This is a genomic window from Streptomyces sp. NPDC002490, assembly GCF_040296045.1.
Classification (GTDB): Bacteria; Actinomycetota; Actinomycetes; order Streptomycetales; family Streptomycetaceae; genus Streptomyces.
In genome coordinates this window covers 1-56,381 of the sequence record NZ_JBEOWM010000023.1, presented here as the reverse complement: position 1 = coordinate 56,381, position 56,381 = coordinate 1, and the positions used below count along the sequence as shown (strand labels likewise).

The 56,381-nt window shown below is 74.4% G+C and carries 52 protein-coding genes and 1 pseudogene (1 of these 53 running past the window's edge); 37 read left to right on the top strand and 16 right to left on the bottom strand.

Annotated features, from left to right (window positions below; all coding sequences use genetic code 11):
• Together ABT092_RS16875 and coaA are read right to left on the bottom strand one after the other, a co-directional pair.
• Positions 1-679, bottom strand: the 5' portion of a protein-coding gene (locus tag ABT092_RS16875; protein WP_351244476.1) for a DUF389 domain-containing protein. It extends 266 nt beyond the left edge of the window; the window shows 679 of its 945 coding nt (coding positions 1-679); its start codon is at positions 677-679; its stop codon lies off the left edge, out of view.
• A gap of 43 nt (positions 680-722) precedes the next feature.
• A complete protein-coding gene (gene coaA / locus ABT092_RS16870; protein ID WP_351244474.1) occupies positions 723-1,712 on the bottom strand; it encodes a type I pantothenate kinase in 990 nt (329 codons plus the stop codon).
• A 197-nt stretch (positions 1,713-1,909) separates the two neighbouring features.
• Between coaA and ABT092_RS16865 the strand changes: the two genes are divergently transcribed.
• The 6 genes from ABT092_RS16865 to ABT092_RS16840 all read left to right on the top strand — a co-directional run bounded on the left by ABT092_RS16865 (position 1,910) and on the right by ABT092_RS16840 (position 7,009).
• Positions 1,910-2,278 (top strand): holo-ACP synthase, encoded by a 369-nt coding sequence (locus tag ABT092_RS16865; protein WP_351244472.1) that lies wholly within the window; start codon positions 1,910-1,912, stop codon positions 2,276-2,278.
• 75 nt (positions 2,279-2,353) lie between these two features.
• Positions 2,354-3,802, top strand: coding sequence for an NAD(P)H-hydrate dehydratase (locus tag ABT092_RS16860; RefSeq protein WP_351244470.1), 1,449 nt, complete (start codon positions 2,354-2,356; stop codon positions 3,800-3,802).
• Between the two features lie 73 nt (positions 3,803-3,875).
• Complete coding sequence (alr, locus tag ABT092_RS16855; protein ID WP_351244468.1) at positions 3,876-5,027, top strand: alanine racemase; 1,152 nt, start codon at positions 3,876-3,878, stop codon at positions 5,025-5,027.
• On the top strand, positions 5,024-6,217 hold the full coding sequence (locus tag ABT092_RS16850; RefSeq protein ID WP_351244466.1) for an alpha/beta hydrolase: 1,194 nt from the start codon (positions 5,024-5,026) through the stop codon (positions 6,215-6,217). Before alr ends, ABT092_RS16850 begins: the two co-directional genes overlap by 4 nt.
• Positions 6,171-6,713 carry a tRNA (adenosine(37)-N6)-threonylcarbamoyltransferase complex ATPase subunit type 1 TsaE gene (tsaE, locus tag ABT092_RS16845; RefSeq protein ID WP_351244464.1) on the top strand — a complete coding sequence of 181 codons (543 nt, stop codon included), beginning with the start codon at positions 6,171-6,173 and terminating at the stop codon, positions 6,711-6,713. Before ABT092_RS16850 ends, tsaE begins: the two co-directional genes overlap by 47 nt.
• Positions 6,714-6,841: 128 nt before the next feature.
• Positions 6,842-7,009, top strand: a complete 168-nt coding sequence (locus tag ABT092_RS16840; RefSeq protein ID WP_351244462.1) for a hypothetical protein — start codon at positions 6,842-6,844, stop codon at positions 7,007-7,009.
• Positions 7,010-7,067: 58 nt separating this feature from the next.
• Here the strand turns inward: ABT092_RS16840 and ABT092_RS16835 are convergent, their stop codons facing one another.
• On the bottom strand, positions 7,068-8,060 hold the full coding sequence (locus ABT092_RS16835) for a helix-turn-helix transcriptional regulator (protein WP_351244460.1): 993 nt from the start codon (positions 8,058-8,060) through the stop codon (positions 7,068-7,070).
• An 87-nt stretch (positions 8,061-8,147) separates the two neighbouring features.
• Here ABT092_RS16835 and ABT092_RS16830 point away from each other — a divergent pair, with 87 nt between their 5' ends.
• Complete coding sequence (locus ABT092_RS16830; protein WP_351244458.1) at positions 8,148-9,545, top strand: FAD-binding oxidoreductase; 1,398 nt, start codon at positions 8,148-8,150, stop codon at positions 9,543-9,545.
• A gap of 45 nt (positions 9,546-9,590) precedes the next feature.
• Here ABT092_RS16830 and ABT092_RS16825 read toward each other — a convergent pair whose 3' ends face one another.
• Entirely contained in the window at positions 9,591-10,145 is a 555-nt protein-coding gene (locus ABT092_RS16825; RefSeq protein ID WP_351244456.1) for a hypothetical protein, read from the bottom strand.
• A gap of 134 nt (positions 10,146-10,279) precedes the next feature.
• Here ABT092_RS16825 and tsaB point away from each other — a divergent pair, with 134 nt between their 5' ends.
• The 4 genes from tsaB to ABT092_RS16805 are packed head-to-tail and all read left to right on the top strand — an operon-like array spanning position 10,280 to position 12,933.
• Positions 10,280-10,933 (top strand): tRNA (adenosine(37)-N6)-threonylcarbamoyltransferase complex dimerization subunit type 1 TsaB, encoded by a 654-nt coding sequence (gene tsaB, locus ABT092_RS16820; RefSeq protein WP_351244454.1) that lies wholly within the window; start codon positions 10,280-10,282, stop codon positions 10,931-10,933.
• Positions 10,934-10,950: 17 nt separating this feature from the next.
• Complete coding sequence (rimI, locus tag ABT092_RS16815; protein WP_351244571.1) at positions 10,951-11,517, top strand: ribosomal protein S18-alanine N-acetyltransferase; 567 nt, start codon at positions 10,951-10,953, stop codon at positions 11,515-11,517.
• Complete coding sequence (tsaD, locus tag ABT092_RS16810; protein WP_351244452.1) at positions 11,510-12,676, top strand: tRNA (adenosine(37)-N6)-threonylcarbamoyltransferase complex transferase subunit TsaD; 1,167 nt, start codon at positions 11,510-11,512, stop codon at positions 12,674-12,676. The genes rimI and tsaD overlap by 8 nt, the downstream gene beginning before the upstream one ends.
• On the top strand, positions 12,673-12,933 hold the full coding sequence (locus tag ABT092_RS16805; protein ID WP_351244450.1) for a hypothetical protein: 261 nt from the start codon (positions 12,673-12,675) through the stop codon (positions 12,931-12,933). The genes tsaD and ABT092_RS16805 overlap by 4 nt, the downstream gene beginning before the upstream one ends.
• Before the next feature lie 111 nt (positions 12,934-13,044).
• On the opposite strand, the gene ABT092_RS16800 is transcribed toward ABT092_RS16805, so the two are convergent.
• Positions 13,045-14,415 (bottom strand): collagen-like domain-containing protein, encoded by a 1,371-nt coding sequence (locus tag ABT092_RS16800; protein ID WP_351244448.1) that lies wholly within the window; start codon positions 14,413-14,415, stop codon positions 13,045-13,047.
• Between the two features lie 325 nt (positions 14,416-14,740).
• Between ABT092_RS16800 and rfbA the strand changes: the two genes are divergently transcribed.
• From rfbA to rfbD, 4 genes are read left to right on the top strand one after another with little or no spacing between them, the layout of a single operon-like run.
• Positions 14,741-15,670: a glucose-1-phosphate thymidylyltransferase RfbA gene (gene rfbA / locus ABT092_RS16795; RefSeq protein ID WP_351244446.1), complete on the top strand. Its 930-nt coding sequence runs from the start codon at positions 14,741-14,743 to the stop codon at positions 15,668-15,670.
• 43 nt (positions 15,671-15,713) lie between these two features.
• Positions 15,714-16,337: a dTDP-4-dehydrorhamnose 3,5-epimerase family protein gene (locus ABT092_RS16790; protein WP_351244444.1), complete on the top strand. Its 624-nt coding sequence runs from the start codon at positions 15,714-15,716 to the stop codon at positions 16,335-16,337.
• Positions 16,322-17,296 (top strand): dTDP-glucose 4,6-dehydratase, encoded by a 975-nt coding sequence (rfbB, locus tag ABT092_RS16785; RefSeq protein WP_351244442.1) that lies wholly within the window; start codon positions 16,322-16,324, stop codon positions 17,294-17,296. Before ABT092_RS16790 ends, rfbB begins: the two co-directional genes overlap by 16 nt.
• Complete coding sequence (gene rfbD, locus ABT092_RS16780) at positions 17,293-18,309, top strand: dTDP-4-dehydrorhamnose reductase (protein ID WP_351244440.1); 1,017 nt, start codon at positions 17,293-17,295, stop codon at positions 18,307-18,309. Before rfbB ends, rfbD begins: the two co-directional genes overlap by 4 nt.
• Here the strand turns inward: rfbD and ABT092_RS16775 are convergent.
• Together ABT092_RS16775 and ABT092_RS16770 are read right to left on the bottom strand one after the other, a co-directional pair.
• Positions 18,257-19,531, bottom strand: coding sequence for a glycosyltransferase (locus tag ABT092_RS16775; protein ID WP_351244438.1), 1,275 nt, complete (start codon positions 19,529-19,531; stop codon positions 18,257-18,259). The two genes, rfbD and ABT092_RS16775, sit on opposite strands and share 53 nt — an antisense overlap.
• Positions 19,532-20,155: a tetratricopeptide repeat protein gene (locus ABT092_RS16770; RefSeq protein WP_351244436.1), complete on the bottom strand. Its 624-nt coding sequence runs from the start codon at positions 20,153-20,155 to the stop codon at positions 19,532-19,534.
• A gap of 238 nt (positions 20,156-20,393) precedes the next feature.
• Between ABT092_RS16770 and ABT092_RS16765 the strand changes: the two genes are divergently transcribed.
• Positions 20,394-21,026: an ATP-binding protein gene (locus ABT092_RS16765; RefSeq protein ID WP_351244434.1), complete on the top strand. Its 633-nt coding sequence runs from the start codon at positions 20,394-20,396 to the stop codon at positions 21,024-21,026.
• Positions 21,027-21,051: 25 nt separating this feature from the next.
• On the opposite strand, the gene ABT092_RS16760 is transcribed toward ABT092_RS16765, so the two are convergent.
• The gene (locus tag ABT092_RS16760) at positions 21,052-22,251 is read right to left on the bottom strand and encodes an MFS transporter (protein WP_351244432.1); all 1,200 of its coding nucleotides are present in this window, start codon (positions 22,249-22,251) and stop codon (positions 21,052-21,054) included.
• A gap of 38 nt (positions 22,252-22,289) precedes the next feature.
• Between ABT092_RS16760 and ABT092_RS16755 the strand changes: the two genes are divergently transcribed.
• Both ABT092_RS16755 and cutA read left to right on the top strand, forming a co-directional pair.
• Complete coding sequence (locus ABT092_RS16755) at positions 22,290-22,925, top strand: CGNR zinc finger domain-containing protein (protein ID WP_351244430.1); 636 nt, start codon at positions 22,290-22,292, stop codon at positions 22,923-22,925.
• A gap of 30 nt (positions 22,926-22,955) precedes the next feature.
• Entirely contained in the window at positions 22,956-23,288 is a 333-nt protein-coding gene (gene cutA / locus ABT092_RS16750) for a divalent-cation tolerance protein CutA (RefSeq protein ID WP_351244428.1), read from the top strand.
• A gap of 252 nt (positions 23,289-23,540) precedes the next feature.
• Here cutA and ABT092_RS16745 read toward each other — a convergent pair whose 3' ends face one another.
• Positions 23,541-24,047 (bottom strand): DinB family protein, encoded by a 507-nt coding sequence (locus ABT092_RS16745; RefSeq protein WP_351244426.1) that lies wholly within the window; start codon positions 24,045-24,047, stop codon positions 23,541-23,543.
• The gene (locus tag ABT092_RS16740) at positions 24,031-25,032 is read right to left on the bottom strand and encodes an FAD-dependent oxidoreductase (protein ID WP_351244424.1); all 1,002 of its coding nucleotides are present in this window, start codon (positions 25,030-25,032) and stop codon (positions 24,031-24,033) included. Before ABT092_RS16740 ends, ABT092_RS16745 begins: the two co-directional genes overlap by 17 nt.
• 224 nt (positions 25,033-25,256) lie before the next feature.
• Here ABT092_RS16740 and ABT092_RS16735 point away from each other — a divergent pair, with 224 nt between their 5' ends.
• Positions 25,257-25,607 carry a hypothetical protein gene (locus ABT092_RS16735; protein ID WP_351244422.1) on the top strand — a complete coding sequence of 117 codons (351 nt, stop codon included), beginning with the start codon at positions 25,257-25,259 and terminating at the stop codon, positions 25,605-25,607.
• Positions 25,608-26,140: 533 nt separating this feature from the next.
• Positions 26,141-28,456, top strand: coding sequence for an ATP-binding protein (locus ABT092_RS16730; RefSeq protein WP_351244420.1), 2,316 nt, complete (start codon positions 26,141-26,143; stop codon positions 28,454-28,456).
• Between the two features lie 268 nt (positions 28,457-28,724).
• Here the strand turns inward: ABT092_RS16730 and ABT092_RS16725 are convergent, their stop codons facing one another.
• Positions 28,725-29,069 (bottom strand): 4a-hydroxytetrahydrobiopterin dehydratase, encoded by a 345-nt coding sequence (locus tag ABT092_RS16725; RefSeq protein ID WP_351244569.1) that lies wholly within the window; start codon positions 29,067-29,069, stop codon positions 28,725-28,727.
• Positions 29,070-29,234: 165 nt separating this feature from the next.
• Positions 29,235-29,363: pseudogene (locus ABT092_RS31025) on the bottom strand (flavoprotein); the annotation flags it as partial.
• Positions 29,364-29,770: 407 nt separating this feature from the next.
• On the opposite strand from ABT092_RS31025, the gene ABT092_RS16720 reads away from it, so the two are divergent.
• Genes ABT092_RS16720 through ABT092_RS16705 form a run of 4 tightly spaced genes read left to right on the top strand, consistent with a single transcriptional unit; the run spans position 29,771 to position 32,327 of the window.
• Positions 29,771-31,021 carry a helix-turn-helix domain-containing protein gene (locus ABT092_RS16720; RefSeq protein WP_351244418.1) on the top strand — a complete coding sequence of 417 codons (1,251 nt, stop codon included), beginning with the start codon at positions 29,771-29,773 and terminating at the stop codon, positions 31,019-31,021.
• 39 nt (positions 31,022-31,060) lie between these two features.
• Positions 31,061-31,627 (top strand): hypothetical protein, encoded by a 567-nt coding sequence (locus tag ABT092_RS16715; RefSeq protein WP_351244416.1) that lies wholly within the window; start codon positions 31,061-31,063, stop codon positions 31,625-31,627.
• Positions 31,621-31,896, top strand: coding sequence for a hypothetical protein (locus ABT092_RS16710; RefSeq protein WP_351244414.1), 276 nt, complete (start codon positions 31,621-31,623; stop codon positions 31,894-31,896). The genes ABT092_RS16715 and ABT092_RS16710 overlap by 7 nt, the downstream gene beginning before the upstream one ends.
• A complete protein-coding gene (locus tag ABT092_RS16705) occupies positions 31,893-32,327 on the top strand; it encodes a hypothetical protein (protein ID WP_351244412.1) in 435 nt (144 codons plus the stop codon). The genes ABT092_RS16710 and ABT092_RS16705 overlap by 4 nt, the downstream gene beginning before the upstream one ends.
• A 180-nt stretch (positions 32,328-32,507) precedes the next feature.
• Here the strand turns inward: ABT092_RS16705 and ABT092_RS16700 are convergent, their stop codons facing one another.
• Positions 32,508-33,716 (bottom strand): class I SAM-dependent methyltransferase, encoded by a 1,209-nt coding sequence (locus ABT092_RS16700; RefSeq protein ID WP_351244410.1) that lies wholly within the window; start codon positions 33,714-33,716, stop codon positions 32,508-32,510.
• Between the two features lie 291 nt (positions 33,717-34,007).
• Here ABT092_RS16700 and ABT092_RS16695 point away from each other — a divergent pair, with 291 nt between their 5' ends.
• From ABT092_RS16695 to groL, 3 genes are all read left to right on the top strand, one after another.
• A complete protein-coding gene (locus ABT092_RS16695) occupies positions 34,008-34,904 on the top strand; it encodes a polysaccharide deacetylase family protein (RefSeq protein ID WP_351244408.1) in 897 nt (298 codons plus the stop codon).
• A gap of 270 nt (positions 34,905-35,174) precedes the next feature.
• Positions 35,175-35,483, top strand: a complete 309-nt coding sequence (groES, locus tag ABT092_RS16690) for a co-chaperone GroES (protein WP_351244406.1) — start codon at positions 35,175-35,177, stop codon at positions 35,481-35,483.
• Positions 35,484-35,608: 125 nt separating this feature from the next.
• Entirely contained in the window at positions 35,609-37,234 is a 1,626-nt protein-coding gene (groL, locus tag ABT092_RS16685) for a chaperonin GroEL (RefSeq protein ID WP_351244404.1), read from the top strand.
• A gap of 87 nt (positions 37,235-37,321) precedes the next feature.
• On the opposite strand, the gene ABT092_RS16680 is transcribed toward groL, so the two are convergent.
• Positions 37,322-38,095, bottom strand: coding sequence for an SDR family NAD(P)-dependent oxidoreductase (locus tag ABT092_RS16680; protein ID WP_351244402.1), 774 nt, complete (start codon positions 38,093-38,095; stop codon positions 37,322-37,324).
• A gap of 115 nt (positions 38,096-38,210) precedes the next feature.
• Here ABT092_RS16680 and ABT092_RS16675 point away from each other — a divergent pair, with 115 nt between their 5' ends.
• Positions 38,211-39,125, top strand: coding sequence for a LysR family transcriptional regulator (locus ABT092_RS16675; protein ID WP_351244400.1), 915 nt, complete (start codon positions 38,211-38,213; stop codon positions 39,123-39,125).
• Positions 39,126-39,188: 63 nt separating this feature from the next.
• Here ABT092_RS16675 and ABT092_RS16670 read toward each other — a convergent pair whose 3' ends face one another.
• A complete protein-coding gene (locus tag ABT092_RS16670; protein WP_351244398.1) occupies positions 39,189-39,533 on the bottom strand; it encodes a WhiB family transcriptional regulator in 345 nt (114 codons plus the stop codon).
• A 398-nt stretch (positions 39,534-39,931) separates the two neighbouring features.
• On the opposite strand from ABT092_RS16670, the gene ABT092_RS16665 reads away from it, so the two are divergent.
• From ABT092_RS16665 to ABT092_RS16650, 4 genes are all read left to right on the top strand, one after another.
• Entirely contained in the window at positions 39,932-40,543 is a 612-nt protein-coding gene (locus tag ABT092_RS16665; RefSeq protein ID WP_003948568.1) for a response regulator transcription factor, read from the top strand.
• A gap of 404 nt (positions 40,544-40,947) precedes the next feature.
• Positions 40,948-41,523: a sigma-70 family RNA polymerase sigma factor gene (locus tag ABT092_RS16660; RefSeq protein WP_351244396.1), complete on the top strand. Its 576-nt coding sequence runs from the start codon at positions 40,948-40,950 to the stop codon at positions 41,521-41,523.
• A 128-nt stretch (positions 41,524-41,651) separates the two neighbouring features.
• A complete protein-coding gene (gene guaB, locus ABT092_RS16655; protein WP_351244394.1) occupies positions 41,652-43,157 on the top strand; it encodes an IMP dehydrogenase in 1,506 nt (501 codons plus the stop codon).
• A 116-nt stretch (positions 43,158-43,273) separates the two neighbouring features.
• A complete protein-coding gene (locus tag ABT092_RS16650) occupies positions 43,274-44,398 on the top strand; it encodes a GuaB3 family IMP dehydrogenase-related protein (RefSeq protein WP_351244392.1) in 1,125 nt (374 codons plus the stop codon).
• A 114-nt stretch (positions 44,399-44,512) separates the two neighbouring features.
• Here the strand turns inward: ABT092_RS16650 and ABT092_RS16645 are convergent, their stop codons facing one another.
• Complete coding sequence (locus tag ABT092_RS16645; RefSeq protein ID WP_351244390.1) at positions 44,513-45,739, bottom strand: nucleotide sugar dehydrogenase; 1,227 nt, start codon at positions 45,737-45,739, stop codon at positions 44,513-44,515.
• Positions 45,740-46,033: 294 nt separating this feature from the next.
• Between ABT092_RS16645 and ABT092_RS16640 the strand changes: the two genes are divergently transcribed.
• The 5 genes from ABT092_RS16640 to ABT092_RS16620 all read left to right on the top strand — a co-directional run.
• Positions 46,034-47,743, top strand: coding sequence for a glycerol-3-phosphate dehydrogenase/oxidase (locus tag ABT092_RS16640; RefSeq protein WP_351244388.1), 1,710 nt, complete (start codon positions 46,034-46,036; stop codon positions 47,741-47,743).
• 267 nt (positions 47,744-48,010) lie between these two features.
• Entirely contained in the window at positions 48,011-50,245 is a 2,235-nt protein-coding gene (locus ABT092_RS16635) for a serine/threonine protein kinase (RefSeq protein ID WP_351244386.1), read from the top strand.
• A 270-nt stretch (positions 50,246-50,515) separates the two neighbouring features.
• Positions 50,516-53,038 carry a serine/threonine kinase C-terminal domain-containing protein gene (locus tag ABT092_RS16630; protein ID WP_351244384.1) on the top strand — a complete coding sequence of 841 codons (2,523 nt, stop codon included), beginning with the start codon at positions 50,516-50,518 and terminating at the stop codon, positions 53,036-53,038.
• Positions 53,039-53,113: 75 nt separating this feature from the next.
• A complete protein-coding gene (locus tag ABT092_RS16625) occupies positions 53,114-54,943 on the top strand; it encodes a serine/threonine-protein kinase (protein ID WP_351244567.1) in 1,830 nt (609 codons plus the stop codon).
• 35 nt (positions 54,944-54,978) lie between these two features.
• On the top strand, positions 54,979-56,381 hold a 1,403-nt coding region (locus ABT092_RS16620; protein ID WP_351244382.1), incomplete at its 3' end, for a protein kinase domain-containing protein.

Here is a 56,381-nt window from a genome sequence, read left to right as displayed (position 1 = left end):
ACGCGACCACGAAGGACATCCAGTCGGGCTGCCAGATGAACGCGGTGTTGGGCCGGTCCGCCTCGATCATCTCCGTGGTGAACAGCCCCAGCGCGTCCATCAGCCAGGCGAAGCCGGCGGTGGCGGTCATCGCCAGCACGAAGCCGGCGAGCAGCGCCCACAGGGACCGCCCCACCAGCCCGGGCGCCCGGTGCACCAGGGCGGTGGAGATGCCGGCCAGCGGCCCGAACTCGGGCCCCACCGCCATGGCACCCACGATCAGGATGGCGTTGTCCAGCATCACCCCGCAGGCCGCGAGCATCGTCGCCACCGACAGGAACGCCACGTAGGTGACGGTGAGCGTGGACTCCTCGTGGGTCAGATCGGTCAGGTGCTCCCACAGCACGGCGTCGGCGCCCTCGCCGGGGGCGTCCTCCTCGGCCCGGTCGGCCCGCCGGGAGAGGGACAGGTCGATGTTCTCCACGGCGATCGACCCGCACTCGTCGATCCCGGCCTTGCGCAGCGCCGCGATCAGGTCGTCGCCGGCCTCCCGGGCGACGTCGCACATCACCACGTCGCCCTCGGGGTCGCGGGCCGCGCCGGTCAGCACGGCCAGATGGGTGGTGCCCACCGTGCCCTCGATCAGCCGGACCACCTCGTCGGTGCGGTCCGCCGGGGTGATCAGACGCAGATGCAGCATGCCTCACCCTAACCACGCGTCACACGGGCAACCAGGGCGCCGGTCAGAGCTTGCGCAGGCTCAGCCGCTGCACCTTGTGGTCCGGGCCCTTGCGCAGGATCAGGGTGGCCCGCCCCCGGGTGGGCGCCACGTTCTCCACCAGGTTGGGCTTGTTGATGGTCCGCCAGGTGGTGGCCGCGTAGGCGAGGGCCTCCTCCTCGGAGACCTGGGTGTAGCGGCGGAAGTACGAGTTCGGGTCCTGGAAGGCGGTCTCGCGCAGCTTGCGGAAGCGGCTCAGGTACCAGCGTTCGACGTCCTCCACCCGGGCGTCCACGTACACGCTGAAGTCGAAGTAGTCGGCGAGGCCCACCCGGGTGCGCCCGTCCCGGCCGGGCAGCGCCGGCTGGAGGACGTTGAGGCCCTCCACGATCAGGATGTCGGGCCGGCGGACGGTGAGCCGTTCACCGGGCACGATGTCGTAGATCAGGTGGGAGTAGACCGGCGCGCTCACCTCGTCCTTGCCGGCCTTCACGTCGGCGACGAACCGGGTCAGCGCCCGGCGGTCGTAGGACTCGGGGAAGCCCTTGCGGGAGGTCAGCCCGCGGGCCTCCAGTTCGCGCATCGGCAGCAGGAAGCCGTCCGTGGTGACCAGCTCCACCCGCGGGTGCTCGGGCCAGCGGGCCAGCAGCGCCTTCAGCAGCCGGGCGACCGTGGACTTGCCGACCGCCACCGAACCGGCGATCCCTATCACGAACGGCGTCCCCGACTGGGAGCCCTGTTCCCCGAGGAAGGTGTTGAGCGCGCTCCGCAGCCCGTCGGTGGCGCCCACGTACAGGTTCAGCAGCCGCGACAGCGGAAGGTAGATGTCCCGGACCTCGTCCAGGTCGATGACGTCCCCGAGGCCGCGCAGCTCCTCGACCTCGGCCGCGGAGAGCGGCAGCGGGGTCTTGTCACGCAGGGCGCTCCACTCGGCCCGGGTGAGGTCGAGGTACGGCGTGGCGTCCGGCCGGGAGCGGGGGGCCGGGTGGGGCGGCAGGGACACCGGGGAGATCACCTGATCATTGTCGCGGCTGTGCGACCCGGACGGGAGGTGGGGTACGTCACCCGGGGCGCGTCGCCCGGCGCGCCGGGCGCGGTGCACCCGGGCGGGCGAGCACGACCGCCGGCGGGCGGGCCGCCCCGCGGGGGCCGCGCCGCACGGACGGGACCGCGGGGCGCGCCGGGCGCACCGGACGGGGGTACGGTGACCGGGTGATCATCGGGGTGGGCATCGACGTGGCCGAGATCGAGCGGTTCGCCGCCGCGCTGGAGCGGACGCCGCACCTCGCCGAGCGGCTGTTCGTCCCGGCGGAGCTCTGCCTGCCGGACGGGGAGCGGCGCGGGGTCGCCTCGCTGGCCGCCCGGTTCGCGGCCAAGGAGGCGCTGGCCAAGGCGCTGGGGGCGCCGCCCGGACTGATCTGGACCGATGCCGAGGTGTGGGTGGAGGAGAACGGGCAGCCCCGGCTGCGGGTGCGCGGCACGGTCGCCGCCCGCGCCGAGGCCCTGGGCGTCCGCTCCTGGCACGTGTCCCTGAGCCATGACGCGGGGGTGGCCTCCGCGGTGGTCGTCGCCGAGGGCTGAGCGGCCGTCACCGGGCGGGGGCCAGCCGGCGCATTCCCCGGGGTCCGGGGCCGCCCGCTGCGGCAGACTCGTCCCATGCGCACCGCTCACCACGTGGAGACCGTCCGGAACGCCGAGGCCGCGCTGATGGCGCGGCTCCCGGAAGGGGAGTTGATGCGGCGGGCCGCCGCCGGGCTGGCCGCCGCCTGTGCCGATCTGCTGGGCCGGGTGTACGGGGCCCGGGTGGTGCTGCTCGTCGGCAGCGGTGACAACGGCGGTGACGCCCTGTACGCGGGCGCCCGCCTGGCCCGCCGGGGCGCCGGGGTCGGCGCGGTGCTCCTGGCCCCGGACCGCACCCACGCCGGGGGGCTCGCCGCGTTCACCGGGGCCGGCGGCCGGATCGCGGCGGACCCGTTCGCCGCGCTGGCCGGCGCCGATCTGGTGCTGGACGGCATCACCGGCATCGGCGGCCGGGGCGGGCTGCGCCCGGACGCGGTGCCGCTGGCCCGGGCGGCGCGCGGGGCGAACGCGGTGGTGGTGGCGGTGGACCTGCCGAGCGGCACCGAGGCCGACAGCGGCGAGGTGCGCGGGGAGGCGCTGCGCGCCGACGCGACCGTCACCTTCGGCACCCACAAGCCGGCGCTGCTGATCGACCCGGCCCGGGAGTACGCGGGCACCGTGCGGCTGGTCGACATCGGCCTGGGTCCGCACCTGCCGTCCGTCCCGGCGGTGGAGTCGCTGCACCACCGGGACGTGGCGCGGCTGCTGCCGGTGCCGACCGGGGAGAGCGACAAGTACCGGCGCGGGGTGGTCGGGGTGGTCGCCGGCTCCGCCCGCTACCCGGGGGCGGCGGTGCTCGCGGTGGCGGGCGCCCTGCGCGGCGGCGCCGGGGCCGTGCGGTACGTGGGGCGGGCCGCCGACGCGGTGATCGCCCGGTTCCCGGAGGCGCTGGTGCACGAGGGGCCGCCGACCCGGGCCGGCCGGGTGCAGGCGTGGGTGGTGGGCCCCGGCATCGGCGAGGGCGGCGACACGGTCGGCGCGGTGCAGGAGGTCCTCGACGCGGACGTGCCGGTCCTGGTGGACGCGGACGGGTTGCGCCCGCTGGACCCGGCCCGGGTCCGGGACCGGGGGGCGCCCACCCTGCTCACCCCGCACGCCGGGGAGGCGGCGGCGCTGCTCGGGGTGTCGCGGGGGCGGGTGGAGGCGGCCCGGCTCACCTCGGTGCGGGAGTTGGCGGCCCGGTTCGGGGCCACGGTCCTGTTGAAGGGCTCCACCACCCTGGTGGCGTCCCCGGACCCGGCGCAGCCGGTGCGGGCGAACCCGATGGGCACGCCGTGGCTGGCGACCGCCGGCAGCGGGGACGTGCTGTCGGGGCTCGCCGGCTCGCTGCTGGCGGCCGGGGTCGCCCCGCTGGACGCGGCCTCGGTCGCCGCGTACCTGCACGGCCTGGCGGCGCGCAGCGCGGCGGAGCGCGGGGTGCCGTTGACCGCGGACGAGGTCGCCGGGGCGCTCCCCGCCGCCTGGGCCTCGCTGCTCGGTGCGTGACGCGCCCCACACCCGGGCGGGCGGGGGAGCCGGTGCAGGGGCGGGAAGCGGGGTCTCTGAGACAATCGGCGCGATGAGCCAGACACCACCGCAGCCCAGCCGCGTCCGCGCCGAGATCGACCTGGACGCGCTGCGCGCCAACGTCCGCGCCCTGCGGGCCCGGGCGCCCCGCTCCGCCCTGATGGCCGTCGTGAAGTCCGACGGCTACGGGCACGGGGCGCTGCCCTGTGCGCGGGCCGCGATCGAGGCCGGCGCCGAGTGGTTGGGCACCGCCACTCCGCAGGAGGCGCTGGCGTTGCGGGCGGCGGGCGTCGGCGGCCGGATCATGTGCTGGTTGTGGACGCCGGGCGACCCGTGGCGGGAGGCCGTGGAGGCGGACCTGGACGTGTCGGTGAGCGGGATGTGGGCGCTGGCCGAGGTGACCGCCGCGGCCCGGGAGGCGGGCCGGCCCGCCCGGGTCCACCTGAAGGCGGACACCGGTCTGGGCCGCAACGGCTGCCTCCCCGCCGACTGGCCCGAGTTGGTGGCCGCGGCGCTCGCCGGCGAGGCCGCCGGGGACCTGCGGGTGGTCGGCCTGTGGTCGCACCTGGCCTGTGCCGACGAGCCCGGCCACGCCTCGGTCGCCGACCAGTTGGGGACGTTCCGCCGGATGGTGGCCCACGCGGAGGGCGAGGGGGTGCGCCCCGAGGTGCGGCACCTGGCCAACTCGCCGGCCGTGCTGACCCTGCCGGACACCCACTTCGACCTGGTGCGCACCGGCATCGCGATGTACGGGGTGTCGCCCGCCCCGGAGTTGGGCACCGCCGCCGAGCTGGGGCTGCGGCCGGTGATGACGCTCAGCGCCTCGCTGGCCCTGGTCAAACGGGCGCCGGCCGGACACGGCGTCAGTTACGGCCACCGGTACGTCACCGGACGGGAGACGGTCCTCGGGCTGGTCCCGGTCGGCTACGGCGACGGCGTTCCGCGGCACGCCTCGGGGCGGGGCCCGGTGCTGGTCGGCGGGGAGTGGCGGCGGGTCGCGGGCCGGATCGCGATGGACCAGTTCGTGGTGGACCTCGACGGGCAGAAGCTCCAGGAGGGCGCGGAGGCGGTGCTGTTCGGCCCGGGCGACCGGGGCGAGCCCACCGTCCAGGACTGGGCCGAGGCCGCGGACACCATCGCCTACGAGATCGTCACCCGGATCGGCTCCCGGGTGCCCCGGGTGTACCGGGGGGCGTCCGAGTGAGCGGGGACGCCGCGGCCCGGGCGGTGGCGAGCGTCGCCGCGCGGGCGGGCGGCGGCTGGCGCCGGGGCGCGGGCATCGCCCTCGGGGTGGTCGCGGCGGCCGGCGTGGCGGGCGTGGCGATCGAACGGCTGACCGTCAGCCGCGGGGTGCGCCGGGAGGCGCGGCTCGCGCTCGACGCGGCCGGCCCGTACGGCACCCTGCGCGGCACCCCGGGCACGGCCCTCGCCGAGGACGGCACCGCCCTGTACTACGAGGTCGACGAGCCGGAGCCGGCCGCCGCGGCGGCCGGGGTCACGGTGGTGTTCAGCCACGGCTTCTGCCTGAACCAGGACTCCTGGCACTTCCAGCGGGCCGCGCTGCGCGGCGCGGTCCGCACCGTCCACTGGGACCTGCGCGGGCACGGTCGTTCGGGGCGCGGAGCGCCCGGCGAGCCGGTCACCATCGACCGGCTCGGCCGGGACCTGAGGGCGGTCATCGACGCGGCGGCCCCCGAGGGGCCGCTGGTCCTGGTGGGGCACTCGACGGGCGGCATGACGGTGATGGCCCTCGCCGAGCAGTACCCGGAGCTGGTCCGGGACCGGGTCGTCGGGGTCGCCCTGGTGGGGACCTCCGCCGGGCGGCTGGCCGAGGTCGACTACGGCCTGCCGGCGGCCGGCGCGTACGCGGTGCACCGGGTGCTGCCCGGGGCGCTGCGGGTGCTGGGCGGCCGGGCCGAGCTGACGGAGCTGGTGGAGCGGGGCCGCCGGGCCACCGCCGACCTGTTCACCGGGGTCGTCAAGCGGTACTCCTTCGCCGGCCGCGAGGTGGACCCGGCGGTGGCCCGGTTCGCCGAGCGGATGATCGAGGCCACCCCCTTCGAGGTGGTCGCCGAGTTCCACCCGGCGTTCGCCGCGCACGACAAGACGGCGGCGCTGGCCCGGTTCGCCGGGCTGCCGGTGCTGGTGCTCGCCGGCGAGCAGGACCTCATCACGCCCCCGGAGCACAGCGAGGCCGTCGCCGAGGCGCTCCCGGACGCCGCACTGGTCCTGCTGCCCGAGGCCGGCCACCTGGTGATGCTGGAGCACCCGGACGCGGTCACCGACCGGCTCCTGGAGCTGCTCGCCCGGGCCGGGGCGGTCCCCGCAGCGACTACCGTGGACGGCTATGGAACCAAGCGCGCAGCGAGCGGAACCGCGGGCGACGACGGCTGAGCCGGTCACCGCGTCGATCACCGTCACGTCCCCCGAGCGGATGCGGGAGCTGGGCCTGCGCCTCGCCGGGCTGCTCGCCCCGGGCGACCTGGTGATGCTCACCGGCGAGCTGGGCGCCGGCAAGACCACCCTGACCCGGGGCGTCGGCGAGGGCCTCGGGGTGCGGGGTGCGGTGACCTCGCCGACCTTCGTGATCGCCCGGGTGCATCCGAGCCTGGTCGGGGGGCCGGCGCTGGTCCACGTGGACGCCTACCGGCTGGGCGGCGGGCTGGACGAGATGGAGGACCTGGACCTCGATGTGTCGCTGCCCGAGTCGGTGGTCGTCGTGGAGTGGGGCGACGGCAAGGTGGAGGAGCTGTCGGAGGACCGGCTGCACGTGCTGATCGACCGGGCGGTGGGCGACACCACGGACGAGGTCCGCACGGTGACCCTGCGCGGCCACGGGAAGCGGTGGGCCGCGGTGGAGCTGGCCGCGCTCGCCACCGACGGTTCCTGACCCTCCCGGAACACGTTCCGACAAGGTGTCGGGAAGTTGTTGCGCGACGGTGCTCCTCCGTGGTCACATGGGACGGAGAGGTTAGGTGTGCCTAACCGACCTGCCCCCGGAGCACCCAGGAGGCGCCCATGTCGGCGACACGGCGGCCCACCACGTCCGCTACGACGGTGCCGATGAGCGTGCTGCTCGCCGCGGGCGCGGCGGCCCGGGCGGTCTCCACGCCCCCGGTCGAACCCGCCCCCCGCGGCACCCGCACGCCTCCCGCACCCCGGGACGAGCGGCCCCGGGCGGCCTAGCCCGCGCCCGGAGGACCCGCCGGTCGGACTCGAACGACCCGGCCCCGTGCCGGCCCGACTACCACCGGCCCGGCCCCGCCCCGGCCCGCCCGGCGTAGAGCGCGGCCAGGTCGGCGGAGGCGCGGGCGACCGCCCGGACCGCCTCCGGCGGGTCGACCACCTCGACGTCCGTGCCGAACTGGAGCAACTGGCAGGCCGCGGCCGGCGCCGGGTACTCCACCACGACCGTCCGCCAGGACCCGGCCCCCGCGCCGTCCGGCTCGGCCGCCTCGCGCACCCGCGGGCCGACGATCCTGCGCAGCGCGTCCAGCCGGTGCGGGCGCACCCGGGCCCGCACCAGGACCCCCGCGGCGCGCGACTCCACCCCGCGGCGCAACTCCTTCCAGACCTCGGTGAGCTCCACCCCCGCGCGCCGGCGCGCCGGTTCCGGCGTGACGGCGACCTCGTGCAGGCGGTCGGCGCGGAAGAGCCCCGGGCGCCCCGCCCGGTCGGCGACCAGGTACCAGACCCCGGCCTCGGCCACGAGCCCGTAGGCGTCCACCGCGTGCACGGCGACGGTGGCGGAACCGCCGTGCCGGTAGGCGATGCGCAGCCGGCGGTCGCTCAGCACCGCGTCGTACAGCTGGTCCAGCCCGCGCCACTCGCCCCGCCCCCGGAACCAGCCGCCGGGGTCGATCAGCAGTCGCCGGCTCGTCAGCTCGGCGGCCGGCCGGTGCGGTGCCGGCAGGGCGGCCATGATCTTGCGCAGCGCCGAACGCAGCGCCCGGTCGAGCCCGAGCGCCGAGTGCGCGCTCCGCTCCACCAGCACGAACAGCGCCCGGGCCTCGTCCCGGGTCAACCCCGTCACATCGGTGCGGAACCCGGACAGCAGCCGGACCCCGCCGTACCGTCCGCGCTCGGCGTAGACGGGCACCCCGGCCGCCGACAGGCTCTCCACGTCCCGGTAGACCGTGCGCACCGAGACCTCCAGCCGCCGGGCCAACTCCGTCGCGGGGACCCGTTCCCGCTGTTGCAGCAGGAGGAGGATGGCCAGGAGTCGGTCGAACTTCACCCGACGAGTCTTTCCCATACCTGTCGGCCGCTGTCAGGTTTCGGACGGACGATGGCGTCACGCCGTACGCAATCGTTGGGAGAGACCGTGAACCACGCCGACCTCCAGTCGCTCGCCTCCCGAGTGGCCGGACCCGTCCTCGTCCCCGGGGACGAGGGTTACGACGAGGAGCGCAGCGGGGCCAATCTCGCCGTCCGGCACGAACCCGACGCGATCGTCGGCGCCGCACGGGCGGAGGACGTCCGGGAAGCGGTCGCCTTCGCCGCCCGGCACGGGTTGCCCGTCGCCGTGCAGTGCACCGGACACGGCTTCGCCGCCGCGTCCCGCGGCGGGCTCCTGGTCACCACCGGCCGGATGCGGGAGGTCGAGGTGGACCCGGAGCGGCGCACGGCCTGGGTGGCGGCGGGCGCCCGCTTCGAGGACGTGATCCCCGTGGCGGCGGCCCACGGACTGGCGCCCCTGAACGGGTCGGCGCCGCACGTGGGCGTCGTCTCCTACGTCCTCGGCGGCGGCGTGGGCCTGCTGGTGCGCACCCACGGGTACGCGGCCGACCGGGTGCGCACCCTGGAGCTGGTGACCGCGGACGGTCGAGCGCGCACTGTCACCCCCGAGAGCGACCCCGACCTGTTCTGGGCGGTTGTGGGCGGTCGTGACAACTTCGGGATCGTGACACGACTGGAAATGGACCTGATTCCGCTGTCACGGGTGTACGGCGGCGGGTTCTTCTACGACGTCGAGGCCGCCCCCGACCTGCTGGGGACCTACGTGCGGTGGGCCGACGCCATGCCCCGGGAGATGAACTCCACGATCGCCTCCCTCCCCATGCCCGACGACCCGAAGGTGCCCGCGCCGATCCGGGGACGGCACGTCCACCACGTGTGCGTCGCCTACACCGGCGACCCCGCCGAGGGCGAGCGCCTGGTGGCACCGCTGCGGGAGGCCGCGCCGGTCCTGAGCGAGTCGCTGCGGGACATGCCCTACACCGAGTGCGGCACCATCCACGACGAACCGCGGTTCCCGGTGCCCTTCCAGCGCGAGACCGCCCTGCTGCGGGAGGTGGACCAGGAGGTGCTGCGGCTGCTCGCGGAGCACACCGGCCCCGGCGCGCCACTGCCGTGCGTGGTGGAGCTGCGGCACCTGGCCGGCGCCGGGGAAGCGGCCGGGGAGCGCCGGAACTCGGTGGGGCTGCGGGACGCGCCCTACCTGCTGGCCGTGGTCGCCCCGCTGTACGGCATCACCGCCGAGGACACCCGCCCGATGTACGAGAAGCTCTTCGCCGACCTGGCGCCGTACTCGTCCGGCGCCGCCCTCAACTTCCTGGGCTTCGGCACCCAGGCCGGGCCGGAGCGGGTCCGCGCGGCCTACGAGCCGGCCGACCTGGAGCGCCTGACGCGACTGAAGGCGGTGTACGACCCGCAGAACGTCTTCCGCCTCAACTACAACATCCCGCCGGCCGTCCCCGGAGGGGCCGGAACGGCACGCTGACCGGTGCTCCGCGGGGGCGCGGCGCCGGCCGCGCCCCCGGTGCCGTCATTCGATGACCACCACCGGGGTGTTGATCACCGCGAACTCCCAGAGCGCGTCCCCGTCCGCCCGGCCGGACCGGATGCCACCGGTCCGCTTCCTCGGGTCGGGCGGGGCGGTGGAGCCGTCGACGGCGGCGCTGAACCCGATGCTCACGCCCTCCTCCGAGGCGAACCGCACCACGTGCTCCACGCCCACCCCGTCCGAGCCGGCGGTGTGCCCGGTGCGGGAGGTGACCAGGTACGCGCCCGGCACCGGGTCCACCGTGCTGGGCGTCACCCGGTACGTGCGGCGCACCCGGTCCCGTTCGCCCACCAGCCACACCCGGTGGTCCGACAGGGCGTAGACCACCCGCGGCCCGGTGCCCGCGCCCCGCGGCAGCTCCGTCGGCCGGTCCGGGTCGCGCGGCGCGGCCGACACGACCGTGGTGGCCGCCCGGCCCGCCGCCCGGTCGGCGGCGCCGTCCGCCACCCCCGCGTACGCCTGGTAGGCGAGGAACCCGACGGCGGTGAGCGCCGCCCCGGTGAGCCCCGCCACCATCCCCGCGCTGCTGCTCGCCACCACGCCCGCCTCTCGTCGCCGTCGACCCGGCCGCCCGATCACCCAGGGTGACGGGTCCTCGGCCGACCGTAGCAGCAAGCGCCCGGCCAGCCGGGGCGACCGTGCGCCGGTCGCCGGAGCCGTAGGCTGTTTGTGTGCTGCTGCTCGCTCTCGATACCGCCACCCCCGCCGTCACGGTCGCCCTGCACGACGGCGACCGCGTGCTCGCCTCCGCCGGCCGGGTCGACGCCCGCCGCCACGGCGAACTGCTGCTTCCCGCGGTCGACCGGGTGCTCGCCGACGCCGGAACGGACCTCGCGTCCGTGACCGCGATCGTCGTCGGCACCGGCCCCGGCCCGTACACCGGGCTCCGCGTCGGACTGATGACCGCCGACACCCTGGGCCTGGCCCTCGGGGTCCCCGTGCACGGGGTGTGCACCCTCGACGGGCTCGCCCGCGCCTCCGGCCTCGACGGCCCCTTCGCGGTGGCCACCGACGCCCGCCGCAAGGAGGTCTACTGGGCCCGGTACGCCGACCCCCGCACCCGCACCTCCGGGCCCGCCGTCGACCGGCCCGCCGACATCGCCGGGGAACTCGCCGGACTGCCCGTCGTCGGCGCCGGCGCCCTGCTGTACCCGGACGCCTTCCCGGACGCCCGCGACCCCGAACACGTGGCCGCCGCGGCGCTCGCCGAGGTGGCCGCCGAACGGCTCGCCGCGGGCCTGCCCCTCGACGAGCCCCGCCCCCGCTACCTGCGCCGCCCCGACGCGCAGGTGCCCAAGAACTACAAGGTGGTCACCCCCCGGTGACGGCCGAACTGCGCGAGATGCGCTGGTGGGACATCGACCCGGTGCTCCTGCTCGAACGGGAGCTGTTCCCCGACGACGCCTGGTCCCGGGGGATGTTCTGGTCGGAGCTGGCCCACGCCCGGGGCCCCGGCGCCACCCGCCGCTACGTGGTCGCCGAGGACGGGGGCCGCCTCGTCGGCTACGCGGGCCTGGCCGCCGCCGGCGGCGGCGAACCGGGCGCCGAGGAGCCCGAGGGACCCGCCGGGGCCACCGGGGACGTGCAGACCATCGCCGTGGCCCGCGACCAGTGGGGCACCGGACTCGGCGCCCGCCTCCTCACCGACCTGCTGAAGCACGCCACCGCCTTCGAGTGCCGGGAGGTGATGCTGGAGGTCCGGGTCGACAACGAACGGGCCCAGAAGCTGTACGAGCGCTTCGGCTTCGTCCCGATCGGCTTCCGCCGCGGCTACTACCAGCCGGGCAACGTCGACGCCCTGGTCATGCGACTCGCCGTGAACGGCACCGACACCACCGACACCACCGCCGCACCGGGCGCACCGGACACGACGGCAGAACCCAAGGGAACCGGAACCACCCATGGCTGACGAACCCCTCGTCCTCGGCATCGAGACGTCCTGCGACGAGACCGGGGTGGGCGTGGTGCGGGGCACCACCCTGCTCGCGGACGCCGTCGCCTCCAGCGTCGACGAGCACGCCCGGTTCGGCGGGGTCGTCCCGGAGGTCGCCTCCCGCGCCCACCTGGAGGCCATGGTCCCCACCATCGAACGGGCCCTGAAGGAAGCCGGCGTCGCCGCCTCCGACCTGGACGGCATCGCGGTCACCGCCGGCCCGGGCCTCGCCGGCGCGCTGCTCGTCGGCGTCTCGGCCGCCAAGGCCTACGCCTACGCCCTCGGCAAGCCGCTGTACGGGGTCAACCACCTCGCCTCGCACATCTGCGTCGACCAGCTCGAACACGGTCCGCTGCCGGAGCCCACGATGGCGCTGCTGGTCAGCGGCGGCCACTCCTCGCTGCTGCTCTCCGCGGACATCACCTCCGACGTCCGGCCGATGGGTGCCACCATCGACGACGCCGCCGGCGAGGCCTTCGACAAGATCGCCCGGGTGCTGAACCTCGGCTTCCCCGGCGGCCCCGTCATCGACCGCTACGCCCGCGAGGGCGACCCGAACGCCATCGCCTTCCCCCGCGGGCTCACCGGCCCCCGCGACCCCGCCTACGACTTCTCGTTCTCCGGACTGAAGACCGCGGTCGCCCGCTGGATCGAGGCCAAGCGGGCCGCCGGCGAGGAGGTGCCGGTCCGGGACGTGGCCGCCTCCTTCCAGGAAGCGGTGGTCGACGTGCTGACCCGCAAGGCGGTGCGCGCCTGCAAGGAACAGGGCGTGGACCACCTCATGATCGGCGGGGGAGTGGCCGCCAACTCGCGGCTGCGGGCGCTCGCCGCCGAGCGCTGCGAGGCCGCCGGCATCCGCCTGCGGGTGCCCCGCCCGGGACTGTGCACCGACAACGGGGCGATGGTCGCGGCGCTCGGCGCCGAGATGGTCGCCCGCGGCCGGGCCACCTCCGACTGGGACCTCTCCGCCGACTCCTCGCTGCCCGTCACCGACCCGCACGTGCCCGGCCGGGACCACGACCCCGCCGCACCGGAGCCGCACCAGCACGGTCCTGCACACGGTCACGGCCACGCGCACGGGGCTCACGACCACGACCACGTGCACGAACTGGCGAAGGACAACCTGTACTCATGAGCCTCGCCCTGATGTGGGAGGCGGCGGCCGTCGCCGGCCGGGGCGAGGACCTCCTCGCCTGGGCCCGGCGGCAGTCTCCCACCGGGCGGCCGCTGCGCCGCGAGACCTTCACCGCGCCCGGTGACCGGGTCCTGGTCATCACCTGGTGGCCCGCCGACTCCGGTGCCCCACCGCCCCCGGAACTCCCCGACCCGCCGGCCGACCTGGTCCGCCGGCCCGTCCACCGCTGGCGGTTCACCTCGGTCGGAGTCGACTGACCCGCCGGTGAACCGCGGTGCGGTGGAACCGCTGGAGGCGGTTCCACCGCACCGCTTCGTCCGGACCGTCTCACCGTCGCCCGCAGGGGCGGAGTCGGTGCGACGGACGGGTCAGGCCGTGGGCTGCTTCACGCAGACCACGTAGGACTGGAAGCCGCCGCCGAGCAGGGTGACGGACGCCTGGGTCTGCCATCCGGTTGCTGGCCCGGCCTGGGTTCCGGCGGCCTTGGGGATCGGCGCGTTCTCGATGACGTTGATCGCGCTGAGCAGCCCGAAGGTGTCGTAGCCGCCGCCGGTGGCCACGTCCCCGGGCAGGCAGTTGGCCGTGGACGTCACCCCGACCCCGATGATCGCCGGGATGGCCTGCGGGCCTCTGATGACGTAGGTGGTCAACGCCGCCGGACCCTGCGGGCCCTGGGGCCCGGTGGCGCCCTGCGGGCCCTGGGTGCCGTTGATGCCCTGCGGCCCCTGGACGCCCTGGATGCCTTGGGGCCCCTGGATTCCCTGAGGCCCTTGGACGCCCGACGGCCCCTGGACGCCCTGGATGCCCTGCGGGCCCTGCACGCCGTCCACACCGTCTTCGCCCTGGAAGCCTTGCGGCCCCTGAGCTCCTGCGGTGCCCTGGGTGCCCTGGGGTCCGGTCGTGCCCTGGACTCCGGGGGTGCCCTGAGGCCCGGTGGCCCCGTCATTGCCCTGGAATCCCTGGAATCCCTGGGGGCCTTGGGTGCCGGGGGTGCCTTGCGTTCCGTTGGCGCCTTGCGTGCCCTGGGGTCCCTGTGCTCCGGTGGCGCCCTGGGCGCCGTCCGCGCCGGGGGTGCCTTGGGGTCCGTTGGCGCCTTGCGTGCCCTGGGGGCCTTGGACGCCGGGGGTGCCCTGGGGCCCTGCGGTGCCGTTGTTGCCTTGGAATCCCTGGGGGCCCTGTGCGCCGGGGGTGCCTTGCGTTCCGTTGGCTCCCTGTGTGCCTTGGGTGCCCTGTGTGCCCTGAGGGCCTTGGGTGCCGGGGGTGCCTTGGGTGCCAGGTGTTCCTTGCGTTCCGTTGGTGCCTTGCGGCCCCTGGGGGCCGACGGCGCCGGTCGCGCCCTGGCTGCCCTTGGCCCCCTGGGTGCCTTGCGCGCCGGTGGCCCCCTGTGTGCCGTTGGCCCCCTGGGGCCCGATCGGCCCGGTGGCTCCCTGCACCCCCTGGGGGCCCTGCGGTCCCCTGGAGCCCTGGGGTCCCTGCGGGCCCTGGGTGCCGTGGCCCCCGCCGCCTCCGCCCTGGGTGCTGCGCTCGCCCTGCTGGGGGTCGACGGCGTGGCCGGGACCGCTCGCCGACACGGCGCCGTTCGGTCCCGGCAGGCCCAGACCGTGCCCGGTGCCCGAGCGCTCGACGGCGTCGGCGATGGCCACCGCGCTGGGCGCGATGTTGAGCACGGCGGCCAGGGTGCCGGCCGAAACCATGGTGATGGCTCTCACCCGGTTCCAGCCGATGGTTCTACGGTTCACCAGAATTCCTTTCACGAAGAACGGCGAAGGCGGGCCCCGCGGTCGCCAGGTGAGAGGCGCCCGGAAGGCCCTTGGGGTCGCCGCGGAGGGCGGCGACCGGCTGTTCGGCGACGCATTTGTGCGACGTTCGTAGGGAATGAAGAACCGGGTCATTTTCAGCGGGTGTCAAGAGTGGGCGCGCACACGGCTCGCACGGGGCGGGAAAACATCACCCAAGTGGCCATGCGAATAGCTGGAGCGGCGGTGTTCACCGGGCGCGGAGTGGCCGCGGGACCGGTTGCGTGTCGGGCGGGAGCACCCGTGACGCGTCCTCTACGGTGACGCCATGCGCGGAATCCTCCTGGCCGGCGGTACCGGATCGCGGCTCTGGCCGCTCACCCTTTCCGTTTCCAAACAGCTCCTGCCGGTGTTCGACAAGCCGATGGTGTATTACCCGCTCTCCACCCTGGTGCTGGCCGGGGTGAGCGAAATCCTCGTCATCACCGCTCCGGAACACCAGGAGCAATTCCGTGCGCTGCTCGGCGACGGAAGCCAACTCGGTCTGCGCATCGAATACGCCACGCAGGAAAGACCGGAGGGAATCGCCCAGGCATTCCTCCTGGGCGCCGATTTCATCGGGGACGAATCGGTGGTGCTCGTCCTCGGCGACAACATCTTCCACGGCTCCGGACTGAGCGTCAGACTGGCGCAGCAGGGCCGGACTCGCGGCGGTCACGTCTTCGCCTACCAGGTGGCCAACCCCTCCGCGTACGGGGTGGTCGAGTTCGACGACCACGGCCGGGTGCTGTCCATCGAGGAGAAGCCCGCCCGCCCCCGGTCCCGCTACGTCGTCCCCGGGCTGTACTTCTACGACCACCGCGTCGTGGACATCGCCCGCGGACTGCGTCCCAGCGCCCGCGGCGAGTTGGAGATCACCGACCTCAACCGCGCCTACCTGGCGGCCGGCGAACTCCGCGTGACCCCGCTCGACCGGGGCACCGCCTGGCTGGACACCGGCACCTTCGCGTCCATGGTCCAGGCGTCCGAGTTCGTCCGGGTCGTCGAGGAACGACAGGGGCTCAAGATCGGTTGCGTGGAGGAGGCGGCCTGGCGGGTCGGCCGGATCGACGACGACCAACTCCGCGCCCTCGCCCGCCCGCTGCTCACCAGCGGATACGGACGCTACCTGCTGGAACTGGTGGACCACGACGACCCGGGAGCCGTGGTGCCCCCCCGGGACGGCGGTCCGCGGACGCGGCCCGTGGCGAGCCCCTGACGGCGGGCCGCGGCCACCTCCGCGACGGAAGGGAAGACGACAGATGAGACCGCTGACCATCGAAGGCGCCTGGGTGGACCGGCCCCGGGTGTTCGCGGACCGCCGCGGCAGCTTCCACGAGTGGTTCAAGGCCGACCGGTTCCGCGAACTGACCGGCCACCCGCTGCGCCTGGAACAGGCCAACTGCTCCCGGTCCGGCCGCGGCACCCTGCGCGGCATCCACTACGCCGCGGTCCCCCCGGGGCAGGCCAAGTACGTGACCTGCGTCGGCGGGGCCGTGCTCGACGTGGTGGTGGACCTGCGCACCGGCTCCCCGACCTTCGGCCGCTGGGAAGCGGTGCGCCTCGACGACCGGGAGCACCGGGCCGTGTACCTCTCGGAGGGCCTCGGCCACGCGTTCATGGCCCTGGAACGGGACTCCACCGTGGTCTACCTCTGCTCCGAAGGGTACGCACCGCGAAGGGAGTTCGGCATCCACCCGCTCGACCCGCAGTTGGCGATCCCCTGGCCCGAGGACCTCGTCCCGGAACTCTCCGACAAGGACGCCGCCGCGCCCACCCTGGCCGAAGCCCGGGCGCGGGGACTGCTGCCCTCCCACGCGGAGTGCCTCGCCCACCGGCGGGCCCTGCGGGCCGGCACGGAGGGGGCGGCGTGCGTCTCCTCGTGACCGGCGGGGCCGGGTTCATCGGCTCGGAGTTCGTGCGCGGCCTGCTGCGCTCCGAGCCCGGGACCCGGGTCACCGTCCTCGACGCCCTCACCTACTCCGGGGTGGCGGAGAACCTCGCACCCGTCGCCGACCACCCCGGCTACCGGTTCGTCCTCGGCGACGTCTGCGACCCCGACGCCGTCGACCGGGCGATGGCCGGTCAGGACGCCGTCGTCCACTTCGCGGCCGAGTCGCACGTGGACCGGTCGATCGCCGGCGCCGGCCCCTTCGTCCGCACCAACGTCCTCGGCACCCAGGTCCTGCTGGACGCGGCGCTGCGCCACGGGGTGGGCCGGTTCGTCCAGGTGTCGACGGACGAGGTGTACGGCTCGATCGCCGAGGGCTCCTGGACGGAGGAGCAGCCGCTGGCGCCCAACTCCCCCTACGCGGCCAGCAAGGCGGCGGCCGACCTGCTCGCCCTCGCCCACCACCGCACCCACGGCCTCGACGTGGTGGTCACCCGCTGCACCAACAACTACGGGCCGCACCAGTTCCCCGAGAAGCTGATCCCGCTGTTCGTCACCCGGCTGATGGACGGCGGGACCGTCCCCCTCTACGGCGACGGGCGCCAGGTCCGCGACTGGCTGCACGTCTCCGACCACTGCCGCGGCATCCGACTCGCCCTGCACGGCGGCGAACCCGGGGAGGTGTACCACATCGGCGGCGGCACCGAGCTCAGCAACCGCGAACTGACCGGGCTCCTCCTCGACGCGGTGGGCGCCGACCCGGACCGGGTCGTCCCGGTCCCCGACCGCAAGGGCCACGACCTGCGCTACTCGCTCGACGACGGCAAGATCCGCGAACGGCTCGGCTACGCGCCCCGGGTCCCGTTCGCCGAGGGCCTCGCCGCCACCGTCGACTGGTACCGCGCCAACCGCCGCTGGTGGGAGCCGCTCGCGGCCGCGGCGGCACCGGCATGACCGACGGGCCCACCGGGCCGACGCCGTGGCTGGTGACCGGGGCCGGCGGCATGCTCGGCCGGGACGTGCTGGCCGTACTCGCTGCGACCCCGGACACCGAGGTGACCGCGGCGACCCGCAGGGACCTCGACGTCACCGACCCGCGGGCGGTGCGCGCCGCCGTCACCGGGCACCGGGTCGTCGTCAACTGCGCCGCCCGCACCGACGTGGACGCCATCGAGACCGACGAGGCCGGGGCGAGCGCCGTCAACGGCACCGGCGTGCGCCACCTGGCCCGCGCCTGCGCCGCCACCGGGGCGGTGCTGCTGCACGTCTCCACCGACTACGTCCTGCCCGGCGACGTCGACCGGCCGTGCCCCGAGGACGCCCCGACCGGGCCGCTCAACGCGTACGGGCGGAGCAAGCTGCTGGGGGAGCGGGCCGTGGCCGAACTGCTCCCGCACACCGGCTACACCGTGCGCACCGCCTGGCTCTACGGCGCGCACGGACCCAACTTCGTGGCCACCATGCTCGAACTCGCCCGCCACCGGCCCACCGTGGACGTGGTCGCCGACCAACACGGCCAACCCACCTGGACGGTGGCGCTCGCCCGGCAACTCGCCGCCCTCGGCCGGGCCGCGCTCGCCGGCCGGGCCCCCGCCGGCGTCTACCACGGCACGGCCGCCGGCCGCACCACCTGGCACGGGATGGCCCGGGAGGCGTACCGGCTGGGCGGGCTCGACCCGGCGCGCGTCCGCCCGGTCGCCTCGACCGCGTTCCCGCGGCCCGCCGCCCGCCCCGCGTACGGGGTGCTGGGGCACGCCGGGTGGGCGCGCGCCGCACTGGCGCCCCCGCCGCACTGGCGGGACCAACTGGCGGCCGCCCTGGAGACCCCCGCGTTCGCGGCGCCGGCCGCCGCCGCGCGCGCCGCGGCCCCCGCCACCGCCGCGGCGGACGGAGAACGGGGGCCGCGGCCCGGCGTCAGACCAGCAGCGGCCCGCCGCAGCGCTGCGCGCCCTCCTTCATGGCGATGAGGTTCGCCACCACGTAGGAGATGTCGTTGGAGGAGTGCCAGTCCGTCGGGAAGTACGTCACCAGGCGGGAGCTCTGGAACCGGGCCTCGATCTCCGGGACGAACGTCCGGTACTGGTCGTCCGTGTAGTACCAGAAGGAGTTCTCGTTGTAGAACGCGACGTGCGTGGGGTCCTGGTAGGCGCCGCGCCCGTCCGAGCTGGGCGTCATGGTCAACAGCATCCCGCCGGGGGCCAGCAGCCGGTACAGCTCGTTGATCAGCGGCACCTTCGCGGGCACGTGCTCCAGGAAGTCCACCGCGCGGATCAGGCCCACCGAACCGTCCGGCAGGTCCAGGGGGTCGGGCAGGGTCGCCACGATGTCCACGCCCTCGCCCGGGTGCTGGTCGACGCCGAGGTAGCCGGGGGGCTTGCGGTGCGCCGCGCCCAGGTCCAGGGCGAGCAGCCCGCGGCGCCGGCTCCAGGCCAGCGCGTTGGCCTCCACGTACTTGTCGTAGAGGGCGACCGTCTCCCGCTGGATGTGCGCGTTGACCGCCGCGTCCCGCTGGGTGTTCGCCGGATGCATCCGCTGGAGGTAGAGGCAGCGCTCGACGTGGTGGAAGTCGCCCTCCTGGAACAGCCGGCACATCAGGTCCTGGTCGTCCAGGACCGTGCGGGTGGCGTCGTAGCCGCCGACCTTCAGGTAGGCGTCCCGGCGGAAGGCGCGCACGTGGTTGGGCGCGTACCAGATGTACGAGACGTTGTGCGGGGTCGGCGCCATCGTCCGGGCGGCCAGCAACTGCCGGCCGTCGACCGGCACGTCCTCGTAGGTCCAGCCGTGCGCCTCGTTGAACCGGGTGTCGTCGCGCCCGCCGTCCTCGGTGATCTGGGCGGTGTTGCTGTAGACGAACACGACGTCGGGGTGCGCGTCGAACGCCTTCCCCAGCTCGGCCAGGCAGTCCCGGGCCAACAGGTCGTCGTGGTCGAGCTCCACCAGGAGCTCGCCGCGGGCCAGTTCGCAGGCCCGGCGCTTGGTCGCGCCCACGCCCCGGATGTCGTCGGCGATCTCCACCCGGACCCGCTCGTCGGGGTGCTCGGGCCGCCACCGGGCGCCGTTGTTGAGGAGGACGATCCACTCCCAGTCCCCGCGGGACTGCGCCTGGAGCGTCGCCAGGCACTCGTCCAGGAAGCGCGGCCGGTGGCTGGGGGTGAAGACGGAGAACGTGGGTGTCGAGGTCGACGTCATCTACGGCTGCCCATCTGGGGTTTCGGAGTTCTCGGCGGCATCGGCGCCCTCCTCGGGGGAGGGGGCGGGGGCGAGCGCGTCCCGGAAGGACTCCGGCACGTGGGAACGGAGCGCCGGGTCCAGCTCGACGGCCCGCCGGTAGGCGTCCCCGGCGCCCTCCTCGTCGCCCTCGCGGGCCAGCGCCCCGCCGATGTGGAAGTGGGCGGTGGACGCCCGCGGATCGGCGGCGACCGCCCGCCGCAGCAGCTTCAGGGCCTCCTCCGGCCGGTCGTCCTCCAGCAGCAGCGCCTTGTTGAAGAGGGCCGGCGGGTACGCGGCATCGGTCTTCAGGGCCGCGTCGTACGCCTTCAGGGCGTCCGCCCGGTGGCCCCCGCCCTGGGCGAGCACCCCGAGGTTGTACCAGGCCAACGTGTTCGCGGGGTCCAGCTCCAGGACGTGCTCGAAGGTGGCCTTCGCCCGAGGGACGTCCTGGTAGCGGGCCTGCACCAGCCCGGACTCCAACAGGGCGTTCACCTTGACCCGGTCGTCGTTGACGTTGTCGAACGCGGCTGCCTCCGGCGCCGCCGGTTCCGTCTGCGTCGCGACGGCCCACGCACCCGCTCCACCGGCGAGCGCGACGGCCACCCCGACCCCTGTCCAGATTCTTCGCACGTGTCACCGTTCGGGTCGATTCCGGATACGGCGCACAAGGTAACGACGCCCCGCCGCCCCCGCCCCCTCCCGCCGGCCCGGCTCCCCGCAGTCCACCCGAACGTACGCAGGAGGCCGGCCCGTTCGGCACCCGAGCACCGCCGGCACGGGTTCCCGGGGGGCCGGCAGCGGGTGCTCCGGGGCGGTTCGGCCCGGCCCGCATACTGCGTGGATGGAGAAGCGCGCGAGCGGCACCCGGCGGAACACCACGCACGACTGGGCGAGCACGGTCGACCACGGCCACTTGGAACGCATCCGTCGGAACCCGGACCTGTTCGCCCCCGGCGGCCTCCCCCACCTGGTCCTCGAAGTCCTCGCCTACGCGGCGGACGAAGCCGAGTGCGCGGAGGGCGGTGGACGCTGCCGCGTCACCCTGCACCCGGACGGCTCGCTCACGGTCGCCGACGACGGGCGAGGCACCGACACCCGCCTCGACGATCGGGGCGAACCGGTGAGGAAGCCGGTCATGGCGACCAAGGACCTGCGCTTCTTCGACCGTCCCGAAGCGCAGCGACTGCCGGACGGACACCCCCGCCGCGGCATGTCCACCGTGGCCGCGCTCAGCAGCCGACTGACCCACACCAACCGTCGCCTCGACGGAGCATGGACCCAGCGGTACGCACACGGCGTCCCGGTGACGGGCCTGGTCCCGATCCCCCACGACGGAACCACCGGAACCACCGTCGACTTCCGCCCCGTCGCCCCGCTGCCCGCCGCAGTCGCCCCGCTCACCGACACCCTGGCCCGGTGCGGGACGGTCTGGCCCCACCTCGTTCTCGACGTCCACGACCGGCGCACCCGTTGACGCCCCGCCGCCCGCCTCCCGTCGTTCAGGTCGGCACCGGGCGGTCGGAGGGGGCGGCACCCGTCGACGGGACCGCGAAGAAGAGCACGGCCGCGAGGAACGCCGTGGTCGCGGCGAGGGCCAGGGCGCCCGGCAGTGACCAGGCCGCGACCGGCCCGGCCGCCGCGGCCCCCAGGGCGAATCCCGTGACCTTCAGACTGGCGCCGGTGGTGAAGACCTGAGCCCGCAGGTGCTCCGGGGCCTCCCGGTGGCGGACCGCGAACAGAGCGGCCAACTGCGGACCTTCGCCCAAGCCCGCCATCAGCATGGCCGCGACGAGCACGACGGGTTGACCCCACGCGGCCAGGGCCAAGGCGGCGGCCTGCACGAGGGCGCCGGCCCAGACGAGCGTGTCGGGAGCGGGCGAACGCGGTGCACGTGCCAGGACGGCCGTGGCCACCAGGGCGGAGGCCGCCGCGCAGGAGAGCAGTAACGCGCCACGGCCGGACCCGCCCAGGTCCCGCTCGCCCAGGAGCGGGACGCACGCCGTCAGCATCCCCTGCGCGGCGCAGCAGATGACCGAGGCGAGGGTCGCCCGGGCCAGCGCCGGCCTGCCGATGAGGACCCGCGTTCCGGCGACCAGATCGCCGAGCACCGAACCCGGGCGCGGACCCCGGGCCCGTCCGGGAGGGGCGGGCACCAGCCACGCCGCCGGGAGCGCCAGCAGGACGAGCGCCACGGAGACGACCACGGCGGTCGGGGCTCCCGCTGCCTCCGCCGTGACACCGGCGAGGGTCGGCCCGGCCAGGCCCGCCGCGCCGAACGTCATGGCGTCGAGCGCGTTCGCCCGGGGCAGACGTTCGCCCGGCACCACGTCCGGGAGGCGGGCGGTCCACCCGCCGGAAAGGGCGGGCCCGAACAGTCCCGTCACCACGGCGATCAGGAGGACGACGGCGAACGGCAACCGACCCAGTCCCGCGAGGACCGCAGCCAGTCCCGTCGCGTACAGGGCGAGGGCACCGGCGAGCAGGCGCCCCGGTCGTGCCGCCCGGTCGAGGAGCGCTCCGAGCACCGGTCCCCCCACCGCGGCGGACACCGTGATGCCCGCGAGCAGCGTCGACGCCTCGACGGACGAGCCGGCCAGGGCCAACCCCACCAGGACCAGCGCCGGCCCCGACATCTCGTCCCCGACCCGAGCCGTCACCGTCCCGGCGACGTAACAGCGGAGTGGGTAACGCCTTCTCATCGACGGCACGTTACGGAGGTAACTCAAAACTCTGCAAGATGCGTTACATTCGCCGGGTGTCCTCCAACAGCGCCGACTGGTCCACCCGGCACTCCGTCCTCACCACCGCTCGGCGCACCGCCGCCCTGATCAACGCACTCGCCGACGAACGTCCCGCACCGGCCGAGGTGGCCGGAGTCCTCCGCGCCTACGGCGAGACGGACCCCGTCGACCTCTCCCGCCACGACATCGCCGCGATGCGCTCCGCCGCCGCCCTGTTGCGGCACGTCTTCGCCGCCGAGCACACCGGCGACGCCGCGGCGGCCCTCAACGGTCTGCTGAGGGAGCACACCGGCCCCCTCCGACTGACCGCGCACGGTGACAGCACCCCCTGGCACCCCCACCTCGACCGGGACGACGACGCCCCCTGGGCCGAGTGGTTCCTCGCCTCGTCCTGCATGGCGTTGACCGTCCTGGTCTGGGACCGCCAACGCCCGCCCGGCGGCATCTGCGCCTCGGCCTCCTGCTGGAACGTCTTCATCACCCAGGGCAGCGGCCCCGAACGCCGCTACTGCTCCCGTCGGTGCGCCACCCGCGAACGGGTCGCCGCCCACCGACGCACCCGTGCCGCGGAGGCCGCACCGGACCCCATGCCCGGCTCGGGGCGGAGCGGGCGCGGGGCGTCGCCCGGGTAGGGTCACGGTCCCGACCGAGGAGGAGACGGCGTGTCGACCGATGTGGTGATCGCGCAGACGACCATCGACGACGAGGCGAAGGCGGAGGAGTTGGCCCGGGGCGCCGTGGACGCGCGGTTGGCGGCGTGTGCCCACGTCGACGCGCCGTTCACCGCGGTGTACCGGTGGAAGGGCGAGGTGGTCCGCGAACGGGAGTGGCGGATCTCGTACAAGACGACCCGCGCCCGCCTCCCCGAACTCGCTGCCTGGGTGGCGACCGCCCACGCCTACGAGGTGCCGGAGTGGATCGTGCTGCCGGTGGAGGGCGGCTCGGACGCGTACCTCGCGTGGGTGGCCGAGGAGACCGCGCCGACATCCGCGTAGGGCGGAGCCGGGCCTCGCCCCCGCCCGCCGAGCGGAGCGGACGGTAGGGCGGCGGCTACGGGGCGGGCCCCGCGGACGGCGGCCCAGGTCGCGGCGGGAGCCGCCAGGGCCCACGGCCCGACTCGTCACCGCCGCAACCCGCGTGCGTCAACCGCCGGGTGCATCCCCTCGTCACTCCGGCGGAGTGGGCGTCAGCCGATGGGGGCAGGCGGAACCCGGCCAGGAGGTCGATCGGGCGATCACGCCCCCCGGTCAGTCCCCGGTCGTGCCGTCGAGCATCTCGCGCAGGATGTCCAGGTGGCCGTTGTGACGGGCCGTCTCCTCGACGAGGTGCAGGAGGATCCAGCGCAGGTCGACGTGGAGGCCGCCGCGGACCGCGCGCCGAGCGCGTTCGTCCAGGCCGTGCCCGGCGACCAGTTCGCGGTAGCGGGCGCTCTGTTCGGCGTACTCGTCGAGCAACCGGGGCAGCGGGAAGTCGACGGCGATGCGCATCTCCCGGTCCGGGTCCTCCTCCGTCCAGGGACCGCGGTCCTCCTCGCCGAGGAAGACCACCTGGAACCAGTGGTACTCGACCCAGCGGAGGTGGTTGACCAGTCCGCTCATCGTCATCAGCGGCGAGCCGGGCAGGAGCGCCCTGCGCGCGTCCTCCGCGGAGACGCCGTCGCACTTGGCGCGGGTGGTGTCCCGTGCGTAGTCGAGGAAGGTGGTGAGCTGGGTGCGCTCGTCCCACGCGGGCGGGGTGTCATCGGTTCTGGTCATCGCGCGAAGCCTCCCCGACGACCACGACCGACGTCGAGTCATTTGTCGAGCGCCCCGGCCGGTCTCGGCCCCCGGGCGGCAGTTCCCTGGACGCGTAGTACGCCCGGAGTGCGGCCTCGCTGCCCGAACCGAGCGCGGTCATGATCCGTTGGAAGCGGGCGGAACGCAGATCGCCGGCCACCATGACCCGGGGGTGCTGGTCGGTCGGCGGGCAGTAGCCGTCGGAGGACCGGACGAGGTCGCCGGGCGGGGCGGTGGGCGCGTTGCCGAGGCTGAGGTAGGCGGCGTCCGCCGTGACCGGGTGCCGGGTGCCGTCCGGCCCCACGGCCTCCCCGGCCGGCGCGGCTCCCCGGTGCGCGGTCAGGGTGAGGTGCCGGACGGGGAGGAGCGCGACCCGGGGGTCTTCGCGGATCTCCTCGACCTTGTAGGCGTCGGCCTTCGGGTACGCCACGAGGAGGCGGGTGTCGAGGGTGGGGTGGGCGCGCAGGAAGGTGCCGATGGGGCGGTCGCCGCCGAGGACGAGCAGGGTGCGGCCCGCCGCGTCCTCCGCGCCGGCCCGCCACAGCGGGGGCAGGACGGGGGAGTCGGGGACGGTGACCCAGGCGACGGCGGCCGGCTGGAGGGGCCCGACCCCGGTGGCCACGACCGCGAAGGGGGCGGTGAGGCGGGCGCCGGTGTCCAGGGTGACCGTGACGTGGTCGTCGGCTGCGCGGAGGACGGTGACGCGCCGGCCGAGTTCGATGCGGCAGAGGGCGGTGCCCCTCAGCTCCGTGGTGATGGCGTCGGCGAGTTCGGGGCCGCCGGTGTGGCCGCCGAGGACGTTGTTCAGGGCCGGCACGCGGTACAGGTTGCGGCACAGCGCCTCGGGCTCGACCAGGACGGAGCGCATGCCGACGCTCGCGGCCATCCGCGCGGCGGCGCAGCCGGCGGGCCCGCCCCCGATGACGATCAGGTCGGTGTCGTGGGGTGTGGTCGTGTCGGCCATGGGGCCATTCCAGCACCGGAGCCGTGGTGCGGGCGGCGATTCCTCCCGCCGCGCGGTCGACGGGTGACGGGTCGGCCGGTTCCGACGTAACGTGATCCCGGCCGTGGCCGAGTTCAAGGGTCCGTCCCCGCCGTCTTCCTCCGGAAGTGTTCATGCCCCGCCGGTCACCGGGTGAGGTCAGAGCGCAGTTGCCGTTGCGCCGCACGCCTCGTCGGCGGCCCCCCGTGATCCGCGGACTGTCCGCCTCCGCGAGCGGGCAGATCGCCGTCTTCGAGCGCCGCCGTGGTCTTCCGCCCGGCGAGGTCGCGCACGCGTTCCGGCGCTGGAGTGACACCGCCCGACGGGGTGGTGGGAACGTCGAACTCTTCTACGTGTGCGAGGACGCGGACTTCCACCACGACTCGTATCACGTCCGCACCCTGCTGGAAGCCGCGCTCCACGCCCTGCGCACCAGGGCGCGCCGCGAACTGCGCACCGCGATCGACCCCGTGGACGAACGGGTCCTCCGGCGCACCCTCAACAACCCCTCGGCCCACCCGGACCTCCCCTGGTGGATGCGTCGCATCGGTCTCTGAGCACCCCGGGGCCCCCGTGCTCGCCCCCGCCCAACCGTTCCGGCCGGGTGGGTGGGCGGGGTACCGCTCCAGGGCTTCCGGGCGCGACGGGGGGAACGTCCCTCGCTCCGGACGGCTCCGGGACGAGCGCCGACCGTCGCCGCCGGCCGGGCCGGCCCCACTTCAGCTGCCGGTCGGAGAACCGGCACCCGTCCTCCACTTCGCACCACGGGGTGCCGGTCTGGCCGCCGAGGTTGGCGTGCAGGGTCTCCTGCCGGGTGCCGAGGGCGTCGAATCGACACCGCGAGGCGGATGCCGAGGGCTGACCGTCCCGAGTGTCCGCCCGGGCCCGCCGGTCCCGGGCGGCGTCAGGAACGCGTCCGAGGCCCGTCAGCCCGGAGGAGCCGTGCCCGTGACCGCGTTCCCCTCGGACCACTCGGCTGGTTACCGCCCCCGGCAGAGGACCGGGAGAACCCCGGCGGAAGCACAGCCCTCTCTACTGCTGCCGGATGACCACGGCCCCTCGCCCGGGGCACACACGAGGAGGCGGAGCCGTGACGACGACCACGGAGGACCGGTTCGGGGAGCGTCTGCGTGCCCTGCGCACCGCGGCCGGGTTGAGCCAGGAACAGCTCGCCCACACGGCGGGGGTGAGCGTGCGGGCGCTGGCGTACATGGAGCGCGGCCGGACCCGGGGCCCGCAGTACAAGACCGTGAAGGCGCTGGCCCACGCCCTGGGCCTGGACACGGAGGGGACCCGGGACCTGGAGGCGGCGGCGGCCTTCGGCCGGCGGCGCTCCAGCCCGGCCCCCGCTCCGGCCCCGGCCGGGGCCCTGGACCTGCCCAGGGACATCCGGGACTTCACCGCCCGCGGTACCGCCCTCGCCGCCCTCGACGCCCTGACCGACACCCCGCCGCCGTCCGTCCGCCCGCCCGTGGCCGTCGTGGCGGGCACGCCCGGCCTCGGGAAGACGGCGTTGGCCGTCCACGCCGCCCACCGTCTGACCCCCCGCTTCCCCGACGGACAGCTCTACCTCGACCTGCGCGCGACGGACCCCGAACCCCTCCACCCGGACGATGCACTGGCCCTCCTCCTGTCCGCCCTCGGCGTCGCCGACCGGGCCCTGCCCCAGAGCCTGGATGACCGGGTCCGGCTGTTCCGCTGCCTCACCGCCACCCGCCGCCTCCTGCTGGTCCTCGACAACGCCTCCGACGAAGCCCAGTTACGCCCCCTCCTCCCGACCAACGGCACCACGCTCACCATCGTCACCAGCCGCAACGCTCTCGCCGGACTCCAAGCCGTCCACCGCATCGAAATGCCCCTCCTGCACCGTGAGGAGGCCGTCGAACTCCTCACCCGCATCCTCGGCTCCGACCGTGTCACCCGCGAGCTCCGGTCCGCCCACGAGCTCGCGGACCGCTGCGGAAACCTACCCCTCGCCCTGCGCATCGCCGGCCAGCGGCTCGCCGCCCGCCCCCGGGAAACCCTGGCCAAACTCGTCGTCGTCCTCGACCACGAGGAACGCCGACTCGACCTGCTCCAGGCCGGCGACCTCAAGGTCAACGCCGCCTTCACCCTCTCCTACCGCCAACTCGACACCGTCTCCCGGAAGCTGTTGCGGCGCTGCGCGCTCGCCGCGGGCCCCGACGTGAGCCCCGAAACCGCCGCCCTCCTCGCCGGCATTCCCCTCCGTGACGCACAGCTCCGCCTGGAGCAGCTCTGCGACCGCGGGCTGCTCCAGACCGATCCGGTGGCCGAGCGCTACCGCTTCCACGACCTGCTGCGTCTCTTCGCGACCGAGCGGACGACGGCGGAGGACGACGGGGCGACCCGGGCCGCGGCCCTGGACCGCACCGCCCGCTGGATGCTGGCCCGCGCCACCGCCGCCGCCCGCCACTTCGACGCCGAGCAGCACGGCGCACCCGAGGGTGACCCCGACCCCGCCACCGCCCCCACCGGCCGTGAGCGGGCCCGCGCCTGGCTGGAGGCCGAACGGAACCAGTGGCTCGCCGCCCTCCACCACGCCCGCACCGCCGGATGGCACCGGCAGGTCCTCGACACCGCCGAAGCGCTGCACTGGTTCTCCGACGTCGCCCAGCACTGGCCCCAGTGGATCGACGTCTTCCGGCGGTCCGCCGACGCCGCCCGTGCCCTCGGCAGCCGGCACGACGAGGCCACCCACCTCAACTACCTCTCCTGGGCCCACGAGAGCTGTGTCCACCAACCCCACGACGCCCTCGACGCCGCCGACACCGCACTGTCCGTCGCCCGCGCGTGCGGGGACCCCCTCCAGACCGGCTGGGCCCTGCTCCACGGCGCCGCAGCGCTGTGCGGCCTGGGCCGTCCGGCCGAGGCCATCGCCCGCCTCCGCCAAGCGGTTGCCTGCCACCGCGGCAACTCCACCACCCGGGGCCGACTCGCCGAGTTGTCCGCCCTCAACGAACTCGGCAAGGCCCTGCGCGAGAACGGCCGCGCCGACGACGCCCTGGGGCACCACCTGGACAGCCTGGAACTCTGCCGACGGCGAATCCCCGGCCAGTCGCCGTACAACCTCGACCTCCACCTGGCAAGCGTCCTGCGCCACCTCGGCAACGACTACGCGACCCTCGGAAGACGGCAGGAGGCGGAGATCCCGCTGCGCCGAGCGATAGGCATCTTCACGAAGATCGACATGCCGACCCGGACCGGGGCCGTCCAGCTCGAACTCGGACGGGTCCTGCGCCACCTCGACCGCTCCGCAGAGGCCCGCACCGTGCTGGCTTCCGCCCTCGACACGCTCACCGCCCACCACCACCCCCTCCAGGTCGTGGCCGCCACCGAGCTGAGCGACCTCGACCACCACGCCCGCCCCGTGCGGGCACCCGGGTGAACGGTCACCGGTCAACACCCCTACGAGCCCGGTCGACTCGACACCGAGTCCGGTTTCCTCCCGGCACTCCCGCACCCCTGCCTGGCCGACCGTCTCGCCCTACCTCCACCCCTCCGGTCGGGATGGTCCACAGCCCGTTGTCCACCCGCTTCAGCAGGAGCGGACGGCCCGCGTCATCCCTCACGAAACACCGAGGCGGACGTCGTGCGGCTCGTCGGCTTCGGCGCACCCGGGTCCTGCCGGTAGTCGACCCGACGCGTGGCCCGACTCATGGCCGCGCCGGGGGACGGGGGCCGGTGCCGACGGGTTGGGCGTCGTGGGCGGCGGCGAGGGCGTCGATGCGGTGGGCGAGGTCGAAGTCCGCTGCGGTGAGCTTGTGTCCGGCATCGTGGGTGGTGACGGCGAAGCGGACGGTGTCCCAGCGCAGGTCGATGTCGGCGTGGTGGCCGATGAGGCGTTCGACGTCGGCGACGTGGACGATGAGGGCGACCCCGCCGTGGTAGCGGATACGGAAGGTGCGACTGATCTCGTCACCGTCCCTGCGCCACCCCGGAGCCGCCCGCAGAGCGGCTTCGATCTCGTCCTCGGTCAGACGTACCGGGGGCTGCGCCATCATCGTTCCTCTCCTCGTCCTGCACGGCCGCCATCGCCCGGGCCAACGGGAACGCGCGGGGGTCACCCTGCTTCGGCGGGTGGGGAACGTACCCCCCTCGCCCAGGAGTACCCGCACCCCCTGGGCCCGCAACCGTTCCACCGAACGGGCCACCGCGGACTGCGCGCCCTGCGCACGGTTGAAGTACGGCATGGCCACCACCGGAACCCCCAGATGCACGCCCTCGGACGGCAACCCGATCGCCAGGGTGTCCACGATCCCCGCACCCCACTTGTTCAACGTCGTGCACGACATCGGTGCCACCACCATGGCCGCCGTCCGCGGCAACCGGTCTTCCTCACCCGGCAGTTTGTATCCCGACCGCACCGGATGCCCCGTCATCGCCTCCAGCTCCCCCCACCCGCGGCCCCCACCAACGCGCCGCGGACGGCGTCAACACCACACACACCTCCCACTCCGCACCCTGAGCGACCCGACCCCCCCGTCCACGAACTGCGCAGGACCCGCAGCACACGCGATCAGGTACAACGCCCCATGACTCGTCATGCCGGCAGTCCACACCGCCGGGCCAGACCGCGCAACGCCGCCCCGGTCTGGAGGGGCGGGTCAAACGGTGATGCGGAGTCGGGGTGAATCGGCCGCCGGGTGACGGGGCGCGGGCGCGGGTACCGTTCGGTCGAAGCATGGGGAGCGGAGGACGCATGCCGTACCGGGTTGACGGGCGCGAACTCATCGGGCGTCGGATCAGGCGTCAGCGGCTCCGGCTGGGGATGACCCAGGTGGATCTGGCGATCGCGGTACGACGGACACAGAGCTGGGTGTCCAAAGTCGAGCGCGGGTCGATCGAGTTGGACCGGACCGGGCTCATCAACGTGATCGCCGCGGCCCTGCACTGCCATCCGAACATACTGCTGGAGCGTCCGTACATGGGTGACGTGCGGGAGAACCAGTGGCAGGTGGCCGCCGCCTCGATCCTGCGAGAGTTGCGCCGGTACGACCTGACGCCTGCGTTCGAGGGCGTTCCCCGGTCTTCGGGGGATCAGTGGCGCGACATGACGCGGCTGCACCGGCTGCGTGACGCGGCGGCGAACGTGGCGATCCTCCAGACGCTGCCGGACTTCCTCCGTGAGTCCCTCGCCCTGGCGGACCGGTCGTCGGGGAGGGAGCGGGAGGAAGCGTTCGCGATCTATGCCGTGGCCTGCAAGTTCGCCCACACCGCCGCCCATGCCTTGGGACACTCCGAGTTGATCGCGATGACCTGCGAACGGGCGGCCTGGGCAGCGCAGTCGTCCGGAGACCCGTCGCTGCCCGCGGTGGCCGACTGGATGCGGGTGTGGGACATGTGGGCGACGGCGGACTGGGAGTCGTCCGTGCGTTTGTCCGACAAGGCGTTGGCCTCGGTGCAGTCCGGTTACGACGCGGGTGATCCGTCGGCGTTGCGGGTGTGGGGCTCCCTGCAGTTGCGTGCGGCCGTGTCGTGCGCACGGAACGGAGAGGTTGACGAGGCCGAAACCAGGCTGGGGTACGCGCAGGAGGCGAGTCGACGGGCCGGGGCGGGAGGAGGACCGGTGTTCGACCGGCACTCGTTGACGTTCAGCGCCGGGAACGTGCAGATCCATCGGGTCAGCGTGGCGCTGGAGGCCGGGGACCAGGCTCGCGCGTTGCAGCTGAACGACCGGGCCGACCCGGAACTCGTGGCCGCCCTGCCCAAGTCCCGTCAGGGTCACCACGCGATGGACCTGTCACGTGCCTGGCTGTGGGCCGGCGACAGGGCGAAGGCACTGGAGGAGTTGGAGCGGGCCGAACGGCTCGCCCCACAGCTGGTGCGGAACCACCCCATCGCACGGGCCACGCTCCGGAGGATCGTCTACGGGGAACGGAACGCGTTGCGGCAGCGCCTACGGACGATGTCCGATCGGTTTCACCTCGATGATCAGGGAGTATTCCGCTGATTCATATTGCCCCGTAGTCGGTTGCCTACGTTCGGCTACATGACGGGACGACTTGCTGCGTGGCCACCCGAACGCGGGGACCTCGCATATGACGAACGCTCAGGCCGTACGGGTGTGGTGGTGGCCCTCCCCGAGGACACCGGCGCGGGCGTGTACCACCTGTGCCCGGAGGGCGGTGGGAACGAATGGCCCGCGCTCCTCACGCACCTCCACCCGGGCGACCGACAGGAGCCCACCCTCCTGACCGACCGTCTCGCCGTCTGGGCCGCTACCCGGGGCGCCACGGAGCGGGTGGCGGTCGCCGCGTTGATCGAGGAGGGTGACGTCCTCGCGCGAGGGGACGTACGGGACCTCCTCGTGGCCGACACCGGGACGGCGGCATCCTGTGATTGGCCGCGGTTCGAGGCCCGTTACCGCAACTCGTTGGTGTTGGACGCGAGTGAGCGGGCGTTCCTGGACTTCGTGGTGGCGGTGAGTTTCCCGAGGTTGGTGCCGTTGTGGCAGGTGGAGCATCTGGGTGAGCGGCGGTTGGTGGTGGTGTTGCGGGCCTTGGTCGCGTTGGCCGGTGCGAGCAGCACGGTGACGGTGGGGGGCGGCTCGTGCTGAACCCCTGTGTGCAGTGTGGTGAGCCGATCGGCGGGCGTGAGTCGTACGCCCCCGCACCCGGCGGGGTGATCCATCGGCGGTGCACCGAGCCCGCGCGGGCCGCCGAAGCCGTGGAACGGGCCGCCTGGCGCGCCTACCTCAGCCACGTCGGGACCTGTGACGACTGCCTCCCCGAGCCGATCGGCTGCCCCGAGGGCAAGCGACTGCGGCGGGAGTGGAAGACGGCGGACCGGGCCCACTTCACCACCCTGGAGCACCCCACCCCATGAACGCCCACCCCCTCGCGGCCGTCCTGTCCGCGTACGAAGTGCAGGAGCAGTGGGTGCGACGGAGCATCGCCCTCGTCCCCTGCGGGCACGCCTTCGCCGCCGTCCGGATGCCCACCCAACTCGTCCACACCGCCGCCCGCACCCGCGAACCCGAACAGGTCCGCATCTACCTCACCCACACCCTCCACGGCCCCGTCCTCACCGACCGCACCACCCACCACCACTACGCCCTCGTACCCCCCAACACCCCACCCATCGAGAGCCACCCGAACACCCGCTACCTCGGCACCAACGCCTACCTCGGCCTCCCCCGTCCCGACCTCACCCACCCCACCACCCACCACCGCTGCCACTGGATCATCCCCCCGAACGGCCAACGACTCTGCCCACCCGAAGCGGTCTCGGCGCTGCTTCTCAAGGCTGCGGGATGAACCCCCGCACCGACCAACTCCTCTGCATCCTCAGCATCGCCGCACTCTTCACCGCACTCGCCCTCGGAACCACACGCCCCTGAGCCGCCGGGGCCAAGCCCTCAACTGCCTTTTGGCCGTTGGGCAGCAGGGCAGCAGGGCAGCAGGGCAGCAGGGCAGCAGGGCAGCAGGGCGGCGGGGTCAGGCGACCGGGTGCCCGATCAACATGGTGGGGGCGCCGGCCACCCGGGTCAGGAACACCGTCGCCGCGTGCGGACCCTTGAGCGGCTGGACCTTGCGCCGCAACTCCTCGGGCTCCACGGCGGAGCCCCGCTTCTTGACGGTGAGCGTGCCCACCCCCCGTTCCCGCAGCAGCGCCTTCAACCGCTTGACGTGGAAGGGGAGGTGGTCGGTCACCTCGTAGGCGGTGGCGAACGGGGTGGGGCGCAGTTCGTCGGAGGTGACGTAGGCGATGGTCGCGTCGAGCAGCCCGCCCGAGACCCGTTCGGCCACCGAGGCCACCAAACGGGCCCGGATCACCGCCGGATCGGGCTCGTACAGGTACCGGCCGACCGGGCGCACCGGGGGGTCCGGGGGGAGCCGGTCCAGGGCGGCGGTGAGGGTGGCGCCGCCGGGCAGCAGGGTGGAGCGGCGGGAGTCGGGGGCGTCGGTGCCGAACCACAGCACCGCCTCCTTGAGGTCGCCCCGGTCGGAGATCCACTCCGTCTCGACGCCTTCGGGCACCGCCTCGTGCGGCACGCCCGGGGCGATCTTCAGCGCTCCGCGGCCCGCCTTGCGCACCGCGTCGACCGCCAGGCTCAGCGGCGGGGAGTACGCCTCGGGGTCGAAGATCCGGCCACGGCCGCCGCGGCGGGCCGGGTCCACGAACACCGCGTCGTAGCCGTCCACGGCCACCTCGGTCACATCGGCCTCGCGGACCTCGATGAGGTCCGCGAGGCCCAGGGCGTGGGCGTTGGCGCGGGCGACCGCGCAGGTCAGCGGGGAGCGGTCGACGGCCAGTACCCGGATGCCGGCCCGAGCCAGGGCGAGGGCGTCGCCGCCGATGCCGCAGCACAGGTCGGCCACCGAGGTGACGCCCAGGTCCCGCATCCGCCCGGCGCGGTAGGCGGCCACGCTGGTGCGGGTGGCCTGTTCCACCCCGTCCGGGGTGAAGAACATCCGGGCCGCGTCCTCGGCCCCGAACTTGGCCACCGCGCGCTGACGCAGCCGGGCCTGCGCGAGTGCGGCGTTCACCAGTTCGGCGGGGTGGTCGCGGCGCAGCCGGGTGGCGACGGCGAGTTCCCGGGCGGGGTCGGTGTCGCGGACCTCGTCCAGCAGGGCGCGGCCCTCGTCGGTGAGGAGCGCGGCGAACTGCGCCTCGGGCGCGGGGCGGGGGTCGGTGGTGCTCACCGGGCCATTGTGGGCCAGTCGGTGGATGGTCCGGGGGCGGCGGCGGTGTCGCCCCCGGGCGCGCCGGGGCCGCTGACAGGATGCGGCCCCATGCGACTAGTAAGACAAAACGAACAAATCACCCGTGAGGTGCGCGGGTGCGTCGGTCGCGCGGAGCGCCGGTCCCTGCGCCCCGAAGCGCCCGCGCAGCCCGAAGGGCCCGTACGTCCTGAAGTGCCCGCACGCCCCGGAGCACCCGCCAGCGCGGGCCCGAGCGCACGCCGGCGGATCCGCCCCGGAGCGCTCGCCCGGGTGCTCGTCGCCGTCCTCGCCCTCGGTGTCACCGCCACCACCGTCGCGGGTTGCGGCACGGAACCGGCCGAGCCGGCGAAGCCCGCCGCCTCCGCCTCCGGGCAGCCGGGCGGCGCCCCCGGCGCGAAGGGCGCGAAGGAGGCCGTCGAGGACGCCGCCGCCGTCCGCAAGCGCACCGTCGAGGCGGCCCGGCTCGCCACCGCCAAGCGCTGGGGGCTCGCCAAGCCCCCGCTCCTCGCCCCGCCGCCGCCCGCCGTGAAGCCGAGGATCACCACCCGGGACGGGTTCGAGGTCGAGGGGCAGGAGGGCCTGCCGCCGGTCTTCACCACCGTCCCCACCAGGGACAAGGTCGTCTTCCTCACCATCGACGACGGTGCCGACAAGGACCCGGCGCTGATCAGGATGATGGAGGAGCTCCAGGTCCCGTACACCGCGTTCCTCAGCGACTACCTGGTCAAGGAGGACTACGGCTACTTCCGCGCCATGCGCGACGCCGGGGTCACCCTCAACAACCACACCCTGACCCACCCCTACCTGCCGGGCCTGTCCTACGCCCAGCAGAAGCAGCAGATCTGCGGCATGCAGGACGTGATCCAGAAGCAGTACGGGACCCGGCCCACCGTCTTCCGGCCGCCGTACGGGAACTACAACGCCGACACCCTACGCGCCGCCGGGTCCTGCGGCATCCGTCACGTGCCGCTCTGGAACGAGGAGGTCTTCGCCGACCGCTGGGAGTACCGCGAGTGGGACCGCAGCCTGCACCCCGGGGACATCGTGCTCACCCACTTCCGGGGCCGCGGGGACTGGGGCGGCAGCATGCCCGACGCCATGCGCCGCTTCCTGAAGCACGTCACCGACCAGGGCTACGCCGTGGCCAAGCTGGAGGACTACCTCTGACGGGGCGGGACCGCCGGCCGCAGGAGGGTCCCGCTCGCGGCCGAGCGGGCCGCCCGACCGTGCGCGGGGAGCGTGCGGCGGAGCCCGAACGGACGGCGCGTTGGCACTCCGCTTGACCGAGTGCTAATCGCGGTCATAGTCTCGGCCCTGGCACTCTCCACCGGCGAGTGCCAATGCGACAGGCAGGTCCGGCACCCGCGACGACGGATCGACCTGGTCGCCACCCCAGACAATTGACCCCGTGAGATCTCCGAAGGGGGAGGTCGGATCGTGACGACCACCAGCTCCAAGGTTGCCATCAAGCCGCTTGAGGACCGCATCGTGGTCCAGCCGCTCGACGCCGAGCAGACCACGGCCTCCGGCCTGGTCATTCCGGACACTGCCAAGGAGAAGCCCCAGGAGGGCGTCGTCCTGGCCGTGGGCCCGGGCCGGGTCGAGGACGGCAAGCGCGTCGAGCTCGACGTCGCCGTCGGCGACGTCGTCCTCTACAGCAAGTACGGCGGCACCGAGGTGAAGTACAACAACGAGGAGTACCTCGTCCTCTCGGCCCGCGACGTGCTCGCGATCATCGAGAAGTAGTCACCGGGCGTCCCGAGGCGCCCCGTGCTCGTGGAACGTGCCCCTGGCCCCGCGCGAAGCCGGGTGCCGGGGGCGCGTTCCGTTTCACCGCTTCCAGCAGTTTCTGAGAGGGCTGAACCGCTCCCATGGCGAAGATCCTGAAGTTCGACGAAGACGCCCGTCGCGCCCTTGAGCGCGGCGTCAACAAGCTGGCCGACACCGTCAAGGTGACGATCGGCCCCCGTGGTCGCAACGTCGTCATCGACAAGAAGTTCGGCGCGCCGACCATCACCAACGACGGCGTCACCATCGCCCGTGAGGTCGAGGTCGAGGACCCGTACGAGAACCTCGGCGCCCAGCTCGTCAAGGAGGTGGCGACCAAGACCAACGACATCGCGGGCGACGGCACCACCACCGCCACCGTGCTGGCCCAGGCCCTGGTCAAGGAGGGTCTGCGCAACGTCGCCGCCGGTGCTTCCCCGGCCGCCCTGAAGAAGGGCATCGACGCCGCCGTCAAGGCCGTCTCGGACGAGCTCCTCGCCACCGCGCGCCCGATCGACGAGAAGTCGGACATCGCCGCCGTCGCCGGTCTCTCCGCCCAGGACCCGCAGGTCGGCGAGCTGATCGCCGAGGCCATGGACAAGGTCGGCAAGGACGGTGTCATCACCGTCGAGGAGTCGAACACCTTCGGCCTCGAACTGGACTTCACCGAGGGCATGGCCTTCGACAAGGGCTACCTGTCCCCGTACTTCGTGACGGACCAGGAGCGCATGGAAGCCGTCCTGGAAGACCCGTACATCCTCATCCACCAGGGCAAGATCTCCTCCATCCAGGACCTGCTGCCGCTGCTGGAGAAGGTCATCCAGGCGGGTGGCTCCAAGCCGCTGCTGATCATCGCCGAGGACGTCGAGGGCGAGGCCCTGTCGACCCTGGTCGTCAACAAGATCCGCGGCACCTTCAACGCCGTCGCGGTGAAGGCCCCCGGCTTCGGCGACCGCCGCAAGGCGATGCTCGGCGACATGGCCACCCTCACCGGTGCCCAGGTCATCGCCGAGGAGGTCGGCCTCAAGCTCGACCAGGTCGGCCTGGAGGTGCTGGGTTCCGCCCGCCGGGTGACCGTCTCCAAGGACGACACCACCATCGTCGACGGCGCCGGCAACTCCGAGGACGTCGTCGGCCGCGTGGCGCAGATCAAGGCCGAGATCGAGAACACCGACTCCGACTGGGACCGCGAGAAGCTCCAGGAGCGCCTCGCCAAGCTCGCCGGCGGCGTCTGCGTGATCAAGGTCGGTGCCGCGACCGAGGTCGAGCTCAAGGAGAAGAAGCACCGTCTGGAGGACGCCATCTCCGCGACCCGCGCCGCGGTCGAGGAGGGCATCGTCTCCGGTGGCGGTTCCGCCCTGGTGCACGCCGCCAAGGTGCTGGAGGGCAACCTCGGCAAGGAGGGCGACGAGGCCACCGGCGTCTCCGTGGTCCGCCGCGCCGCGGTCGAGCCGCTGCGCTGGATCGCCGAGAACGCCGGCCTGGAGGGCTACGTCATCGTCTCCAAGGTCGCCGACCTGGAGGCCGGCCACGGCTACAACGCCGCCACCGAGGAGTACGGCGACCTGGTCAAGGCCGGCGTCATCGACCCGGTCAAGGTGACCCGCTCCGCGCTGGAGAACGCCGCCTCCATCGCCTCCCTGCTGCTCACGACGGAGACCCTCGTCGTCGAGAAGCCGGCCGAGGAGGAGGCCGCCGACGCCGGTCACGGTCACGGCCACTCGCACTAGTCGACCACCGGCGCGCAGGCGCTGAACGACGGGCCCCGGCCCGGCCCCCGTCGCGGGGGCCGGGCCGGGGCCCGCGTCGTCGGGGCGCTACTGCGGCCCGTACTTGCGGCCGGTGGTGGACGTCACCCCGCCCAGCAACTGCCGCGGGGCCAGCTTGGCGAGCCCCATCAGCGCCTTGTACCGGGGATCGGGGACCGAGACCGTGCGCCCCCGGCTCAGGTCGGTCAGCCCGGTGGCGACCACCTTGTCCGCGTCCAGCCACATCCACCCGGGGATGTTGTCGGTGCCCATCCCGGCCCGCTCGTGGAACTCGGTGCGCACGAACCCGGGGCACAGCGCCATCAGCCGCACCCCCGAGCCGGCCAGGTCCCGGGCCACGCCCTGGGTGAACTGCACCACCCACGCCTTGGACGCCCCGTAGGTCCCGCGCGGCAGGAACGCGGCGACGGAGGCCACGTTCACCACGCCCCCGCGGCCCCGTTCCCGCATCGCCTCCGTGCCGGCCGAGGTGAGCCGCAGCACCGCCTCGCAGTGCACCTTCAGCATCGTCAACTCGTCGGCGAGGGGCACCTCCAGGTACCGGCCCTTGTTCCCGAACCCGGCGTTGTTGACCAGCAGGTCGACCGGACGGCGCCGGTTGCCCAACCGGGCGGCCACCGCCTCGATACCCCCGTCGGTGGCCAGGTCCGCGCGGAGCACCTCGGCCTCCACCCCGTGCCGGTCGTGCAGTTCGGTGGCCTGGTCCCGCAGCCGCTCGGCGTCGCGCGCCACCAACACCAGGTCGTGGCCGTCCGCGGCGAGGCGCCGGGCGAAGGCCGCCCCGATGCCGGCGGTCGCACCCGTGATCAGAGCCGTAGTCATGGGGTCAGGTTACGGCGCGGTCGGTGTCCGGACGCCCCGCTGCCCGGGGCCAAAGCCATGAGTGGTCATTTCGCTGGACATCCAAGGAAATCTTATGTTCCCGTACGATGGTGGGATGATCGAAGCCCGCCATCTCCGTGTCCTGCGCGCGGTCGCCGCCACCGGCTCCTTCTCCGCCGCGGCCCGCGAACTGGGCTGCACCCAGCCCGCGGTCAGTCAGCAGATGAAGGCGCTGGAGAGCTCCGCGGGCACCCCGCTGATCGTGCGCGCCGGGCGGGAGATGCGGCTGACCCAGGCCGGCGAGGCCCTGGTCCGGCACGCCGCCGGCATCCTCGCCGGGCTCACCGCCGCGGAGGAGGAGGTCGCCGCGATCGCGGGGCTGCGCGCCGGCCGGGTCCGGCTGGTGTCCTTCCCGAGCGGCAGCTCCACCCTGGTGCCCGCGGCCCTGGCCGCGCTGCGCTCCGCGCACCCCGGCACCCGGGTCTCGCTGGTGGAGGCCGAACCGCCGCGCTCGGTCGAGATGCTCCGCGAGGGCGACTGCGACGTGGCGCTGGCCTTCTCCTACGCCGACCCCGCCGGGCCGGAGGAGGAGCGGGTGCCCGAGGAGTGGTCCGACCTGACCGTGCGGTCGCTCTGCGCGGACCGGCTGGTCGGTCTGGTTCCCGAGGACCACCCGCTGGCCGACGCGGGGACGGTGCGGATCGACGACCTCGCCGACGACCCCTGGATCGCGGGCTGCCCGCGCTGCCGGCGCCAACTGGTGGACGTCTGCGCATCCGCCGGGTTCACCCCCCGGATCGACTTCGCCACCGACGACTACCCGGCGGTGACGGGCCTGGTCGGGGCGGGGCTCGGGGTGGCGGTGCTGCCGGAGCTGGCGCTGGAGTCGGTCCGCCCCAAGGGGGTGCGGACCGTGGTGGTGGAACCCGCGGTGCGGCGCCGGATCGTCGCCCTCACCCTGCCGGACCTGGCCCGGGTCCCGGCGGTCGCGGCCACCCTGGAGCACCTGGCGCGGGTCGCCGCCCGCTGAGGCCCCGGCCCGCGGCGGGCGGGCATACGGGGGTGAAACGTTCCTCCTGGCCGCGGTCGGGGCTCAGTGCGGTGTGTCGGGGCGCTCCGGCGGGGTCGGAGCCGCCGCGGCGTTCGCGGGGACCAGCCGGTTGCGGGCCCGTCCCATGAGTTCCTCGCGTTCGTCCTCGGTGAGTCCGCCCCACACCCCGTAGGGCTCGCGCACCTGGAGGGCGTGGGCGGCGCACTCGGCCCGCACCGGGCACCGCATGCAGACCTCCTTGGCGGAGTGCTCGCGTGCGCTGCGCGCCGCGCCGCGCTCGCCCTCCGGGTGGAAGAAGAGCGAACTGTCCACCCCGCGGCAGGCCGCGAGGAGCTGCCAGTCCCACAGGTCGGCGTTGGGTCCGGGAAGGCGGGAGAAGTCTGCCATTGCGTGTCCCCTTACGGCGTGCGTACGGCTGGTGGACGTGCCGGCGCGGACGGTGCCCACGACGCTCGGAAATGCTGTCGAAGAAGATGAAAATATGACTCTTTGCGAATCTAGCTCCAGACACCGGCGAAAGTGAAGAAAAGCCGCTAAATGGGGCACGGATCTTGGCGAAAGCTTTCTGATGACCCGGAGTGGCGGTCGGGTGTCGGGCCCCTCACATAGAGTGCCGAAGGTGCCTGAGCGACCCGTAACTCTTTCGGGTGACCGTCGTTGAGAGGTCCGGAAGCGGTTGAGGAAACGCGCACTCGGGCACACGTCCGGGAGCGTCAACCGCACAGGTGACGATTCGTACCAGCCTGGAGGCTCAAGGTGACGCGCATCAGTTGCGGAGGACGGTCATGACGTCCGTCCTCGTCTGTGACGACTCCCCGCTTGCCCGAGAAGCGCTCCGCCGCGCGGTCGCGACCGTGCCCGGCGTCGAGCGGGTCACGACGGCGGCCAACGGCGAGGAGGTCCTGCGCCGCTGGGGCGCCGACCGCTCCGATTTGATTTTGATGGACGTGCGCATGCCCGGCTTGGGCGGCGTGGAAACCGTCCGCCGACTGCTTTCCGCGGACCCGGGCGCCCGGATCATCATGCTCACGGTGGCGGAGGACCTCGACGGGGTCGCCCTCGCGGTCGCCGCCGGGGCCCGCGGATACCTGCACAAGGACGCCTCGCGCGCCGAACTGCGGGCCACGGTGACCCAGGCGCTCGCCGACCCCACCTGGCGACTGGCCCCCCGGCGCCTGCGGTCGGCCGAGATGGGCGCCGCGCCCACCCTCACCGCCCGCGAGATCCAGGTGCTCGAAGGCATGAGCCACGGCCGCTCCAACGCCGAGATCGGCCGTGAACTCTTCCTCTCCGAGGACACCGTGAAGACCCACGCCCGGCGGCTGTTCAAGAAGCTCGGCGCCTCGGACCGCGCGCACGCCGTGGCGCTCGGCTTCCGGTGGGGCCTGGTCCGCTAGGAACGCCGGGTGCCGCCCCAGGGGTACGGCGACCCCCGCCCGCCGGCGGCGGGCGGGGCGGGCGCCGTGCGCACGGGCGGCGACCCCCGGTGCCCGGGGGCGTGCCGCACGCCCCCCCGGTGCATCCCCGGCCCGCCCCCGACGGCCGTCCCCGCGTCGCTTCCGAGCGGTTCCCCGCGGGTCCGGTGCCGTCCGGCGGCCCCTCGCACACCGCGGGTTCCCGCGTTTCCCGGCCGATGCCGCATCCTTGGGGGTGTGGAGTTCCTCGGGGACGGGTCCGAGCGGAATCCCAGCGGAAGGGGAGGGACCGGGGTATGAGTGCCGGCGCACCTACTCATAACGCTTCGACGCACAACGACGGACGTGGTGCCACGGACGAACGGGCGGCAAGGCACCATGGACCGATGCGCGAAGACGAGACCACGGTGATCGGTGCGCTCGTCCACCGTGCCGTCGACGGAGACGCGCAGGCCACGCACGACCTGCTCGCCCGGGTGCATCCGCTCGCCCTGCGCTACTGCCGCACCCGGCTGTCCCGACTGCCCGGCGACGCCCGGCACTTCGTGGAGGACCTCGCCCAGGAGGTCTGCGTCGCGGTGCTGCTGGCCCTGCCCCGTTACAAGGACACCGGACGGCCCTTCGAGGCGTTCGTCTTCGCGATCGCCGCGCACAAGGTCGCCGACCTCCAACGCGCCGCGATGCGCCACCCCGGCTCCACCGCCGTCCCCTCCGACGAGATGCCCGAGCGGCCCGACGACTCCCTCGGCCCCGAGGAGCGCGCCCTGCTCAGCAGCGACGCCGCCTGGGCCAAGCAGTTGCTGGCCAACCTCCCGGAGAACCAGCGCGAGCTGCTGCTGCTGCGGATCGCCGTGGGGCTCACCGCGGAGGAGACCGGGCAGATGCTGGGCATGTCCCCGGGCGCGGTCCGGGTCGCCCAGCACCGGGCGCTCAGCCGGCTGCGGGCCCTCGCCGAGCAGTAGCGGCCGCGCCCCCGCCCACCGTCACCCTCCGTCGGCGGTGCGTCGCCCGGGAACGAACGGGGAATGGGAGCCGTCCGCTTCCCGTTAGCATGGACACCCCGCACGGACAAGGCCATCTGGAAGGTGTCATGACTGCCAACGTCGACGGAGTACCCGAGAAGTTCGCGACGCTCGGGCTGACCTACGACGATGTGCTGCTGCTCCCAGGCGCCTCGGACATGGCCCCCGACCAGATCGACACCGCGTCGTACGTCTCCAAGAACGTACGGGTGAACATCCCGCTGCTCTCCGCGGCGATGGACAAGGTCACCGAGTCCCGGATGGCCATCGCCATGGCCCGCCAGGGCGGCGTCGGCGTGCTGCACCGCAACCTGTCGATCGCCGACCAGGCCAACCAGGTGGACCTGGTGAAGCGCTCCGAGTCGGGCATGGTCACCGACCCGATCACCGTCCACCCGGACGCCACCCTGGCCGAGGCCGACGCGATCTGCGCCAAGTTCCGGATCAGCGGCGTCCCGGTCACCGACGGCGGCGGCAAGCTGCTCGGCATCGTCACCAACCGTGACATGGCCTTCGAGTCGGACCGCGCGCGTCAGGTGCGCGAGGTCATGACCCCGATGCCGCTGGTCACCGGCAAGGTCGGCATCTCCGGCTCCGACGCGATGGAGCTGCTCCGCCGCCACAAGATCGAGAAGCTGCCGCTCGTCGACGACGCCGGGGTCCTCAAGGGCCTCATCACCGTCAAGGACTTCGTCAAGGCCGAGAAGTACCCGAACGCCGCCAAGGACGCCGAGGGCCGGCTCCTCGTCGGTGCCGCGGTGGGCGTCGCCGGCGACGCCTTCGAACGCGCCCAGGCCCTCATCGAGGTCGGCGTGGACTTCATCGTGGTGGACACCGCGCACGGCCACTCCCGACTGGTCGGCGACATGATCGCCAAGATCAAGTCCAACTCCTCCGGGGTGGACGTGATCGGCGGCAACGTGGCCACCCGCGACGGGGCGCAGGCCCTGGTCGACGCCGGCGCGGACGGCATCAAGGTCGGCGTGGGCCCCGGCTCCATCTGCACCACCCGCGTGGTCGCCGGCATCGGCGTCCCGCAGGTCACCGCCATCTACGAGGCGTCGCTCGCCGCCAAGGCGGCCGGCATCCCGGTCATCGGCGACGGCGGCCTCCAGTACTCCGGCGACATCGCCAAGGCCCTGGTCGCCGGTGCCGACACGGTGATGCTGGGCTCGCTGCTCGCCGGCTGCGAGGAGTCCCCGGGCGAGCTGCTCTTCATCAACGGCAAGCAGTTCAAGTCGTACCGGGGCATGGGTTCGCTGGGCGCCATGCAGTCCCGCGGCGACCGCAAGTCCTTCTCCAAGGACCGCTACTTCCAGGAGGGCGTGGCCTCCGACGAGAAGCTGGTGCCCGAGGGCATCGAGGGCCAGGTGCCCTACCGCGGCCCGCTCGCCGCGGTCGTCCACCAGCTGGTCGGCGGGCTCCGCCAGTCCATGTTCTACGTGGGCGGGCAGACCGTGCCCGCGCTCCAGGACCGGGGCCGGTTCGTGCGGATCACCTCCGCCGGCCTCAAGGAGAGCCACCCGCACGACATCCAGATGACCGTCGAGGCGCCGAACTACAGCCGCGCGTAGTCCCCCCGAACGGACAGGCCACCGCCGAGGGCGGCTCCGGAGCACTCCGGAGCCGCCCTCGGCCGTTGCGTCGGGGATACTGGAAGGCGCTGCAACGAGAGGGAAGGGCCACACACGTGACTGAGATCGAGATCGGGCGCGGAAAGCGCGGGCGCCGGGCGTACGCCTTCGACGACATCGCCGTCGTGCCGAGCCGCCGCACGCGCGACCCGAAGGAGGTCTCGATCGCCTGGCAGATCGACGCCTACCGCTTCGAGCTGCCGTTCCTGGCCGCTCCCATGGACTCGGTGGTCTCCCCGCAGACCGCGATCCGCATCGGTGAGCTCGGCGGGCTGGGCGTGCTGAACCTCGAAGGGCTGTGGACCCGCTACGAGGACCCGCAGCCGCTGCTGGACGAGATCGCGGAGCTGGACACGGCCACCGCGACCCGGCGGCTCCAGGAGGTGTACGCGGAGCCGATCAAGGAGGAGCTGATCGGCCGCCGCATCAAGGAGGTGCGCGACGCGGGCGTGGTGACCGCCGCGGCGCTGTCCCCGCAGCGGACCGCCCAGTTCTCCAAGGCCGTGGTGGACGCCGGGGTCGACATCTTCGTCATCCGCGGCACCACCGTCTCCGCGGAGCACGTCTCCGGCGCCGCCGAGCCGCTGAACCTGAAGCAGTTCATCTACGAGCTGGACGTGCCGGTGATCGTCGGCGGCTGCGCCACGTACACGGCCGCCCTGCACCTGATGCGGACCGGGGCGGCGGGCGTGCTCGTCGGCTTCGGCGGCGGCGCCGCGCACACCACCCGCAACGTGCTGGGCATCCAGGTGCCGATGGCGACCGCCGTCGCGGACGTGGCCGCGGCCCGCCGGGACTACCTCGACGAGTCCGGCGGCCGGTACGTGCACGTGATCGCCGACGGCGGCGTGGGCTGGTCCGGCGACCTGCCCAAGGCCATCGCCTGCGGCGCCGACTCGGTGATGGTCGGCTCGCCGCTGGCCCGCGCCACCGACGCGCCCGGCCAGGGCCGGCACTGGGGCATGGAGGCGGTGCACGAGGACGTGCCGCGCGGCAAGCTGGTGGACCTCGGTGCGGTCGGCACCACGGAGGAGATCCTCACCGGCCCGTCCCACATCCCCGACGGGTCCATGAACTTCTTCGGGGCGCTGCGCCGGGCCATGGCCACCACCGGCTACACCGAGCTGAAGGAGTTCCAGCGGGTCGAGGTCACGGTGGCCGACGCCCAGCACAAGCGGTGATCCGTACCCGCTGACCGGAGCGGTGTGGGGGTACTTCGGCCCGATGAACGGGGTCTGGAGTACCCCCATTTCCATGGCTCCGCCCGGTGTGCCGCCCGGGCCGGCGGGCCGCCGTCAGAGGCGGTGGGCCGTGCCGGTGGGGGTGGCGCCGGTGGTGTCCAGCAGGAGTTGGGCCTTGACCGCGAGGCCCTGGAGGTCGTAGGTGCGGTGGTGCTGGAGGAGCAGGGTGAGGTCGGCGTCGGCGGCGGACTCGTAGAGGGAATCCGCGCGGGGCACCGGACGGTCCAGGACGCTCCACGCGGGGACGTACGGGTCGTGGTAGCTCACCGAGGCGCCCAGGTCCATCAGGCGGACGGCGATCTCCCGGGCGGGTGAGCCCTGCCGGTCGGGCACGTCGGGCTTGTAGGTGACCCCGAGCAGCAGCACCCGGGCGCCCCGCGCCGACTTGCCGTGTTCGTTGAGCAGGGTGGCCGCGCGCTGGATCACGTACCGGGGCATCTGCCCGTTGACCTGCTGGGCGAGTTCGACCATGCGCAGCGGCCGGACGGCGTGCTGGGGACCGGAGAGGTCCTGCGGCACCCCGTGGCCGCCCACCCCGGGCCCGGGGCGGAACGCGTGGAAGCCGAACGGTTTGGTCTCCGCGCAGCGGATGACGTCCCACAGGTCGACGCCCAGGTCGTGGCAGAGCACGGCCATCTCGTTGACGAGGGCGATGTTGACGTGCCGGAAGTTGGTCTCCAGCAGTTGGACGGTCTCGGCCTCCCGGGTGCCGCGGGCGCGGACGACCTTGTCGGTGAGGCGGCCGTAGAAGGCGGCGGCGGATTCGGTGCAGGCCGGCGTCAGCCCGCCGATGACCTTGGGGACGCCGGTCCACGGGTGGGTTCGGTTGCCGGGGTCCACCCGGCTGGGGGAGTACGCGAGGTGGAAGTCGCGGCCCGCGCGCAGGCCGGACCCCTCCTCCAGCAGGGGGCGGAGGAAGTCCTCGGTGGTGCCCGGGGGGACGGGGGACTCCAGGACGACCGTGGTGTGCGGGCGCAGCCGGGCGGCGAGGACGCGCGCCGCGTCACCCACCTGGGTGAGGTCGGGGGAGCCGTCCGCCCCGCGCGGTGCGGGGACGCAGATGACGGCGGTGCGGACCCGGCCGAGGCCCTTGGGGTCGGTGGTGGGGGTGAACCCGCCGGCGAGCATCCGGCGGACCTCGGCGGTGGTGAGGGCGCCGCCGTCGAGGACGGGGGCGGGGCCCGGGACGTGGCCGAGGGTGGGGATGCCGGCGGCCACGGCGGCCTGCGCCAGGGGCAGCCCCAGCGGGCCGAGGCCGATGACGGCGAGGTCTGCGGGCATGGCGGGGCGTCCTTCCCAATAGCAGGAGCGGGAGGGGCGCGCAAGCCCGGTGGACAAGATGGACCAGCGCACTGTCAGACTAGGGGTAAATATGACCGTTATGTGGTATTTCCTGCGGTGACGCGCTGGGTGTCGCCGCCCGGCGGGCACGGGCGGGAGTGTGGGCGTGCGCCCGCGCGGCGAGAATCGAAGCGCGGGGTGACCATGGCACCAGGGGCGGGTGCCGGTGTGCGGGGCGCACGGACGGGCACCCGCACGGGGCGGGGAACGACCCCGGACCGACGGGAGGCAGCGGTGAGGACAGCGACACTGGGCCCGGCGCAGCGCGCCGAATCGCTCGCGGCGATGGCCGAACGCGAACTGGACATCCTGGTCGTGGGCGCCGGCGTGGTCGGCGCCGGCACCGCACTGGACGCGGTGACCCGGGGCCTGTCCACCGGGCTGGTGGAGGCCCGGGACTGGGCCTCCGGCACCTCCAGCAGGTCCAGCAAACTGATCCACGGCGGACTGCGCTACCTGGAGATGCTGGACTTCGCCCTGGTCCGGGAGGCGCTGAAGGAACGCGGACTCCTCCTGGAGCGCCTCGCCCCGCACCTGGTGAAGCCGGTGCCCTTCCTCTACCCCCTCCAGCACCAGGGGTGGGAACGCCTCTACGCGGGCTCCGGAGTCGCCCTCTACGACGCCATGTCCATGGCCAAGGGGCACGGCCGGGGCCTGCCCGTGCACCGCCACCTGAGCCGGCGTCACGCCCTGCGGGTGGCCCCCTGCCTGCGCAAGGACGCGCTCACCGGCGCCCTCCAGTACTACGACGCCCAGATGGACGACGCCCGTTACGTCGCCACCCTGGTCCGCACCGCCGCCGCCTACGGGGCGCAGGTCGCCAACCGGGCCCGGGTCGTCGGCTTCCTCCGCGAGGGCGAACGCGTCGTCGGCGCCAAGGTCCAGGACCTCGAAGGCGGCGGCGAGTACGAGGTCCGCGCCCAGCAGGTGGTCAACGCCACCGGCGTGTGGACCGACGACACCCAGGCCCTGGTCGGCGAGCGCGGCCAGTTCCACGTCCGCGCCTCCAAGGGCATCCACCTGGTCGTCCCCAAGGACCGCATCAACGCCGCCACCGGGCTCATCCTGCGCACCGAGAAGAGCGTGCTGTTCGTCATCCCCTGGGGCCGGCACTGGATCATCGGCACCACCGACACCGACTGGGACCTCGACAAGGCCCACCCGGCGGCCTCCAGCGCCGACATCGACTACCTGCTGGAGCACGTCAACTCGGTCCTCGCGGTCCCCCTCACCCGGGACGACGTCCAGGGCGTCTACGCCGGGCTGCGGCCCCTGCTCGCCGGGGAGTCCGACGCCACCAGCAAGCTCTCCCGCGAACACACCGTCGCCCACCCGGTGCCCGGCCTGGTGGTCGTCGCGGGCGGCAAGTACACCACCTACCGGGTGATGGCCAAGGACGCCGTCGACGAGGCGGTGCACGGCCTGGACCGCCGGGTCGCGGAGTGCGTCACCGAGGACGTGCCGCTGGTCGGCGCCGAGGGCTACCGCGCGCTGTGGAACGCCCGCGCCCGCACCGCCGCCCGCACCGGACTCCACGTGGTGCGCGTCGAACACCTGCTGAACCGGTACGGATCGCTGAGCGAGGAACTCCTCGACCTGGTCGTCGAGGATCCGGGCCTCGGGCAACCCCTCACCGGCGCCGACGACTACCTGCGCGCCGAAGTCGTCTACGCCGCCTCCCACGAGGGCGCCCGCCACCTCGACGACGTCCTCACCCGACGCACCCGCATCTCCATCGAGACCTTCGACCGGGGCACCCGCTGCGCCCGCGAGGCGGCGGAGTTGATGGCCCCCGTGCTCGGCTGGGACGCGGACCGGACCGACCGCGAGGTGCAGCACTACGAGAAGCGGGTGGAGGCCGAGCGGGAGTCCCAGCGGCAGCCGGACGACCTCACCGCGGACGCGGCGCGACTCGGCGCCCCCGACATCGTGCCGCTCGGCTGACCCACCCCCCTAACTCCCGCCCGCCGGACGGCCGCTGACCGGGAGTGGCGCACGCCACGCCGCGCACCGGCTTGCCCTGCGGCGGCCGGCGGGGGACAGTGCCCGCACGGGGCGGCGCGCGCCGGCGCGGCCCGCGCCGCGGGCCCGGACCCGACGCCGGTCTTGCCCCGATCCGGTCCCCGGCGGTGCCGGACGACCCGGGGCGCCGGGCGGTCACCCGGTGGGGGACAATGAAGGCTCTGTCAGGGCGGGTTGCAGAGGGGACTCATGTCGGACGCGGAGCAGAGGGGCGGGGCCCGTCGGGAGGACGTGGCCGCTCCGACCGGGGAGCGCAGCGACGAGAGGCCCGGCGCACGGTCGGACACGCCCTCGACCACCCCAGCCCGTGCGGGGGCTGACGAACGATCGACGGACCGGGCGGCGGACGGGCGCGGACGGGGTGCGGCCCGTTCCGCCGGGGACGACCGACCGGCCACCGCCGGTGCCGGCTACGCGGCCCGGGGCGGCCGGCCCGCGCCCCCGACCGGCGGCCGGCTGCTCGCCGGCCGCTACCGCCTCGGCGACGTCCTCGGGCGGGGCGGCATGGGCACCGTCTGGCGTGCCGAGGACGAGACCCTCGGCCGGACCGTCGCGGTCAAGGAACTCCGCTTCCCCAACAGCATCGACGAGGAGGAGAAGCGCCGTCTGATCACCCGTACCCTGCGGGAGGCCAAGGCGATCGCGCGCATCCGCAACAACAGCGCCGTCACCGTCTTCGACGTGGTCGACGAGGACGACCGGCCGTGGATCGTGATGGAACTCGTCGAGGGCAAGTCCCTGGCCGAGGCCATCCGCGAGGACGGCCTGCTCGAACCCCGGCGGGCCGCCGAAGTCGGCCTCGCCGTCCTCGACGTGCTGCGCGCCGCGCACCGCGAGGGCATCCTGCACCGCGACGTGAAGCCGTCCAACGTGCTCATCGCCGACGACGGCCGGGTGGTCCTCACCGACTTCGGCATCGCCCAGGTCGAGGGCGACCCGTCCATCACCTCCACCGGCATGCTGGTCGGTGCCCCCTCGTACATCTCGCCGGAGCGCGCCCGCGGCCACCGCCCCGGACCGGCCGCCGACCTCTGGTCGCTGGGCGGGCTCATCTACGCCTCGGTGGAGGGCGTGCCGCCCTACGACAAGGGCTCCGCCATCGCGACCCTGACCGCGGTGATGACCGAACCCGTCGATCCGCCGCAGAACGCGGGTCCGCTGGAGGAGGTCATCCACGGGCTGTTGGAGAAGGACCCCGCACAGCGACTCGACGACGCCGGCGCGCGCGCCCTGCTCACCGCGGTGCTGAGCGCCCCGGATGCCCCCGTGGAGCCCCCCGCCGACCCCACGGTGCTCATCGCCATGCCGGTGGTGACCCCGGAGGCGCTGGCGCAGCGCACACCGGAGCGCAAGAAGCGGTCCCTGCGCAAGGCCCAGGGAGCCGGTGCGGCGGCCGTCGCCGGTGGCGCGGTGGCGGCCCGGCCCGCCGGCCCGCCCCCCGTGCCGTCCGCGCCCCCGTCCCCGCCGGCGGCCCCGCCGCGCGGCCCGGCCTACGGGCCGCTGCCGGGCGCCACCGGCACCGCATCGGCCGGCGCCGGGTTCGCCCCCGCCCGGCCGGGCGGCGGGAGCGGGCCGAGCGCCCCGGGCGAGGCGGTGGCGAGCCGGTCCGCGCCGGGCGCCTCGCTCACCGACGTGGTGCCCCGGCGCACCCTGCTGGTGATCGCCGCCGTGGTGGCGCTCGCGGTGATAGCCGGCGTGGTGGCCCTCAGCCTGCGCGACGACGACCCGGGCACGGAGAGCAAGGGCAGTGACAAGGTCGCCTCCAGCAGCGCCGCGGAGGGCGCCGACACCGGGGCGAAGACCCCGGCGGAGGGGACCGACGGGAAGCAGCCGGATGCCGGCGACCGGGGCGCCGACCCCGGCGAGGGCACCGCTCCGGGCGGCGACCCGGACGCGGCGGCCACCGGCGAGAAGGGCGACGGGAAGGCCGACGGGGACGCCGCGGACGGCAAGGAGGACGGGAAGGCCGATCCGGGGCGGGGCACCGGCACCGGGGCGGCCGCCACCCACCGGCACGACCAGGGGTTCTCGGTGGGGCTGCCCGAGGGGTGGAAGTTCGCCTCGAACGGGCTCGGCGGCGCCCGGTACACCGGCCCGAACGGGCAGCGGCTGCTGGTCGGCTGGACCGCCACGCCCAAGGACGACGCCGTCGCCGACTGGCGCAACCAGGAGCGGGCCATGCGGCGCGCCCAGTACGAGCGGATCCGCATCGCGGCGGTCGACTACCGGGGGTGGGAGGCCGCCGACTGGGAGTTCACCTACGTCGAGGGCGGTACCACGTACCGGGTGACCAACCGGGGCTTCGTCGTCAACTCCCGTCAGGGGTACGCCCTGATGTACACCGCGAAGGCCGCCGACTGGAGCGGCGAGGACCGCAAGCGGACCTGGCGGACCTTCACCGAGACCTTCCGGCCCAAGCCGTGACCCCCCGCCGCCCCCGCTCCTGACCCGGCGTCCGCCGCAGCCGCTGTCCGTACCGACCGGGTCCGTCCGGTTGTTCGGGAATGCGGAGCGCCGGAACCTCGGGTTCCGCCCGCTGTCCCGGGTGAAGGTGCGATGAGATCCGTCATCCGTGCTCGACGTCCGGCCCGGGGCACGTATCGTGAAGGGTCGCGGACCGTACGCTACGGGCCGCGGACGCGCGACATACCGAACCGATCGACGGAAACCCGGACCACCGGACAGGGGGACGCCGTGGACGACTACGCGGGGCGCGTGCTCGCCAACCGCTACCGCCTGCCCCTCGCGCCGTCCGACGAGGAAGCGGCGTACCTGCGGGCGTTCGACACCCACAGCGGACAGGAAGTCCTGGTCCGCCAGGTCCCGTTGCCGGAGATCGTCGAGGCCGAGGTGCTCGACGCGGACGGACTGCCCGAGGGCTTCGCCCTCAACGAGTCGGGCCGCGCGGCCGTCGCCCGCGCCAGCGACCCCGCGGTGCGCCGGGCGATCGAGGCGGCCCAGGCCGCCGCCCACCTGCCCGACCACCCCCGGCTCGACCAGGTCTTCGACGTCTTCGCCGACGGCGGCTCGCTCTGGATCGTCAGCGAACTCGTCGCCGGCCGCCCCCTGTCGACGTACCTCGACGAGGAACTCCTGTCCCCCTACCGGGCCGCCGAGGTCGCCGCGGACATCCTCACCGGACTGCGCGCCCTGCACGCCCACGGCTGGGTCCACCGCAACATCACCGCCCGCACGGTGCTGGTCCTCGACGACGGCCGGGTCATGCTCACCGGGCTCGCCGCCGGCGCCGCCGAAGAGGCCCTGTGCGGATACGACCCGCGCCCCGACGCCGAGCCCGGCGGCGATCCGGCGGCCACCCCCCGCGGGCACGTCGACGACGGCTTCGGCCGGTCGCCGGGCACCGGTCGGGCCACCGTCGCCGGCCCCTGGGCCGGGACCGGACCGCTCCCCGGCCCGGACGCCCCGGGCGGCCCCGGCCGCACCTGGGCCGAGGCCACCGGCGCCGCCCCGAGCCCCGCCGGGACCCCGGGCGAGCCGGGCCCCCGACTGCCCGCGGCCGGCACCGACGTCCGGGCCGCCCGCGCCGGGGCCATCGCCGCCTACCGGGCCGGCGCCCGGGCCGCCGCCCGGCTCAGCGAGGAACAGCGGAACGCGGGACTGGCCCCCGCCCCCGCCGAGGCCCCCGCCCCGCAGGCCCCGCACGGCCGGATCACCGACCCCTACGGCGTCCGCTCCGCCCCGGCGCCCGCGCCCGAGACGCCCTGGCACGGCGCCCTGCCCAGGGCCGCCGCCGAGACCGCGCCGCTGCCCGTCGTCCCCGACCCGCTGCGGGTCCCGGCCCAGCCCGGGTCCCCGGCCGAGCCGACGACCCCGCCCGCCGGTGCCGAGGCCCCGGCCGGGGAGTGGGGCGAGCGGACCGGAGCCCCGCGCCGGGGTCCCGCGAGCGCGCTCGCCGCCGAACGGGCCCGGCAGGCCCGGACGGCGCTCGTCGGACCGGTCACCGAACGCTGGGCCCCCGAACAGGCCGGCCCCGTCCACGAGAACTGGCAGCTCGCCGCGCCCATCGGCCCCTCGACCGACCTGTGGGCGCTCGGCGCGCTGCTCTTCCGGGCCGTGCAGGGCCACGCCCCGTACCCCGAGGACAGCACCGCCGAACTCGTCCAGCTGGTCTGTGCGGAACCGCCGGCGTTCGCCGAGGAGTGCGGACCGCTGCGGCCGGTCGTGGAGTCGCTGCTCCGTCAGGACCCGACCGAACGACCCGACTTCGAGGAACTGCGCGGCTGGCTGCGCTCCCTGGTCCGCTCGGCGCCCGAGCCGGACTCCGGGACCCTGGTGGTCGACCTCCCGCCGCCCGACCCGCGGCGGCTGCCGATCGTGCGCCGGCGCGGCGAACTCCTGCGCCGGCGCAAGAAGCGCGCCCGCGCCGCCGAGGCCCCGCCCCGGCACCGCAAGCGGGGCCAGGAGCGCCCGGAGCGGCCCGAGGCCGCCCCCGAGCGCCCGCGTCGGCAGAAGCGCGCCGGCCGCCCGGCGCCCGCCCGGCTCGGGCGGACCCTCCTGGTGCTGGTGATGGCCGGGCTCGCCGGGGTGGTCGCCTACGCCCTGGTGTTCATGCCCGAGGCCGACCCCGAGGCCGGCGGCCAGCGGACCAGTTCCCTCGGCGCCGGCCCGACCCCCGCCGCGGGGGAGCCGAAGGGTCCCGACCCCGCCGCCGACCGGGACGCCGGGGCGGACCGCGAGCCCGAGGAGTCCCGGCGGCCCGACCGGGCCGGCACCCCGGTGCCCGACGCCGCGCAGCCCGCCGTCCCGGACGGCTTCGCCCTCCGCAAGGACGCCGAGGGCTTCCGGGTCGCCGTCCCCAACGGTTGGGAACGCCAGGCCAAGAACGCCAGCGGACAGATCGTCTACACCGACGGAACCTTCCAACTCCTCCTGGTCCCGGGTCGGGACGCGGTCTCCGAGTACGGTTCCGAGCCCCTGGCCTACATGCGGGAGAGCCAGCGCGAACTCGGGCCCTTCCGGGACTCGACCTGGTCCACCTCCAGCGGCATGCGCACCATTGAGGTCGGCGGACAGATCAGCGGCGAGGGCCAGTTCACCTGGACCGACTCCGGCGGCGGCGAACTCTTCGTGCGCAACCGGGCGATCATCGTCGACGGCCGCTACCACATCGTCCAGATGCGCGGGCCGGAGGCCGAGCGCGACCAGGTGACCCGGCTCTACGAGCAGGCCGCCGCCACCTACCAGTCCAAGCGCTGACCCGCGTGTTCCCCCACCGCGCCGGGCTCCTTACCCTGGGTGTCTGTCACCACACCACGGGGGAACGTGAAGCTGATGAACGGCGTGCTGCTCGCAGGGCGTTACCGGATCCAGGAGTGCATAGGCCGCGGCGGGATGGGGCGGGTGTGGCGCGCTCGTGACGAGGTGCTGCACCGCACCGTGGCCGTCAAGGAGTTGACGGCGGCCCTGTACGCCGCCGAACGCGACCGACCGGTCCTGCTCGACCGCACCCGGGCCGAGGCCCGGGCCGCCGCCCGGATCACCCATCCCGCGGTCGTCACCGTGCACGACGTCCTCGAACACGACGAACGCCCCTGGATCGTCATGGAGCTGGTCGAAGGCGGCTCGCTCGCCGACGCCATCCAGGAACGGGGGCGGGTGGACGCCGAACGGTCCGCCCGCACCGGGCTGTGGGTCGCCCGGGCACTGCGGGCCGCCCACGAGGCCGGGGTGCTGCACCGGGACGTCAAGCCCGCCAACGTGCTGCTGGCCGAGGACGGGCGGGTGCTGCTCACCGACTTCGGCATCGCCCAGGTCGACGGCGACAGCGGCATGACCAAGACCGGGGAGATCGTCGGCTCCGTCGACTACCTCGCCCCCGAGCGGGTGCGCGGCGGCGAACCGGGAGCCGCCGCCGACCTCTGGGCGCTCGGCGCCACCCTCTACACCGCCGTCGAAGGCGTCTCCCCGTTCCGCCGGCCCAGCGCGCTCGGCACCTTCCAGGCCGTCGTCGACGAGGAGCCCGCGCCGCCCGCGCACGCCGGACCGCTCGCCCCGGTGATCGCCGCCCTGCTGCGCAAGGACCCGGAGGCCCGGCCCGACGCCGAGGAGGTGGAGCGGATGCTCGCCGAGGCGGCCGAGGGCCGCTGGCCGGTGGAGACCGGCCCCGCCGCCGGCTACACCCCGACCCGCCCGGTGGACCCGGCGGCCCTCGCCGCACTGGCCGCGGCCCCGGCGCCCGTCGAACCCGCCGCCCCGCCGGCCCCCGGCCGGCCCGGGGGCTCCGGGGCCGCCGCCGCGCTGTCCGCCGCGCCCACCACCTCCACCCCGATGACCTCCACCCCGCTGCCGCCGCCCCCGCCCGCGGCGCCCGCGCACACCCCGCCCGCCCCGACCCCGCTCCCGGCGCCGTCCGCCCCGGCCCGCCGGCCCGGCTGGTACGGGGTCCTCGCCGGGGCCGCCGCCGTGGTGGTCCTCAGCGTGGGCGGGGCACTGGTGCTGCGGTACGTGGACCAGGAGCGGAAGGACACCGCCGCGCCGACCGTCAGTGCGAGCCCCTCCCACGAGGCCGGTGCGCCGCCCGCCGACCCCCGCACCCCTGCGACGAACACCCCCGCCAAGGTCCCCGAGGGCGGGGCGGGCACCCCGAGCGCGGTCGGTTCCCCGACGCCGGCGGTCACCGCCGACGGCGCGGACACGGTGCCCGCCGGCTGGACGCGGGTGACCGATCCGACGGGCTTCAGCCTCGCCGTTCCCCAGGGCTGGGAACGGACGGTGACGAACGGTCAGATCGACTACACCCCGGACGGCGGCGAGCGCCTGCTGAGGATCGGCGTCGTCACCCAACCCGACTTCGACAGCTCGTACACCCACCTGTTGGACCTGGAGAGCCAGCTCTCCTCCCGGCTGACCGACTACACCCGGGCCGACCTGCGGCCCAACACCTTCCGGGACCGCCCCGGCGCCCACTGGGAGTTCAGCTGGATCTCCGGCGGCAGCGAGACCGCACCCGGCCCCCGCCGGGCGATAGAGCAGGCGTACATCAGCCGTGATGGGGTCGAGTACGCCATCTACATGTCCGGTCCCGAGGCGGATTGGCCGACCCTGCGCGAACACTTCCGGACGGTGCTGGGGAGCTGGCGGGAGCAGCCCGACGGAACCTGACCTGGGCCCCTCGACTGTGGTGCATGATGGGCTGCATGGGGACCGAGGGGGGCCGTGAAAAGGCCGACATGGGTGCCAAGTCCCGACTCATAGACGGGCGTTACCTGCTGAAATCCCGCCTCGGGCGGGGCGGCATGGGCGTCGTGTGGGGTGCCGAGGACCAACTCCTCGGCCGCCTGGTCGCGGTGAAGAGACTGGACGCCGATCCCACCCTCCGGGGCGCCGCCGCCCGCCGGGTGCGCGCCCGCACCCTGCGGGAGGCGCGGGCCGTCGCCGCCCTGCGGCACCCGCACGTGGTGGTCGTCCACGACGTGGTGGAGCACGACGAGGACGCCTACATCGTGATGGAGCTGGTGACGGGCGGCTCGCTCGCCGACCGGGTGGCCGCCCACGGCCCCCGACCGGTCGAGGAGGTCGCCCGCATCGGGCTGGCCCTGCTCGGCGCCCTGCGCGCCGCGCACGCCGCCGGCGTCCTGCACCGCGACCTCAAGCCCGACAACGTGCTGCTGGAGGCCGGCTCGGACCGGGTCGTCCTCACCGACTTCGGGGTGGCCAGGGTGCCGGGCGCCGGGACCCTCACCGAGGACGGCCTCTTCGTCGGCTCGCCCGAGTACAGCGCGCCCGAACGGGTCTCCGGCGGCCCGGGCGGCCCGGAGGCCGACCTGTGGTCGCTGGGGGCGCTGCTGTGCACGGCGCTGACCGGGCGCTCGCCGTTCCGGCGCGACTCGCTCAGCGGCACCCTGCACGCGGTCGTGGTCGAGGAGGTCCGCCCGCCCGTCGAGGCGGGGCCGCTGCTGCCGGTGGTCGCCGGCCTGCTGGAGCGCGACCCCGCCCGCCGGTTGGGGGTGGCGGAGGCCGAACGCCTGCTGCACGCGGCCCTGGCCGGGGCGCCGGTCCCCGGCACCCCGCCCGTGGCCCCCGCGGACCGCCGGTCCGCCGCCGCTCCGGAACCGGAGTCGGTGCCCGGCGCCCTCCCCGAGGAGGCGCCGCTGCCGGTGGTGCACCCGGTGCCGTCCGGCGGCGCCGCGGTCCCCGAACCGGTCGACCGCGAGCCGGTGGCCCCGGTGCCCGCCGCCCCGGCCCGGATGCCCCGCGGCACGGTGCTGGTCGCGGTGCTGGCCGCCGCGGTGGCGGGGGCGGTGGTCGCGGGCGGGGTGGCGCTGTTCGACCTGGGGCGGCACGGCGACGACCGCCCCGTGGTCGCGGGCCCGACCGCGCTCCGGACCCCGGCGGCCACCTCCTCCGTCCCGCCGGCCCGTCCCGCCGGCCCGGGCCGGAGCGCGCCCCGGCCCGGCACCACCCAGCCCGGCAACGACACCCGGCAGGCCGGCCCCCGCGGCGCGCTGCCGAGCGCCACCCCGTCCCGGGCCCCGGGCGCCGTGGGCCGGACCCGTCAGACCTCTTCGACGCTGCTTGGGCACGATGACCGACGAGGACT

Excerpts from the sequence above, each read along its gene's own strand:
- ABT092_RS16645 (WP_351244390.1), bottom strand. The coding sequence starts at position 45,739 with ATGCCCGCAGACCTCGCCGTCATCGGCCTCGGCCCGCTGGGGCTGCCC.
- ABT092_RS16625 (WP_351244567.1), top strand. The coding sequence starts at position 53,114 with ATGAACGGCGTGCTGCTCGCAGGGCGTTACCGGATCCAGGAGTGCATA.
- ABT092_RS16805 (WP_351244450.1), top strand. The coding sequence starts at position 12,673 with ATGAGCCTCGCCCTGATGTGGGAGGCGGCGGCCGTCGCCGGCCGGGGC.
- ABT092_RS16635 (WP_351244386.1), top strand. The coding sequence starts at position 48,011 with ATGTCGGACGCGGAGCAGAGGGGCGGGGCCCGTCGGGAGGACGTGGCC.
- rfbA (WP_351244446.1), top strand. The coding sequence starts at position 14,741 with ATGCGCGGAATCCTCCTGGCCGGCGGTACCGGATCGCGGCTCTGGCCG.
- tsaD (WP_351244452.1), top strand. The coding sequence starts at position 11,510 with ATGGCTGACGAACCCCTCGTCCTCGGCATCGAGACGTCCTGCGACGAG.
- groL (WP_351244404.1), top strand. The coding sequence starts at position 35,609 with ATGGCGAAGATCCTGAAGTTCGACGAAGACGCCCGTCGCGCCCTTGAG.
- ABT092_RS16675 (WP_351244400.1), top strand. The coding sequence starts at position 38,211 with ATGATCGAAGCCCGCCATCTCCGTGTCCTGCGCGCGGTCGCCGCCACC.
- alr (WP_351244468.1), top strand. The coding sequence starts at position 3,876 with ATGAGCCAGACACCACCGCAGCCCAGCCGCGTCCGCGCCGAGATCGAC.
- ABT092_RS16705 (WP_351244412.1), top strand. The coding sequence starts at position 31,893 with ATGAACGCCCACCCCCTCGCGGCCGTCCTGTCCGCGTACGAAGTGCAG.
- ABT092_RS16740 (WP_351244424.1), bottom strand. The coding sequence starts at position 25,032 with ATGGCCGACACGACCACACCCCACGACACCGACCTGATCGTCATCGGG.
- ABT092_RS16660 (WP_351244396.1), top strand. The coding sequence starts at position 40,948 with ATGCGCGAAGACGAGACCACGGTGATCGGTGCGCTCGTCCACCGTGCC.
- ABT092_RS16725 (WP_351244569.1), bottom strand. The coding sequence starts at position 29,069 with ATGGCGCAGCCCCCGGTACGTCTGACCGAGGACGAGATCGAAGCCGCT.
- ABT092_RS16775 (WP_351244438.1), bottom strand. The coding sequence starts at position 19,531 with ATGACGTCGACCTCGACACCCACGTTCTCCGTCTTCACCCCCAGCCAC.
- ABT092_RS16840 (WP_351244462.1), top strand. The coding sequence starts at position 6,842 with ATGTCGGCGACACGGCGGCCCACCACGTCCGCTACGACGGTGCCGATG.
- rimI (WP_351244571.1), top strand. The coding sequence starts at position 10,951 with ATGCGCTGGTGGGACATCGACCCGGTGCTCCTGCTCGAACGGGAGCTG.
- ABT092_RS16760 (WP_351244432.1), bottom strand. The coding sequence starts at position 22,251 with ATGAGAAGGCGTTACCCACTCCGCTGTTACGTCGCCGGGACGGTGACG.
- ABT092_RS16745 (WP_351244426.1), bottom strand. The coding sequence starts at position 24,047 with ATGACCAGAACCGATGACACCCCGCCCGCGTGGGACGAGCGCACCCAG.
- tsaE (WP_351244464.1), top strand. The coding sequence starts at position 6,171 with ATGGAACCAAGCGCGCAGCGAGCGGAACCGCGGGCGACGACGGCTGAG.
- ABT092_RS16670 (WP_351244398.1), bottom strand. The coding sequence starts at position 39,533 with ATGGCAGACTTCTCCCGCCTTCCCGGACCCAACGCCGACCTGTGGGAC.
- ABT092_RS16765 (WP_351244434.1), top strand. The coding sequence starts at position 20,394 with ATGGAGAAGCGCGCGAGCGGCACCCGGCGGAACACCACGCACGACTGG.
- guaB (WP_351244394.1), top strand. The coding sequence starts at position 41,652 with ATGACTGCCAACGTCGACGGAGTACCCGAGAAGTTCGCGACGCTCGGG.
- ABT092_RS16720 (WP_351244418.1), top strand. The coding sequence starts at position 29,771 with ATGCCGTACCGGGTTGACGGGCGCGAACTCATCGGGCGTCGGATCAGG.
- rfbD (WP_351244440.1), top strand. The coding sequence starts at position 17,293 with ATGACCGACGGGCCCACCGGGCCGACGCCGTGGCTGGTGACCGGGGCC.
- ABT092_RS16715 (WP_351244416.1), top strand. The coding sequence starts at position 31,061 with ATGACGGGACGACTTGCTGCGTGGCCACCCGAACGCGGGGACCTCGCA.
- ABT092_RS16755 (WP_351244430.1), top strand. The coding sequence starts at position 22,290 with ATGCGTTACATTCGCCGGGTGTCCTCCAACAGCGCCGACTGGTCCACC.
- ABT092_RS16680 (WP_351244402.1), bottom strand. The coding sequence starts at position 38,095 with ATGACTACGGCTCTGATCACGGGTGCGACCGCCGGCATCGGGGCGGCC.
- ABT092_RS16665 (WP_003948568.1), top strand. The coding sequence starts at position 39,932 with ATGACGTCCGTCCTCGTCTGTGACGACTCCCCGCTTGCCCGAGAAGCG.
- ABT092_RS16860 (WP_351244470.1), top strand. The coding sequence starts at position 2,354 with ATGCGCACCGCTCACCACGTGGAGACCGTCCGGAACGCCGAGGCCGCG.
- ABT092_RS16790 (WP_351244444.1), top strand. The coding sequence starts at position 15,714 with ATGAGACCGCTGACCATCGAAGGCGCCTGGGTGGACCGGCCCCGGGTG.